This is a genomic window from Mesorhizobium sp. P2_C7 (assembly GCF_056404515.1).
This window is the reverse complement of sequence record NZ_JBFUDW010000011.1, coordinates 1-57,671: the sequence shown is the minus strand read 5'-3', so window position 1 is coordinate 57,671 and position 57,671 is coordinate 1. Positions and strand designations below refer to the sequence as shown.

Annotated in this window: 49 protein-coding genes (1 of these 49 running past the window's edge); 20 read left to right on the top strand and 29 right to left on the bottom strand. The window is 60.1% G+C overall.

Annotation, left to right across the window (positions count from 1 at the left end; translation table 11 throughout):
* Positions 1-1,040: the 5' portion of a PAS domain-containing sensor histidine kinase gene (locus AC1D2G_RS22150; RefSeq protein ID WP_477416632.1), read on the bottom strand. Its footprint begins 1,027 nt before the window's first position; only the first 1,040 of its 2,067 coding nucleotides appear in the window; the start codon lies at positions 1,038-1,040; the stop codon falls past the left edge of the window.
* 439 nt (positions 1,041-1,479) lie between these two features.
* Here AC1D2G_RS22150 and AC1D2G_RS22145 point away from each other — a divergent pair, with 439 nt between their 5' ends.
* Together AC1D2G_RS22145 and AC1D2G_RS22140 are read left to right on the top strand one after the other, a co-directional pair.
* Entirely contained in the window at positions 1,480-1,776 is a 297-nt protein-coding gene (locus AC1D2G_RS22145) for a hypothetical protein (RefSeq protein ID WP_457155554.1), read from the top strand.
* Positions 1,777-2,041: 265 nt separating this feature from the next.
* Positions 2,042-3,568 (top strand): DegQ family serine endoprotease, encoded by a 1,527-nt coding sequence (locus AC1D2G_RS22140; protein ID WP_477416630.1) that lies wholly within the window; start codon positions 2,042-2,044, stop codon positions 3,566-3,568.
* Positions 3,569-3,869: 301 nt separating this feature from the next.
* On the opposite strand, the gene AC1D2G_RS22135 is transcribed toward AC1D2G_RS22140, so the two are convergent.
* From AC1D2G_RS22135 to AC1D2G_RS22115, 5 genes are all read right to left on the bottom strand, one after another.
* A complete protein-coding gene (locus tag AC1D2G_RS22135) occupies positions 3,870-4,928 on the bottom strand; it encodes a helix-turn-helix domain-containing protein (RefSeq protein ID WP_477416628.1) in 1,059 nt (352 codons plus the stop codon).
* A gap of 1,342 nt (positions 4,929-6,270) precedes the next feature.
* Entirely contained in the window at positions 6,271-7,269 is a 999-nt protein-coding gene (locus tag AC1D2G_RS22130; RefSeq protein ID WP_477416626.1) for a hypothetical protein, read from the bottom strand.
* On the bottom strand, positions 7,169-7,642 hold the full coding sequence (locus tag AC1D2G_RS22125) for a hypothetical protein (protein ID WP_477416624.1): 474 nt from the start codon (positions 7,640-7,642) through the stop codon (positions 7,169-7,171). Before AC1D2G_RS22125 ends, AC1D2G_RS22130 begins: the two co-directional genes overlap by 101 nt.
* Before the next feature lie 1,020 nt (positions 7,643-8,662).
* Entirely contained in the window at positions 8,663-11,803 is a 3,141-nt protein-coding gene (locus AC1D2G_RS22120; protein WP_477416622.1) for an efflux RND transporter permease subunit, read from the bottom strand.
* Positions 11,800-12,972, bottom strand: a complete 1,173-nt coding sequence (locus AC1D2G_RS22115; protein ID WP_477228355.1) for an efflux RND transporter periplasmic adaptor subunit — start codon at positions 12,970-12,972, stop codon at positions 11,800-11,802. Before AC1D2G_RS22115 ends, AC1D2G_RS22120 begins: the two co-directional genes overlap by 4 nt.
* 174 nt (positions 12,973-13,146) lie before the next feature.
* Between AC1D2G_RS22115 and AC1D2G_RS22110 the strand changes: the two genes are divergently transcribed.
* Positions 13,147-13,731 carry a hypothetical protein gene (locus AC1D2G_RS22110; protein WP_477416620.1) on the top strand — a complete coding sequence of 195 codons (585 nt, stop codon included), beginning with the start codon at positions 13,147-13,149 and terminating at the stop codon, positions 13,729-13,731.
* A gap of 581 nt (positions 13,732-14,312) precedes the next feature.
* On the opposite strand, the gene AC1D2G_RS22105 is transcribed toward AC1D2G_RS22110, so the two are convergent.
* Positions 14,313-14,612 carry a hypothetical protein gene (locus tag AC1D2G_RS22105; RefSeq protein ID WP_477416618.1) on the bottom strand — a complete coding sequence of 100 codons (300 nt, stop codon included), beginning with the start codon at positions 14,610-14,612 and terminating at the stop codon, positions 14,313-14,315.
* Between the two features lie 260 nt (positions 14,613-14,872).
* Between AC1D2G_RS22105 and AC1D2G_RS22100 the strand changes: the two genes are divergently transcribed.
* The gene (locus tag AC1D2G_RS22100; protein ID WP_477416617.1) at positions 14,873-15,082 is read left to right on the top strand and encodes a hypothetical protein; all 210 of its coding nucleotides are present in this window, start codon (positions 14,873-14,875) and stop codon (positions 15,080-15,082) included.
* A 352-nt stretch (positions 15,083-15,434) separates the two neighbouring features.
* Here the strand turns inward: AC1D2G_RS22100 and rpoH are convergent, their stop codons facing one another.
* From rpoH to AC1D2G_RS22080, 4 genes are all read right to left on the bottom strand, one after another.
* Positions 15,435-16,325: an RNA polymerase sigma factor RpoH gene (gene rpoH / locus AC1D2G_RS22095; RefSeq protein ID WP_477228353.1), complete on the bottom strand. Its 891-nt coding sequence runs from the start codon at positions 16,323-16,325 to the stop codon at positions 15,435-15,437.
* Between the two features lie 136 nt (positions 16,326-16,461).
* Entirely contained in the window at positions 16,462-16,836 is a 375-nt protein-coding gene (locus tag AC1D2G_RS22090) for a response regulator transcription factor (RefSeq protein WP_457155772.1), read from the bottom strand.
* A 117-nt stretch (positions 16,837-16,953) separates the two neighbouring features.
* Positions 16,954-17,622 carry a response regulator transcription factor gene (locus AC1D2G_RS22085; RefSeq protein ID WP_477416615.1) on the bottom strand — a complete coding sequence of 223 codons (669 nt, stop codon included), beginning with the start codon at positions 17,620-17,622 and terminating at the stop codon, positions 16,954-16,956.
* Positions 17,619-19,013, bottom strand: coding sequence for a sensor histidine kinase (locus AC1D2G_RS22080; protein WP_477416613.1), 1,395 nt, complete (start codon positions 19,011-19,013; stop codon positions 17,619-17,621). The genes AC1D2G_RS22085 and AC1D2G_RS22080 overlap by 4 nt, the downstream gene beginning before the upstream one ends.
* 522 nt (positions 19,014-19,535) lie before the next feature.
* Between AC1D2G_RS22080 and AC1D2G_RS22075 the strand changes: the two genes are divergently transcribed.
* A complete protein-coding gene (locus AC1D2G_RS22075) occupies positions 19,536-20,762 on the top strand; it encodes an oxalate decarboxylase family bicupin (RefSeq protein ID WP_477416611.1) in 1,227 nt (408 codons plus the stop codon).
* 164 nt (positions 20,763-20,926) lie between these two features.
* Here AC1D2G_RS22075 and AC1D2G_RS22070 read toward each other — a convergent pair whose 3' ends face one another.
* From AC1D2G_RS22070 to AC1D2G_RS22015, 12 genes are all read right to left on the bottom strand, one after another.
* On the bottom strand, positions 20,927-21,862 hold the full coding sequence (locus AC1D2G_RS22070) for a malonate decarboxylase subunit epsilon (protein ID WP_477416609.1): 936 nt from the start codon (positions 21,860-21,862) through the stop codon (positions 20,927-20,929).
* Positions 21,863-21,867: 5 nt separating this feature from the next.
* A complete protein-coding gene (locus tag AC1D2G_RS22065) occupies positions 21,868-22,815 on the bottom strand; it encodes an AEC family transporter (RefSeq protein ID WP_477416608.1) in 948 nt (315 codons plus the stop codon).
* Positions 22,815-23,702 carry a triphosphoribosyl-dephospho-CoA synthase MdcB gene (mdcB, locus tag AC1D2G_RS22060; RefSeq protein WP_477416606.1) on the bottom strand — a complete coding sequence of 296 codons (888 nt, stop codon included), beginning with the start codon at positions 23,700-23,702 and terminating at the stop codon, positions 22,815-22,817. Before mdcB ends, AC1D2G_RS22065 begins: the two co-directional genes overlap by 1 nt.
* Positions 23,699-24,457 carry a malonate decarboxylase holo-[acyl-carrier-protein] synthase gene (mdcG, locus tag AC1D2G_RS22055; RefSeq protein ID WP_477416604.1) on the bottom strand — a complete coding sequence of 253 codons (759 nt, stop codon included), beginning with the start codon at positions 24,455-24,457 and terminating at the stop codon, positions 23,699-23,701. The genes mdcB and mdcG overlap by 4 nt, the downstream gene beginning before the upstream one ends.
* Complete coding sequence (mdcE, locus tag AC1D2G_RS22050) at positions 24,354-25,076, bottom strand: biotin-independent malonate decarboxylase subunit gamma (RefSeq protein WP_477416602.1); 723 nt, start codon at positions 25,074-25,076, stop codon at positions 24,354-24,356. Before mdcE ends, mdcG begins: the two co-directional genes overlap by 104 nt.
* The gene (locus tag AC1D2G_RS22045) at positions 25,063-26,007 is read right to left on the bottom strand and encodes a biotin-independent malonate decarboxylase subunit beta (RefSeq protein WP_477416600.1); all 945 of its coding nucleotides are present in this window, start codon (positions 26,005-26,007) and stop codon (positions 25,063-25,065) included. Before AC1D2G_RS22045 ends, mdcE begins: the two co-directional genes overlap by 14 nt.
* Positions 26,004-26,321: a malonate decarboxylase acyl carrier protein gene (mdcC, locus tag AC1D2G_RS22040; protein ID WP_477285288.1), complete on the bottom strand. Its 318-nt coding sequence runs from the start codon at positions 26,319-26,321 to the stop codon at positions 26,004-26,006. Before mdcC ends, AC1D2G_RS22045 begins: the two co-directional genes overlap by 4 nt.
* A gap of 14 nt (positions 26,322-26,335) precedes the next feature.
* Positions 26,336-27,982, bottom strand: coding sequence for a malonate decarboxylase subunit alpha (gene mdcA / locus AC1D2G_RS22035; protein ID WP_477416598.1), 1,647 nt, complete (start codon positions 27,980-27,982; stop codon positions 26,336-26,338).
* Between the two features lie 242 nt (positions 27,983-28,224).
* Entirely contained in the window at positions 28,225-29,403 is a 1,179-nt protein-coding gene (locus AC1D2G_RS22030) for an NAD(P)/FAD-dependent oxidoreductase (protein ID WP_477416596.1), read from the bottom strand.
* The gene (locus AC1D2G_RS22025) at positions 29,382-30,119 is read right to left on the bottom strand and encodes a methyltransferase domain-containing protein (RefSeq protein WP_477416594.1); all 738 of its coding nucleotides are present in this window, start codon (positions 30,117-30,119) and stop codon (positions 29,382-29,384) included. Before AC1D2G_RS22025 ends, AC1D2G_RS22030 begins: the two co-directional genes overlap by 22 nt.
* 1 nt (position 30,120) lies before the next feature.
* On the bottom strand, positions 30,121-31,203 hold the full coding sequence (locus tag AC1D2G_RS22020) for a type III polyketide synthase (protein ID WP_477416592.1): 1,083 nt from the start codon (positions 31,201-31,203) through the stop codon (positions 30,121-30,123).
* Between the two features lie 300 nt (positions 31,204-31,503).
* Positions 31,504-32,472 (bottom strand): HAD family hydrolase, encoded by a 969-nt coding sequence (locus tag AC1D2G_RS22015; RefSeq protein WP_477416817.1) that lies wholly within the window; start codon positions 32,470-32,472, stop codon positions 31,504-31,506.
* Between the two features lie 523 nt (positions 32,473-32,995).
* On the opposite strand from AC1D2G_RS22015, the gene AC1D2G_RS22010 reads away from it, so the two are divergent.
* From AC1D2G_RS22010 to AC1D2G_RS21945, 14 genes are all read left to right on the top strand, one after another.
* The gene (locus AC1D2G_RS22010) at positions 32,996-33,256 is read left to right on the top strand and encodes a hypothetical protein (protein WP_095089145.1); all 261 of its coding nucleotides are present in this window, start codon (positions 32,996-32,998) and stop codon (positions 33,254-33,256) included.
* 124 nt (positions 33,257-33,380) lie between these two features.
* Positions 33,381-34,217 (top strand): transporter family protein, encoded by an 837-nt coding sequence (locus tag AC1D2G_RS22005; RefSeq protein ID WP_477416590.1) that lies wholly within the window; start codon positions 33,381-33,383, stop codon positions 34,215-34,217.
* Between the two features lie 34 nt (positions 34,218-34,251).
* Positions 34,252-35,211: a SphA family protein gene (locus AC1D2G_RS22000; protein ID WP_477416588.1), complete on the top strand. Its 960-nt coding sequence runs from the start codon at positions 34,252-34,254 to the stop codon at positions 35,209-35,211.
* Between the two features lie 28 nt (positions 35,212-35,239).
* Positions 35,240-36,451, top strand: a complete 1,212-nt coding sequence (locus AC1D2G_RS21995) for an alpha/beta hydrolase (RefSeq protein ID WP_477416586.1) — start codon at positions 35,240-35,242, stop codon at positions 36,449-36,451.
* Positions 36,452-36,594: 143 nt separating this feature from the next.
* Positions 36,595-37,074 (top strand): YidH family protein, encoded by a 480-nt coding sequence (locus AC1D2G_RS21990; protein WP_477299857.1) that lies wholly within the window; start codon positions 36,595-36,597, stop codon positions 37,072-37,074.
* Between the two features lie 230 nt (positions 37,075-37,304).
* The gene (locus AC1D2G_RS21985; protein WP_457153600.1) at positions 37,305-38,849 is read left to right on the top strand and encodes an arylsulfatase; all 1,545 of its coding nucleotides are present in this window, start codon (positions 37,305-37,307) and stop codon (positions 38,847-38,849) included.
* A 75-nt stretch (positions 38,850-38,924) separates the two neighbouring features.
* A complete protein-coding gene (locus tag AC1D2G_RS21980; protein WP_477416584.1) occupies positions 38,925-40,349 on the top strand; it encodes a DUF1254 domain-containing protein in 1,425 nt (474 codons plus the stop codon).
* Positions 40,350-40,359: 10 nt separating this feature from the next.
* On the top strand, positions 40,360-41,397 hold the full coding sequence (locus AC1D2G_RS21975; RefSeq protein WP_477416582.1) for a DUF1254 domain-containing protein: 1,038 nt from the start codon (positions 40,360-40,362) through the stop codon (positions 41,395-41,397).
* 189 nt (positions 41,398-41,586) lie between these two features.
* Entirely contained in the window at positions 41,587-42,918 is a 1,332-nt protein-coding gene (locus tag AC1D2G_RS21970) for a DUF1254 domain-containing protein (protein WP_477416580.1), read from the top strand.
* 30 nt (positions 42,919-42,948) lie between these two features.
* Positions 42,949-45,267, top strand: a complete 2,319-nt coding sequence (locus AC1D2G_RS21965) for an arylsulfatase (protein WP_477416579.1) — start codon at positions 42,949-42,951, stop codon at positions 45,265-45,267.
* A 9-nt stretch (positions 45,268-45,276) separates the two neighbouring features.
* The gene (locus tag AC1D2G_RS21960; RefSeq protein WP_477416577.1) at positions 45,277-46,149 is read left to right on the top strand and encodes a bile acid:sodium symporter family protein; all 873 of its coding nucleotides are present in this window, start codon (positions 45,277-45,279) and stop codon (positions 46,147-46,149) included.
* A 40-nt stretch (positions 46,150-46,189) separates the two neighbouring features.
* The gene (locus AC1D2G_RS21955; RefSeq protein ID WP_477416575.1) at positions 46,190-46,381 is read left to right on the top strand and encodes a hypothetical protein; all 192 of its coding nucleotides are present in this window, start codon (positions 46,190-46,192) and stop codon (positions 46,379-46,381) included.
* Positions 46,382-46,468: 87 nt separating this feature from the next.
* The gene (locus tag AC1D2G_RS21950) at positions 46,469-47,392 is read left to right on the top strand and encodes a formylglycine-generating enzyme family protein (protein WP_477416815.1); all 924 of its coding nucleotides are present in this window, start codon (positions 46,469-46,471) and stop codon (positions 47,390-47,392) included.
* Complete coding sequence (locus AC1D2G_RS21945; RefSeq protein ID WP_095089161.1) at positions 47,389-47,766, top strand: DUF1622 domain-containing protein; 378 nt, start codon at positions 47,389-47,391, stop codon at positions 47,764-47,766. The genes AC1D2G_RS21950 and AC1D2G_RS21945 overlap by 4 nt, the downstream gene beginning before the upstream one ends.
* Positions 47,767-47,949: 183 nt before the next feature.
* Here AC1D2G_RS21945 and AC1D2G_RS21940 read toward each other — a convergent pair whose 3' ends face one another.
* The gene (locus tag AC1D2G_RS21940; RefSeq protein ID WP_477416573.1) at positions 47,950-49,704 is read right to left on the bottom strand and encodes a tetratricopeptide repeat protein; all 1,755 of its coding nucleotides are present in this window, start codon (positions 49,702-49,704) and stop codon (positions 47,950-47,952) included.
* Positions 49,705-50,039: 335 nt separating this feature from the next.
* Here AC1D2G_RS21940 and AC1D2G_RS21935 point away from each other — a divergent pair, with 335 nt between their 5' ends.
* Positions 50,040-51,194 (top strand): helix-turn-helix domain-containing protein, encoded by a 1,155-nt coding sequence (locus AC1D2G_RS21935; RefSeq protein ID WP_477416571.1) that lies wholly within the window; start codon positions 50,040-50,042, stop codon positions 51,192-51,194.
* On the opposite strand, the gene AC1D2G_RS21930 is transcribed toward AC1D2G_RS21935, so the two are convergent.
* The 5 genes from AC1D2G_RS21930 to AC1D2G_RS21910 form a co-directional block, all read right to left on the bottom strand.
* Entirely contained in the window at positions 51,134-53,119 is a 1,986-nt protein-coding gene (locus AC1D2G_RS21930; protein WP_477416569.1) for a mechanosensitive ion channel domain-containing protein, read from the bottom strand. The two genes, AC1D2G_RS21935 and AC1D2G_RS21930, sit on opposite strands and share 61 nt — an antisense overlap.
* Positions 53,120-53,471: 352 nt before the next feature.
* Entirely contained in the window at positions 53,472-54,485 is a 1,014-nt protein-coding gene (locus AC1D2G_RS21925; RefSeq protein WP_457154178.1) for an Lnb N-terminal periplasmic domain-containing protein, read from the bottom strand.
* Between the two features lie 153 nt (positions 54,486-54,638).
* A complete protein-coding gene (locus AC1D2G_RS21920; RefSeq protein ID WP_477228451.1) occupies positions 54,639-55,904 on the bottom strand; it encodes an alpha/beta hydrolase in 1,266 nt (421 codons plus the stop codon).
* A gap of 320 nt (positions 55,905-56,224) precedes the next feature.
* Entirely contained in the window at positions 56,225-56,488 is a 264-nt protein-coding gene (locus tag AC1D2G_RS21915; RefSeq protein WP_457155351.1) for a hypothetical protein, read from the bottom strand.
* A gap of 146 nt (positions 56,489-56,634) precedes the next feature.
* Positions 56,635-57,591 (bottom strand): DUF2950 domain-containing protein, encoded by a 957-nt coding sequence (locus tag AC1D2G_RS21910; protein WP_477416567.1) that lies wholly within the window; start codon positions 57,589-57,591, stop codon positions 56,635-56,637.
* Positions 57,592-57,671: the final 80 nt, after the last annotated feature.

The window sequence follows — 57,671 nt, the reverse complement described above, 5'->3', positions numbered from 1 at the left end:
TTGTTGATGTAGGCTGGTTCGCCCTCGGGAGTGACGGACCAGACGAGCGTCGGTATTGTGTCGATAAGTTGCTGGAGTTCATACTGTCTGGCTCGCAATGCCTCCTCGGTCCGCTTGCGATCGTCGATGTCGGTGTTGCTCCCGAACCACTGGACCACAGTGCCGGAGGCATCGCGCACTGGCTCGCCTTGGAAAAGGAACCAGCGGTACTGGCCATCGAAGCGGCGTAGCCGGGCCTCGATCTCGCCCGGCGCACCAGTTGCCAGGAGAGATCGCCAGTATTCGACAAGCCGGTCCCGATCGTCCGGATGTATGGCGGCAGTCCAACCCCAGCCGGCTGCCTGCTCCTGAGACAGCGCCGTGTATTCGTGCCATCTCCGGCTCAGGAATTGGGTGGAACCGTCTGGGCGGGCGGACCAGACCAGTGTCGGAAGGGTGTCGATCAGCCGCTGGAGCTGGAACTCTCTGGCCTCCAAAGCCTGTTCCACTTTCTTCAAGTCATCGATATCGAGCAGGACACCATACCACCCGATGAACTTGCCGTTCCGATCGAACCGGGGCCGAGCCGCGACACGGAACCAGCGATAAGTCCCATCGTGGCGACGAAGCCGGCATGCGCCATGGAATTCCTGGCCATTCTCCAGGCATTGCGACATGAGGCCTGCAGTTCGGTCGAAGTCCTCCGGATGAATAACCTGCCGGCAAGGGAGATTGCTGGTGTCGACGGTGCCGAGATAGGCCCGAAGGCTCGTGCTCACCTCGGTTAACCGGCCTTCCGTGTCGACGATCCATGCCGGTCCGGGAATGCTCTCCAAGAACTCATGCGCGTCATACCCAGTGCGATCCAACGCACCCTGCCCTTGCGGCCCTTGAATGAGAAAGCCGGTCAAGATCGCAGTCGCGGCGAGGAGGGTCAAACTCACGTAAATATTGGGTCCGGCGGTCTCAACCAATTCGCTGGACAGCCAGAATACCGACAAGCCGGCGCCGGAAATGGCTATTGTCGAGCCATACTTCCGCAGCGGCGGCTTTGCTTTCATTTTTGGACACCTCCGGACGCAGCTACTGCTGCCGCGTAAATCGGCATCAGGACCTCGCCCTGCCAGAAGACGACACGATCGGTCCCCCGAGATATCGGACTTCTACCACACTATATCAGAACAGCATGCCACCCAGGCATAATGGAAAGATGTGATAGACGGCCGGTCGCCCGCCGCTGCCGTAACACCAGGGGTGATAACCGCAAGGAAGGGCCAGCCGCCGCAAAGCAGACAAAGCCGTCCACAAACCAGCGGGTATGCTGCTGTCGAACGCGATGGAAGGCGGCCCAAGAATGGCACGTAGATGAATGTCGGGCTGGCGGCGACCTGTCGGAGTCGGTCACGATGTGAACGTCTACGACTGACGTCTTCCAAGATCGAAGCCACCAATTTTCTGCGGTAGCGGTTGCCGGCGGAATACGAAGAGGAGACTACACAAATGGGCTGCAATCGAGCGCTGGTGCAGATTTCATCCATTGGCGCCGGCGTTTTCTTGTCGATCTGTCTCGCCGGCACCGTAGCGACCGCTGCAGCCAAAGACCAGGACACCGTGGCAAGCGTGGTTGCCGACCAGGTGCGAAGCCAAGGCTTCCCTTGCAGAAATCCAAGTTCTGCCAAGCGCATTGCGGCCGAGTCCGTACCAAATCAGACCGCCTACCTGCTCCGATGCGAAGGGACAACCTACCGGGTGCTCTTGATTCCAGATCAGGCAGCTGAAGTGGCCAGAGTTGACTGAAGCCTTACGCGGGCCTCCCGCGAGGTGACATGTCGACAATCGACGTGGTCGATCTCGAAAGACACTGCGTCGCGCCGCTAGTAGCCTTCGCAGTCTTGCCGACAAAGGCACAAACCGGAAGCAACAAGTACCAGCCTAGTAAATCGGCTTGATCGGAAGCTAATCAGCGAGGCTAGCGCATCCGATCGGCCGTACGCCGGATAGACGGTTCCGCACGAGGAACACGCCACGGCGCCAGGACCAAAGCCTCGCACGGGTCGCGACCATGTCAACTTTCAACATCCTCCGCAGGCACCGCGCCGTGCTGCTTTTCTCCGCCGTCCTCGTAGCGCCGCTCGTCGCTGGGGTCGCTCTGAACGCGAGTTTGGCCGATACGAAAATGGCCTCCTCCCCGGATGCCTCCGCCAATCGCGCTCCGGCCACCTCCTATGCTCCGATCGTTGCGGCCGACAAACCGGCAGTGGTGACGATCACGTCGATCATGAAAACTTCATCGGCGCCCGATGGCCAAGCCCAGCCCTCGGACAGCGGTCTGTCGTCCGATGAACGGCTGCCTCGATTCTTCAGCAATCGAGGGATTCCGGCGCCCAAGGCACCACCGCAGGGAGCGACGCAACTGGCAGAGGCCCTCGGCTCCGGCTTCATCATCAGTTCAGACGGCACCATCGTCACCAACAACCATGTCATCGACGGAGCTTCGGATATCATGGTGACGCTGGACGATGGAACCGAGCTGCCGGCAACCCTTGTCGGCCGCGACGCAAAATCAGACCTTGCGGTCCTGAAAATAAGGGCTGGGAAGCCTCTTCCCACTGTTGCCTGGGGCGATTCCGACAGACTCAGGGCAGGCGACCCGATTCTGGCGATTGGCAATCCGTTCGGCATCGGAACGACAGTCACTGCGGGAATCGTTTCCGCCCGCGGGCGCGACCTCAACAGTGGTCCCTACGACGATTTCCTTCAGATCGACGCGCCGATCAACCACGGCAATTCGGGTGGACCTCTCGTCGACACCAACGGCACTGTCGTCGGTATCAACACCGCGATCTACTCGCCCAATGGCGGCAGTGTCGGCGTCGGATTTGCGATCCCTTCCAATGAGGCCGAAAAGATCGTCGCCAAGCTGGTGAAGAACGGTTCGATCGAACATGGGCTGCTCGGCATCGAGATGCAGCCGGTCACAACGGACCTCGCCAACGCCCTCGGCCTGCCGACGCCTGAAGGTGCTTTGGTCGCGGATGTCGGCGACGGATCGCCCGCCGCTCATGCCGGCATCGAGACCGGCGACGTCATCACCGGATTTGCCGGTCAAACCATCAACGAGCTCAAGACCCTGTCTCGAGCCGTGGCGGATCTCGTGCCGGGAAAAAGGGAGGTGCTGTCCGTTTGGCGCAATGGGAAGACAGTTGCGTTGTCGGTGGTCATCGGCGGCAATGACGCCAGCGTCAAACCGGTGGCCACAATCAATTCTTCGCAGCCGCTGCATTCCAGTTTTCCAACACTTGGTCTGGCGCTTGGTGACCTCGATCGAACCGTTCGCCAGGCCTTGAATGTGCCTTCACAGGTTTATGGTGCCGTGGTCGAGGGTGTCGATCCGGACCAGCCGGCAGCCACCTCCGGCATCGAATTGGGCGACATCATCATCTCGGTCAATGGCGTGCCGGTGAAGACGGCGAAGGACACCAGCCAAGCCATTAGTGTAGCAGCAAAATCCAGCAGGAAGTCGGCGCTGCTGCTGGTCAAGCGCGGCGACCAGCAGACGTTCATCGCTGTGCCATGCGGCAATGGTTGAAATGTGCGGATGCCAAAATCGCCGGAATGGTACGTCATATTGACGCGAAGCGATTTCAGTCTCCTGAGGGGACGAAATGCGGTCACCGAGTTGCTCGGCGAGAGCGATCAAGCGGAAGTGGCGGATCGGGCGGAGAAAACTCGCCCGTCAATTGCGCCAGAACCCAGATCTCCGATCAAGGCCGGGGAAGGTGAGAGCCAGAACGAAGTCTCGATCGAAGAGCGCCGACTTCAGGGTCGAATTTCAAGGACTGCGCAATTCCCAGCCAGGCCGGGTCCCAGCCAGCCGGGCCGTCCAGGGCCTATCCAAGGCTCCGCTGGTAAGCACTCGGCGTCAGGCCGGTCGCCTTGCGAAAAGCGGCCGTGAATGAGCTGGTTTCGCTGTATCCGACAGTCAATCCGATGTCCGTCACCGAATGAGCCCGCGTCGCAAGGAGACCTTTGGCATGCTCGATTCGACGGTTGATATGATACCGATGCGGAGGCATCCCAAAAGAAAGCTTGAAGGCGCGGCAAAAATAACATGGGCTCAACCGGGAAAGCTCCGCGAGAGTGGCGAGCGGTACCGGTTCACCCAAATGCGCCTCGATATGGGCCTTTACTACCCGCTCCTGCCAAGCCGCAAGTCCCCCTCGAAGCTGAGGTTCGGCTGTCGGCGTCCTCTCGTGGAAACGGACCAACTCATGAGCCAGGACGATGCCCAGTGCTTCCAGGTAACGCCAATTCTCCAGGTTTGGACTTTCTAGCGACCTCATCAGTTTGAGGGCGGTACCCAAAAGCGTTGCGTCCTCAAAGAAGAGCTTCGCAACGAACGTCACATCGGTCATGCCAGCGTTGAACGGAACTTGCAGCTTGGCAGGATCAAGATAGACAAACATGAGACGCGCAGCCGTCCGTGGCGCATGCCATTCGAGATATTCGCGACCGGCGGGCACCAAGGTAAGCCGGCGACCAAAATCCCGCAGTTTCGACCGGGGCAAACCTTCGACGAAGGTGTCACCGTCTCGGCGCGTGCCCTGCTCGTAGACCACCAGCAAGTGCATGGGCGCGCGAAACCGGAATTCGAATTTGTCATGACCGGCGGCTTGGACCACCTCGGCAACTATCCCATCCGAAATCACCGTGCGACTACTCACCGCGTCGCCTGAAGATATCTCGACACGGCAATCGGCCCCATCGGCGCTCCGGCGCCCGAACTGCGCGTGCGCCACGGAGTTGGTACGCTGTGCCTTTCCGCCGTTGAACGGAGCGCGCCAATCCGCCGACAAGAATGGGTCCGTTTGCTCCGGTCGCCGAGCATTGGCCGCGAAGGCAGCAATCGCGGGTAAATCGATGTCGCGGGAGGCAGGATTCATCAACATGGCGTGGCGCACATCCTTCGGGTTATCCCATCTGATGTCAGGGTAGAGCGCCGGTGATGATTTACTCCATTCTACATCCGTAGGTGGACTTAGAGTATTGGTCTGAACTGCTCATACTTTGGTTTGTGATTGGACGAGCGGACCAATGGGCCGGTTCTTCAATTGCGGCCGATCCCAGGTGATTGGTCGATTTGGCGCGCGTGTGCGTCAGGTCTTGATGACCTTGAGCGGGGTCCCCTGCTTGGCCTGGGCCTTTTGACGTTCGCGCGAAATCCGCAAGCTGGATGCAAAGCCGGCAAGAACGACGAAGCACCGGCAGCAAAAACCACTAGGTTGTGGGTGGGCGTTGCGATCGGTGGTTTCGATCCGTTTTCGTCACCATCGTGGCAGCGCTCCAACTCGTGCCAGATTGGTTCTCCGGGCCCCCTCCCACGCCCGCCGATCGATTGTGAAGGCGCTCCGCCCCCCCGAGAGCGTTTCTCACCGCTCGAGTTCTTGGGCCGATGACATGTCGTCATCGGCCCATTTTTCCCTCCTGCCTTCGGAGCACGAACCGATTCACGGTCGATCGCCGGAGCGTTGCCGGCGTCGGGACCCTCAGCGATGCGGCTTGCTTGCGGCGCGATGCATCGCGCGGTTTCGGAGACAAGATCCGACGTCGCAACTGGCGCTCGTCTGTCGCAGGTGGGCCAACTCAAGTCGACGGCGCGGTCAAGTCAGCCTCCACCGCAATCACCGTGTCGCGAGAGGCGCAACACCTCTCATCAAAACCGGTTCATGCCTGAAAAAAGATCGGTCGGGGGATACTTGTCCCCGTCGTTATCGAGCTGCGATGCTGGTTTCTTGGCCGATCTGGTTGTCGATACTTGAACGTGCCTCGGCAACGAAGTGTGGTTGCCGTTCGTTTTTCGTTCGACACGATCGAACTTTGCCTGCATGCGTCCTGAAGGCGAAGCTGCGGCACCGGCCCAAGCGGTTGACAGAAGGACTGCCGCGATTGCAGCCCCTATTGAAAGGGAACTCATGTGATTCACCTGTTGTGTGGTTCTGTTGCACAGCGCGGCAAATTCGAATGGGCGATAGAGACATCGCTCATGCCCGCAATCTTTATATAGGTTTCGAAATAAGTTCTGAACCACTATACAGAGCACGTTAAACATTGATGCAATTGTTTAGTTACTTAATATTCAAGTATCATTCCACACATAAGAAATGATCTGGTACATAAGGCCAGCAGTTTATTCCTGCCGCCAGCTTTCGCCGATTGGCCCGCGGTCCTCGCGTGGCGGCTTCGTCCCTGGCCGCGGAGCCTGGACAGACCCATGCACGGCGCGGCGCGCGATCAGTCGAAGATCGGCTTTCCGATTCCGTTCGAAAAAATGTTGCCGAGATAGAGGTGGAGCTGTGCACGCACGCCGATGTCGCGGCCCGAACTCGCATTGATCGGAACGATCGCCTCCACCCCGAGTTGGGCGTACTCGCCCACCCAGATAACGCCAGGATTGATCGTGCCCGTGGTCTCTCCAGCTGACGGCCCGTTCAGCGGCGTCTGCATCGCGAATTCCACCAGCGGCACCAAACCCTCGGCGAAGCGCTGAGCATTATCCTTGTCAGCGGAATGCACATTGGTCAGCAGGCTGTATTCCAGAGCAAAGCCCCATTGCAAGATATCTGGGTTGTCGACCGTGGTGGCGCCGGTCACTGTGGTGGATTCGGTCGGCAGTGCGACTCCTAGGGTCGCGGTGACGTTGACCGGACGCAGCCATGCCAGCGAATCCGACAGATCGCCGAAGCCCTTGCCGACGTAGAGGGTCGGTGTCAGCGTCGAGAACGACTTGGCACCGATGTCGGACGATCCGGTGCCGCCCAGCGCCAGCGTACCGCCTGCCGAGAACACGAACTCGTGCTCGGCGTTGGAATAGACTTCATATTGGGTGCCGAGCACCCAATCGTCGAAGCCCGAGCGCGTGCTCCCCCGATCGACCATGCGATAGTTTGCGGTGAACGACACCGACCAATCCGGGGTGATGAGCTTGCTGTAGGAGAAAGGAAAGTCGATCTCGCGCGAGCCGGTGTCGGGCAATTGCATCAATTGGGGAAAATTGACGAAGTCGGCCGGGGTGGGAACCACGGTCGCAAGCGTTGAGGGGAAGAAACGGTCCCCAACGTAGGACGCCGATGCTTCCGAACATGCAACGAGAGGCACCAGGAAGCTGGGCACCACAAGGTACCACGCCCGGTTAGCCATCCCACTCTCCTGCTTGACGCGCCCGACGCCGGTCGCATCGTCGACTATGGGCTTCGCTTGCATCCACTGGCTGTAGGAACTGGGGATGATCATCCCTTTGGCCCTTCACGCAAGGAACGATGCGCTTGGGGCGTGGATGAGACTGGGTCGGTTCAGTCCGGGCATCGTCTTTCTCCGCAAACCAAAGCAAGGCGATCACCAGGTCTGAATAGATGGCGAAGAAAATCAGAAACGATCTGGCGACCACGTCCGCGGTTGAGGCCGCGAGCACGGCGAAAAGGCACAGCGGTCCCGTCATGGCGAGGAACTCGAACCAGTGCGTCTTGCCGATACGGTCGCGCCACGACAACGCTTCGATGATCGCCGAGTCGAGTGGGTCGATGCCGGCAGAGATCGCGGGGCCAGGCACCGAAGCATGCCAACGGCGGCCCAGAGGGAAGAAGCATCCGAGTTGGACTGTGCCCATTGCTCTCGGCTTCCAGGCCGTCGCCTCGCGAGCTGCGGGTCTAACTGGTCGAACCGCAATCCCCTTCCAGGGTGGCGTGAGATTCACGTGCGTCGTCGAGCCGCCAATGGCGATGCCCTGCTCCGTGAGGGCTGTTCCGGTCGCCAGTAGCGCGCGCCCGCCTCCAGCGGCGGGCTCGCAAGGCCGCATCGACTTCCTGGGTGCCATGCGTTCAAATCCTCGGTATTGAGCGCCGAATGTTGCGTCCAAGCAAAGAAATGTCTTTCGCAAACGCCACCCCAATTCGTGTTTCGCCCGTTGCGCCGATTGGCTTCTTCAATTGGTTTCAGGCGAAGCCGGGGACCAGCGTGCCAATTGCGGATCGCGCAGCGACCCCACTGTGTTCGTCGTTCTCGTCAAAAACGGCGTCCGTCAGACGCCTCCCGACAGATCCAAAGTAACTTCTTTGCCATTTGGGTTATGCAGCCATACCAATGGATTATTCATGCCAACGGCAAAATCTATGCATGCTTCCCCGACCGCGAAGGAGCAAAAGAATGAAATGCTTGAACTGCGTAGGCGCGGTGAAAATACCCCACCAGTACTACTTCTGCTCCCAGGAATGTTTCGGAGAGACAACCCGTAACACCAATTGGAGGATGTTGAGCGATGGCCTTCCGCCTACTGGTTTTCCTGCTGGTGGCCAGCCCCGCACTGGCCCAGGACCACACTTCCCACGTCCCCATTGGCCCTCCCGAGGGCAATTACGGCCAGGGGCACGAGAAGTGGCACAGCATCTACATGGGGATGCATAACACGCTGGGTGGCTCATGCTGCAACGGCGGCGACTGTCGGCCAACGGTTGGCAAGTTCGAGGGGGGAAAGTGGTGGGGCAAACTCAACGGAGTATGGACGCCGATCGAGCCATCCAAAAGGGTGCCTGAACACCCGTACTCATGGAACGAGACGGCCCACATTTGCGCGACTGGGAACAGCGTCTACTGCTTCATACCCTCTGACAACGGGACCTGAACCTCTCCCCTAGCCGGCTGGGTGCCTCGTTTCGGAGAAGAGTTCGCCCTGCTCGGGTTCCACAGGCGGTGTTTTTGCGCCTCGCAAGCCACCCAGGAATTTGCCGAGCCGCTCAAGATACAAGTAGACCACCGGTGTCGTGTAGAGCGTGAGAATCTGCGACAGCGCCAAGCCGCCCACGATCGTGTAGCCGAGCGGCTGGCGGATTTCCGATCCGGCGCCGGTGCCCAGCATCATCGGCACGCCGCCTAGCATCGCCGCCATGGTGGTCATCAGGATCGGCCTGAAACGTATGGTGCAAGCGCGGTAGATTGCCTCCTGTGGACTGAGACCTTCGTTCCTCTCGACCTCGAGCGCAAAGTCGACCAGCATGATGCCGTTCTTCTTGACGATGCCAATCAGCAGGATAACGCCGATCATGGCGATGACGCTGAAATCCATATGGACCGCCATGAGCAAGAACAACGCGCCGATAGCGGCTGAAGGCAGCGTCGATAGAATGGTGATCGGATGGATCAGGCTCTCATAGAGCACGCCAAGGATGATGTAGATCACCACCAGCGCCACTCCGATCAAGATTGGTGTGCCTGACAGCGCCGATTGAAAGGCTTGCGCGTTGCCCTGGAGGCTGGTTGCAAGCGAAGCAGGCTTTCCGGCATCGCGTTCGAACTGCTGGATAGCTGCGACCGCATCTCCGAGCGCCGCCCCGGGCTTTAGATTGAAGGAGATCGTGACCGCCGGAAACATGCCTTGATGATTGATCACGATCGGGGCAGCCTTCGTCATGCTGGTCACCAGGGCGCTTAATGGCACCTGCTGCCCTGTCGAAGAATTCAGATAGATATCCTTGAGCGCCTCGGGACCGTACTGGAATTCCGGGCTGACCTCGAGAACAACGTGATACTGATTGAGTTGTGTAAACATTGTGGAGACGATGCGCTGGCCGAAAGCATCGTCGAGCGTGTTGTCGATCGTCGACGGGAGGATTCCGAAACTCGACGCGACTTCGCGATTGACGGTCACATCGAGCAGTGGTCCTGCATTCTCCTGATCGGTGGCCACGTCAACGATTCCCGGCATGGCTCTAAGCTTGTCGAGGAATATCGGTGCCCAATGGTTGAGCTCGTTGGAATCGGCATCGGTCAGAGTATATTGATACTGCGTTTTCGAAACCCGACCGCCGACAGTGATGTCCTGTGCCGCTTGCATGTAAAGCGTTATGCCTTGAATCTTGGCGAGTTGGGATGACAGCCGGCTGATCACCTGATCGGCGCTGACGTCACGTTGGTTGTTTGGCTTCAAGGCAATGTACATTGTCCCGCGATTGAGCGTGCTGCCGCCAGTTGCTCCTATCGAGGCTCCGACCGAAGCTACCGCCGGATCCTTAAGCACAATGTCGGTTACCGCCTGCTGACGCTCGGACATAGCCGGGAACGAAATATCCTGGTCGGCCTCGGTGACGCCGATAATCAAGCCGGTGTCTTGTTGTGGGAAGAAACCCTTCGGGATGATGACGTAGAGATAGCCGGTGACAGCAATCGTTCCGAGCATGACGAGCAGCGTCACGAAAGTGTGCCGCAGGACGATCCTTAGGCCCCGTTCATACAATCCAAGCAGCGCGTCGAAGCCGCTTTCGCAAATATTATAGAGCCGCCCGTGCCTGACGTTGGCCTCATTCTTGAGCAGACGCGCGCACATCATTGGCGTCAGCGTGAGCGAGACCACCAGCGACAGGATCAGTGAAACGCTCACCGTTACCGCGAATTCCTGGAAGAGTTCGCCGACATAGCCTCCCATCAGAAATAGTGGAATGAACACTGCGATGAGCGACAGCGTAATCGAAATGATGGTGAAGCCGATTTCGCTCGAGCCCTTCAACGCAGCCTCCATCGGAGTGAGGCCATCTTCGATGTGACGGACGATGTTCTCGATCACGACGACTGCATCGTCGACGACGAAGCCGACCGCGATCGACAAGGCCATGAGTGACAGATTGTCGAGGCTGTAACCAAGCACATAGAGCACGGCAAAAGTGCCGACGAGCGAGAGGGGTACGGTTATTGCGGGAATGACCGTTGCCCAGAAATTGCGCAGGAACAGGAATATCACCATCACCACCAGGGCGACGGTCAGCATCAACGTGAACCGCACGTCTGCGACCGAGGCACGGATGGTTTGGGTGCGGTCTGAGACGACCGATACCTTGATGCCGGGCGGGATCGACGCTTGCAGCTGGGGCAGCAGAGCCTGAATGCGGCCAACCGTCTCGATCACATTGGCACCGGGCAGGCGCCGGATAGCCAGCAAGATGGCGGGCTTCTTGTCGTACCAGGCGGCGACAAAGTGGTTCTCCGACCCGTCTATCGCGGTGCCGATGTCGCGGATGCGTACAGGGGAGCCATTGCGATAGGCGACGATAACATCATTGTAGGCGTCAGGTTTGAGCAGTTGGTCGTTTGTGTTGAGCGTGAAGGTTTGACGCGGGCTATTGAGCGTGCCCTTCGCAATATCAACATTGGCCTCGCCGAGCACGTTGCGAACATCTTCAAGGCCAATGCCGCGGGCCGCGGCCGCTTGCGGATTGACCTGCACACGGATCGCCGGCTTCTGCTGGCCGCCAATGCCAACAAGACCCACGCCGGAGATTTGCGAGATCTTCGGCAGCAGGATGTTTTCCGCGTAGGCATCGACCGTCGTCAGTGGAAGGGTGTCGGATGTCAGCGCGAGCACCAGGATCGGAGTATCCGCCGGATTAACCTTGCGGATGGTCGGCGGATAGGGGATGCCCAGCGGCAGATCTGGGCTTGCGGCATTGATCGCCGACAGCACGTCAACCGCGGCGCTGTCGACGCTGCGGCTGAGGTCGAACTGAACGGTGAGTTGTGTGCTGCCAAGCGCGCTGGTCGAAGACAGCTGGGTCACGCCAGGGAGTTGGCTTATCTGTTGCTCAAGCGGGGTGGCTACCGACGACGCCATGGTTTCGGGATCGGCACCGGGCAACTGCGCTGACACCTGGATCGTCGGAAAGTTGACGTTCGGCAATGATGCGACCGGCAGGAGCCGGTAGGTAGCCAGCCCACACAGCAGCAGACCCGCCATCAGCAGGCCTGTCGCGATCGGCCGGCGAATAAAAGGGGCCGAGACATTCACGGGATTGCCTGCTGCACTGCGCTTTGCAGGGCGGCTTCATCAGCGGCTTTGCCCCGCAGCACTTGAACGGGGACGCCTTCCACGAGCTTGTATTGCCCGTCGACCACGACCGTTTCGTTCGCCTCGAGACCCGAATCGATAAGGGCTTGTCCCTCGGTCAACTGGGCAACGGTGACAGGCCGTATCCGCGCGGTTCCATCAGGTGCGATCACGTAGACATAGGAGCCGTTTGGACCTTGCTGCACTGCCGACCCGGCTACCGTCAGCCCCCCAGTGCGGGTATCAAGAAGCAAACGTACATTCACCAGGGCACCCGGCCAGAGTTGGTTCCCAGCGTTCGGAAACGTGGCTCGGAGGCGGATCGTGCCCGTCGTCTGGACAATCTGGTTGTCGAGAAGCAAAAGTTTGCCTTCGTCGAGCTTGGTCTTGTCGTCCTGGCTGTACGCAAAGACCGTAAGCTGCCCCTTGGCCATCTGCTTCTGGATTTGCGGGAGCGTTTCCTCGGGCAGCGTAAAGATCAACGAGATCGGCTGGACCTGCGCAACGTCGACCAGACCAAAAGTATCGGTCGGGTGAATGATATTGCCTTCGTCGATCTGCCGGATACCCGTTACACCGTCGATCGGCGAGGTCAGACGGGTGTAGCTCAGATTGATCTGCTCGGCCTGTAGCAGAGCCTCGTCTGCCTTGATTGTCGCCTGGAGCTGGATCACTTCGGCCTTCTGCGTGGCTACCAGTTGGGAAGTGGCAAAGCCCTTCGCCAGCAGTGGCGTGTAACGGTCCAGGTCTGCCTGCGCATTGACGAGCAGCGCCTGGTCGCGATCGCGAGTGGCGGTTATCTGATCGATTTGTGCCTGATAGGGATCTGGGTCGATCTGCGCCAGCAGATCGCCTTTTTTCACGGTCTGGCCTTGCGTGAATGTGATCTTCGTAATCGGTCCTGAGATCAGGCTGTGCACGACCACGTTGTTGTAGGCGATCACCGTTCCTACACCGCGAAGGTAGATCGGCACATCGTGACTGGCTACCTTTCCGGCAATGACCGGAACCGCCGAGGCAGGAACGGAGACCGCCGCAGGTTCGGAATGGTCGTAGACGTGTTTGGCTGCAAGCCCAACGCCGCCGATCATGATCAGCAGCGCAGCAACAATGAAGGGTCGCTTGCGCATTGAGGGCTCCTACGACAGCGGCTCTTAAGGGATCAGTTCTTTCAGCAGCCGGATGTCGACGGCGTGCCGCTAATGCCCGTCAGCCCCGTGCTGCCACATGATGTGCCTGATACATTGAGCATAGGAATCGCTACCTGTGGATTTGTTACCGGATCGGCCAACGCGGGTGTTGGAATGCCAATTGGCGAACTCACTCCCAAATTGCTGAGTTCCGAAGACCCAAGCGGAATCCCAACTGCGGCCCCAAGACTCGTGGACGATGTCCCGGTGGTCATCGATGGTGTCGCTGTGGTGCCGAAAGACGACGCGCTCGACGCCGTCGAGTTGCAGGTGCCCGACGCTGTTGAAACCGTCGGGTTCACAAACGACGTCCCGCTCGTGGATGTGGTTGCGTTCATGCCTCCGCCGTCGAAAGTGGAAAGGGCGGAAGTCGCTGCCGCAACTTCGGAACTTGATGCCAAAACACTTGGCGCCAAGACATTGGTACACCCGGAGTTGTTGGAACTATCCCCGATGCCCACGGTGCTACCCGTCAAGCCACCCGGATCGAGCTCGACCGCGCCCAAGGGAATAGCAACCGGATTGAGGGGCGAACCAATTGCAGAAAGCGGCGATGTCAGTCCTGTCGCGGGCGTGGTGCTGATTTGCGCCAAGCTCGGCCCGCTGAACAAGAGAGCGACCGCAACGGTAATCAGCAAGATTGGCATCGCAACGTCATACTCATTTCGCATTGGAACTACCGTCGTTTCATGTGTCTAGGTAGGGGCGGAGAACATCGTACTAATCCCACCGCCCTGACTGCCTGAGGCCAAGGATTTCATATGTGCCGGCAGCACTTCCTCGTGTCGTTTGGGTCGGATTTCGCCCGGTCAGATCGAGATGATGCCAGATGGAGGGGAAGCGCTCTTCTCTAAAGGCGGCTGGATTTCCCTATTCGCACGCCGACTCCGAGCATTTGTGAGATTTGGACAAGGTCGCGCTCCTTGTCGGAATGGGCCTCGCCCTTTCATCAACCCGACGATGCGCTGGCTGCTCAATATGAACGTGCGTTAACCGCGACGGGGCGCGGGGTCGGACCATGGATTGGCGGTTGGAAAGGTCTACTAAAGTGGTGCCGGAGCCTGCCAGCATTCCTTCCGATATCGCGCGACGGTGCCCGGATATTCACGCGGCCACCGCCGACATCGGCGTGGCGGTGGCGGAATTCTATCGATTAAGTTGAATGGATCGGCCGCCTTCGACGCCCAAGGCTGGGAACCAGCTGACGGCCAATGCGATCACAACCAATCTCGGCCCGAGCATTTCGAGACCGATTTTCCAGGGCGGCCGGCTGAATTGGGTTACAGGCAAGAGTGCCAGATACCATTGGATCCGTAGTAACTCGGGTTCACAGCGTCGAACGAGCAGTAAGCAGTGTCGGTGTCGTCGTTCAACCAGAGCTGGTTATCATATGCCCGGTCGCCAGCTTCCCGACCGCCAAAAAGGACCTTGTGGTGCTGGCGGTTGCCAATGGCACCGCTGCTGAAGTGTACGGTAGGACCATCTCCGCCGCCGCTGCGCGCCATGGAGACCGTCGCCGAGCCGGTCGCCAGCATCACGCCCAAAGTAATCTTTGCCAATATTTCTGCTGATTTTCTCACGATATGCTCCTTCGGGTTGAGAATTCATGGACCTTCTGAAAAATACTTCCAGTCAGGCCGCGGCTGGGCAGACGTGCGAGCCAAAACCTTCAGTGTTCGAATCCGGTCCCCACTCGCACCGTGGAGTCCGGATTCGAAGAGGCCGTGGTGGTTCACGGACAATATGGGTAAAGGGTGCGATACTCATTGTATGGGTACGGGTAACCGCAGTAGCCGTCGTCATAGAAATCACTGCCGAAACCGCGGTCCCTTCCGAACCTATGACCGTCGCCGACATGGACACCACGGACATGGCCGCCGCCGCCCAAGATTGCGACACGACCGCCATTGGCAAAGCCTACGCCGTGGCCACCGCCAAAGCCTTCGGCATGGCCGCCACCGCCCATGCTCATACCATGACCGCCGCCGCCAAAGCCGCCGCCACCGCCATGGCCGCCGCCACCGCCGTGCGCCATCGAGACCGTCGCTGAGCCAGCCGCCAGCATTGCGCCCATGACGATCGTCGCCAAGAATGATGTTGATCTTTTCATAATACGCTCCTGTAGTTGAAGCTTTCTTAGTTACTGAAAGCAATATTAATATAGATACGGGAGACGCTCTTCAGCATGATACGCTTGTTTGATTTTTGTATATCTTATAACTACAAACAATCTCTCTTGATTGCATGGGAAGCCGTCAGTGCGCTCTTCGGGCAGTCCTTCGCGACCTAGGATGCAAGGTGTCCTGCGCACTTTTGGGCGACAGGAATTTGGTGCCGGCTTGATTGGCATTGCTCAGCGCCGATTTGCGCTCCGCAGCCGACCCCTCTCCCGTCGTGTCATTTCACACCGACAGCGACCTGGGGGCGTCCCGTTTCGCATAGGTAACCTTCACTGCGTTTTGCAATTTTTCGAAGGCGCGCATCTCAATCTGGCGCACACGCTCGCGCGAAACGCCGAATTCGCTGGAGAGATCTGCCAGACTCCTCGGATCATCCGCAAGACGACGCGCCTCGAGGATGCGCCGTTCGCGTGTGTTGAGCACGCCAAGCGAGTCGATCAGCGCCCTGTGCCGGCCGGAAGCTTCCTCGAACTGAACGAACTTGTACTCCTGGCTGTCCTCGCCCTCGACCAGCAAATCCTGCCATTGGCCCTCAGCCTGGCCTCGCAGGGGCGCATTGAGCGACCTGTCCCCGTCCATGCGACTGTTCATGTAAACAACTTCTTGCTCCGTCACGCCAAGGTTGCTTGCGATGAATTCCACGTGCTCTGGACGCAGGTCACCGTCGTCCAGTGCCGAGAGACGAGCCTTGAGTCGCCGCAAGTTGAAGAACAGCTTTTTTTGATTGGGGGTCGTACCGACCTTCACCAGTGACCAGGAGCGCAGGACATATTCGCGAATGGACGCCTTGATCCACCAGATCGCATAGGTAGCCAAACGAAAGCCGCGCTCCGGTTCGAAGCGATTGACCGCCTTGATCAGGCCGATGCTGCCCTCTGATATCACCTCTGACATCGGCAGCCCGTACCCACGATAGCGCATGGCAATTTTGGCAACGAGGCGAAGATGCGACAACACCAGTTGGTGAGCGGCCTCCGGATCGTTGTCGTCGCGCCAGCGTTTTGCCAGCGCTTGTTCCTGCCCAAGCGTCAGCATGGGGAGATGTTTGATCTCGCCGAGATAACGGCGAAGCCCGTCTTCGTTTGCCAAATTTGTTATTGCTGCGCGCGCCATGAAGCACTCCTTGCCTACCTCGCAGGGGATCAATAGTTTCTCGACGCCCATAGACGTTCGATGTTGGCTTCTCTGTTCAGCGCTGCCGCTGCTTGCGGCGTTGTTCGCCTGAAGCGCGAAGGTGCATCAGGTGCTGCTAACGCGCGTCATGAAGCGCAGAATCGATACAGTTGATCATTGCCTGGCTGTCCAACGGCTTGCCGAAGAAGCCGATGGCGCCCGTTTCCCGAGCGCGTTTGCGGACACGCTCCTCTGGATAGGCGGTGATCAAAATTGTCGGTATGTGATAGCCATGTTCGATCAAATGATCCTGCAGTTCTATTCCTGTCATTCCGGGCATCTGGATATCGCAGATCAGGCACGACGTAGTTTCCAGATTAGATGACATCAGGAACTCCTCGGCCGATTCGAATGCAAATGCGATGAAACCCAACGATCTGACGAGGCTTGCAGTGGCAAGTCGAACGGACTCATCGTCATCGACGATCGAGATCATCGCGCTGCGGGTCAATTCACTATTCCTCCGTGCTTGCCGATGACCCAAACATTGCTGCTTCAACGACTGTTTCTCGGCGAGATATTGCACCCGCGCTTGCGAAAGCGAAAGTTATACAGAGGTGTAACAAGCTTATTTACCGGGAGCGTCTATCCCCAGGGCGCCGGCCATCTTCACCAGGTCGGCCAGAGTTCTGGCGCCCATTTTCTTCATCAGGCGACCGCGGTGGATTTTCACCGTGATTTCACTGAGTTGCATCTCGCCAGCGATTTGCTTGTTCATCAATCCAGTCGCGACAAATGCCATCACCTGGCGTTCCCGAGGGGTCAGGGTGCTCAGAAGGCTCTGCAGCTCCGACAGCGCCCGGTCTTTGTCTCGCCGTTGCCTGTCGCGCTCCAGAGCGCCGGCGACTGCATCCAGAATATCCTGATCTCGGAAGGGCTTGGTGAGGAAATCGACCGCTCCGGCCTTCATGGCTCGCACGGACATGGGAATGTCGCCGTGACCGGTCATGAAAATGATCGGCAAGTGAATGCCTGCCTTGCTCAATTGCGTTTGAAATTCGAGTCCGCTCACCTCCGGCAGCCGGATATCGAGCACAAGGCAGCTTGGACCGTCGGGAAGCCGACTGTTCAGCAGTTCGGGAGCAGAACCGAAAAGCTCGACACGCGTTCCAACAGATCGGAAGAGGCTGCTTAAAGCTTCACGCAACGACGGATCGTCGTCCACGACCAGAACAGTCGGAGGCATGGCGCCGTTGCCGACTTGTGGTTGAGAGGAAGAGGCGGKGCGTTGGATCATGAGCCGGCATCCTTTTCGACGCGTGGCAGAGAAAATTGGAATATCGCGCCGCCGCCTGGATTGGGCTCGATCCACACACGGCCTCCATGTGACTCGACGATCGACCGGCAGATCGACAGTCCCATGCCCAATCCCTCTGCCTTGGTGGTGAAGAAGGCCTTGAACAACTGACGCGCACTATCGGGATCGATGCCTGGTCCCGTATCCTGGACCCTCACATTTGCCTGGTTCGATTCATCGATCGAAGTCGTAACGAGAATTTCGCGCAAGTCGCTGTTGCCAGAGGCCATTGCCTGAATCGCGTTGATCAAAAGATTGATCAGGAGCTGTTGAAGCTGGATACGGTCCCCAAGTGCGGGCAGCGCCTGGTTGGCTAGATTCAGTTTCAGGGTGATGCGATTTGCAACGAACTCACGATGCACCAACGTGAGCGATTCGTTGACGATCTCGTTCACGTCGACAAGCGCCATCTGGATGTCGCCCTTCTTGGACAACGCCCGGATTCGATGGACAATATCGCTGGCGCGTTGGGCGTCAGCGATGCTCCGCTTGACCGCGCTGCGGACCTCATCCAGATCGGGCTTGTCTCGATCCATCCATCGCAGGCACGCCTCGCCGTTCATAACGATGCCGGCAAGCGGCTGATTGACCTCGTGCGCGATCGAGGCCGTCAATTCACCCAATGTGGTGAGGCGTGTCACATGGGCGAGTTCCGCCTGGGCCTTCAGGACCTCGGTTTCGGCTCGCCTGCGCTCTGATATGTCCGTATTCGTTTCGAGAACCGCCAACGGTCTGCCGTCGGCATCCGTCTTCAGCGACCACCGGCTGGAAACGACAACGACGGATCCGTCGCGTTTCGTGTGCAAGAGCTCACCTTCCCAGCGGTTGGAGCTGAGCAGTTCCCGATTGATCTCGTCGAGCCTGGCTGGAAAGACCGTCTGCAGGAGTTGATGGGTGGACTTTCCCGCCGTGTGTTCGGCCGACCAGCCGTAAATGGCTTCTGCACCACGATTCCAATAGGAGATCAGACCGCCCATGCTGCGAACGAAAATCGCGTCATGCGTCAAATCGAGCAGTTGGGCCTTTTCGGATAGATCGGTCGAGGTCGACTGGTTTTTGAGCACCAGAAGGGCGGTAATGACAATGGTCGCGATGCTCATGACGCAGCGGCTGAGGGCGCCACCACTGGCTTCGTGTCCGTGAACAAGCCAGAAGCTCAGCACGGTGAGCCCAACACAGGCGAGAGAACACAAGACGATGCCACGCCTGCGAAACGCGGTGGACGCAAGCAAAACAACGACCACATAGAGGACCGAGACAGATCCCGCAAATGGATCAAGAGTATCGACAGCGAATATTCCGGCGGCAAGAAGGTTGGCAAGAGGCGCCACCAGCCGCGAATTGCTCGATGTTCGCGGAAATAGTCTATGCCGCATAAGATCTTTGCCCAGCTTCTGGTCGACGCTTGCGTGCTGATCGACCTCCGTGTCGCACCGATGTCCAGGTCCACCTTAAGCAGCGAAAACCTTTCTGCTTGTTCGAAATTGCGGTCGTCGGTGCCTGATTGCACCTTTGTCACGGCAAGCGCGCCGCGAACCAATGCTGGGGATCGAGCGACCCGTCAGCGGCACAGGCTTGAGAGCAAGCGTACAGCATCCTATCCGGCGGAAAGCATGCAGGCAAAACCCAACGCCCAAGCTCTGGCAGCGACACGATGGGTATGACGACACAGGCTCGGGTGAGCCACGGCCACGATCATCGTGCGATTCAGCTATACCATGCGTCAACAGGAAAGACCTCGTCAGCGCCCGATCAATATCGTGTGCCGTGCGTGCCAAGCGGACACTCATGCGGTCCGTGGCCGAACCAATTCGCGCAGTCGAGAAGCCCACCGCAGCAAGGAATGAAGCAAAATGAGCATAGCCACCGATAAGATATCCCGTCGAACCATGTTGGCTGCGACAGCTGCTGGCGGCTTGCTCACGACGGCGACACTGGCCCAGGCGCAAAACGGTGACCCGCTAGCCAACGGCCGCGGCGGCACCAACCCCGGTCCGATGAATCCTTCCCGAATAGCCCAGAATCCGGACCTGATGATCCCACCGAGCACGGATGCGGGCAGCCTGCCGAACCTGCGTTTCTCGTTCGACGATGCCCATATCCGACTGTCTGGCGGCGGCTGGACCCGACAGGTGACCGCACGCGAGCTCGGCGTCTCCAAGGACATTGCCGGCGTGAACATGCGCCTGAATGCCGGCGGCGTGCGCGAGTTGCATTGGCACAAGGCCGCCGAGTGGGCCTATGTCCTCTACGGGAAAGCACGCATCACGGCAGTCGATGCCAATGGCCACAATTTCGTCGACGACGTCGGCGCGGGTGACCTTTGGTATTTCCCGCCGGGCATTCCACATTCGATCCAGGGCCTTGATCCAGACGGGACGGAATTCTTGCTGGTGTTCGATGACGGCGACTTCGACGAGGATAACACCTTCCTGCTGAGCGACTTTCTGAAGCACACTCCTCCCGAAGTGCTCGCCAAGAATTTCGGCGTTCCGGCATCGAGTCTTGCGAACGTCCCCGATCCCAGCGAGCTTTACATGTTTCCCGCGCCGGTTCCGGGGCCGCTCAGCGCAGACAAGATCGCGGGCGCGGTCGAGGTCCCGCTGAGCTTCAGCCACCGCATGACGGCACAGGCTCCGATGAGGATGAAACACGGAACGGTGCGAATTACCGACAGCGCCGTGTTTCCTGTTTCCAAGGCAATCGCGGCGGCCCTTGTCGAGGTCGAACCGGGAGGGATGCGCGAGCTGCATTGGCATCCGAATACAAACGAATGGCAGTACTACATCCAGGGCCAGGCCCGCATGGGTGTGTTCGCGGCGTCGGGCGAGTCCCGAACATTCGATTTCCAGGCCAACGACGTCGGCTACGTACCCTTCGCCATGGGGCACTACATCGAGAACACAGGCAATACGACGCTGCGATATTTGGAGGTATTCAAGAGCACCTACTTCGCCGATGTGTCACTAAATCAGTGGCTCGCCCTCACACCGCCGGAATTGGTCCGCGTCAGTTTGCGCGCCGACCCGCAGTTTCTGCAGGCCTTGCGTAAGGGGAAGTCGCCCATCGTGCCGACCTAAAGCGCGTCGCGTTGAACGGATCCGATCGACGCATCGTCCCAAAACCGCTGCGCACCCCGGTTCGAGAGCGAGCGTATGCTTTTGTGGTCCCTGCAAGTTGATGGCGAGGTAGCCGCCCGGCACCGTCAAAATAGCTGCGCGGGGGCACACCGACGTCTCGATATTCACTTGCTTGAGTGATCTTTAAGCCAAGCGTAAGCGCCTTGGAGAGTTCTGAAGTCTTCCAGGCTTCGTGCTGGGATGTCGCGATACGCGCCGCCTGCCATTTCGCTCAACGCACGCCCGGGTCCGAGTTCGAGGAAGGCCGTTGCACCGGCTTCAATGCAACCCTGCAGGCAATCGGCCCATTGCACCGTTTGAGATATTTGCGCCGCCAGCTTGTCGAAACCTGCCATGGTGTCGATGACAGGAGATCCGTCGACTCCGCTCAAGACACGCGCGCCGTCAGTCGGAGAGCGCATCAGGCGAAGATGGCGCAGGCTCGCGCGAAACGCGGCAGACGCCCCGGCGAGTCGTCTCGTATGGGAAGCAACCTCCACAGGTAACTCGACAACCCTGGCTCCGTCCGCCTTCGCTTCGCCGGCAAGGGCTTCCAAAGTCGCGCGGCTCCCGCCGAGGACGAAGGCGTTACCCGGATTGACGATAGCAATTGCGGCATTGTGCCGTTCGCATAGTCTCTCGATGGATTTGCGGGAAAGGCCACGGACGAAAAGCAGCCCGTCTCCACCGGGGGAAGCAGCGTCCATGGCTTCCGCGCGACGCGCGACGAGGTCCAGCGTGTCGGTGGCGCTGAACAGACCTGCAACACCCCAAGCCGCCACTTCGCCGACGCTATAGCCGGCGACGGTCGGCCGGTCGGGCAGCATGTCCCGCAGCGCCGCCGCGGCTGCCAGCGCCTGCAGCGAGCAGAGGATCTGGCCAATGCGGTTGCGGTGCAGGGCGTCGCCGGATCCGGTCCGCACGATCTCGCGCGGATCCCTGTCGCCGAGCAACGTTGCGGCATGGGCAAATAGACCGGCAGCTTGCGGCGCATCGGCGGTCAGGGCGAACATGTCCGGATGCTGCCGCCCCTGTCCGGAGCAGAGAATTGCAAGGACCATCGCCGCTATGGAAACATAATGGCGATGGCGATCGCCATCGTCACGATGCTCACAATGGTGCTGCCAATGACCATGGAGCCGACCGTCGAAGAGTCGAGCCGATAGCTCACGGCGAAAAAGATGCCGAAGAACCCTGCCGGCAGGGCAGCGAACAGGATCGCCGTCCTGGCGATCTCAAAGGGAACCGGTAGCAGGAGCACGATCGCGACCATCAGGAGAGGTCGAACGATGTCGGCCGATGCGGTCGCGCCCACGATCTTCCAGTTGAACTCGAACGATTGAGCCGACAAGACCAAGCCGGTCAGGAACAGCGCTACGCCGGCTGCGGCCTGCCCTATCACCATCAGACAGGCTTCGATGACAGGATTGAGCGTCACGCTGCATAGCGAGAGCAGGATTCCAAGCGCGGGGCCGATAACAATGGGTTTTGTCAGTGCGCGCCTCAGCGCATCGAACATCGGCGCTCCTGGCGTCTTGACGGCGCCGTCCTCCTTCAGGCTGCCCATTTCGGCGACAACCAATGTGATCGGAGTGACCAGGATCGAACCCGCGGCCATGGCAACGGCGACCGAGACCGGCCCCGTCGCTCCGAGCAGCGAGGATGCAATCGGAAGTCCGACACCGCCAAGGTTTGGGAAGGCAACGGTCAGAGCCTGTACCGACGCGCCCACCTTGCCCGTCGCCAGGAAAAGCCGCGCGATGGAGTACCAGGCAAGATACATCAGCAGCATGACCCCGCCGAAAATGGCGAAGAGCGGCGCCTGGACAAGCAGTTCGCCACGTGGGGCCGAAGCGGTCGCCGCGAACAGCGATGCCGGCAGCGCGAAGCTCATGACGAGCGTGTTGAAGCCGTCGACATGATGGTTTTCGACGATGCCGAATCTTCCGGCTCCATAGCCGAGGGCCATCACGAAAAAGACCGGGGCGAGCGCCAGCAGGATTGTATTGGCCATCAGGCAAGCATCCTTTCCTGCGCGTCGACGAACAGGGTCATGGCAAGGAGGTCCGCTGAGCCCCCGGGACTGAGCCGACGGGCAACGAAGCTCTTATGCACAAAATGGGCGCGGTCTCGCCAGCCGGGTGCGCCGACGCCGCCCTGGTCGAGAAAGCGGCGCGCGGCTCGACGCGCAAAGCCGAGACCGGAGAGGCCGCCGCGGTGCAGCAGAGTGGTGTCCTCGACAACCGCAATGAGCGCGAAACATGTTTCGATACGCTGGGCTTCGGCGTCGTCGGGAGCCTCAAGGACGCTCTTTCGCAGGGTGGGCAGGCCGACATGATAAATGCTGGGGAATCCGAGGGCAGCCTCGATCCGCGCACCACCCGCGCCGAAGCGGCGACGGGCCAACTGACCGTGGCTCTGCGGAACCATCGGTCCTTCGAATATGCCGCGGGCCCACAGCCGCAGGACCACAGTTCCCAACGACAGCGTGGGATCCACCTGCCCGCCGATCCTGGCGCCGGCGGCCGCGCATAGCAGGCCCAATCCGAATATGGCGCCGCGATGGGTGTTGACCCCCGACGTCGCCGCAAGCATAGCTGCCTCGGCATCGAGACCGATTTCCCTCAAGGCGACCATCGCGCGGCCGGCGGCGCCTGCTTCCGCCAAAGCCTGGAAGTACGGCCCGATGGCCGCGGCGCTGGCGCGAAATGTGCCGGCATCCATGTCTTCATGGCTGCCGGAATCGATGTGGCTTACAAGGCCCGGCTTGGGCCACGTCTCCAGCTCGTCGAGAAGGCAACGCACCGCGCTCGCGGCGATGGCCTCGGCATCCGGAAAACGTGGTACCAGCACCTTTGACGCAAGCGGCCGCTCCGTGCCGAAAGCAAGGGCGACGGTCACGATGGCATCCCTTCAGAAAGAAAAAGCTGAGCGTCGAGCAACGCCACATCGCTGACGGTCTTGACCAGAACCTCGCGCGGGCCGGCGTGAAGCTCCCGCCAGTTCGCGGCCGCGCCGTCATGGCGGATCAGCTCACCATCCAGCCGCATCGGCGCGGCCGCCTCGATCCGCGCCAGATCGGCGGTCAGGCGGCTAAGATCCGTGTCGCGATTGACCTGCAGCAGGAGGTCGAGATCGGAGCGGTCGGTCAGATAGTCCAATCCTGTGACGACAGCCAAGGCAAGGCTGCCGAACACCCTGGCTTCCACACGATGCCGTGAGGCGAGATCCTCAAGCTTGGCGAGCGTGGGTCGCCAGGCGCGTGGCGCCGACGGGCCGGCGGAGCGCAGCGAGGGCGGCGGAGACGTCGACAGGATATCCTCGTGCCGCATCAGAAACGAAAATCGCTTCTTTCCGGCGAAGTACGGCAGCGCAAGGCCCAAAGGCACGCCATGACCCTCACCCGGCATGGCACGTCGTCTAATGAGCGGCCAGCCTCTATCGACCCAACATGAGACGAGCGCGTTCGCGGCGACATCGCTGCGTGTCAGCAACAGCGAATGCCACGCCGCCGGCCCGACGAATATCAGATCGTGACGCCGCATCGGCAGTTCACAGAGCTTGAAGTGCGAGTTCACGGACGCGCTCCGCGATGGCGTATGCCTTCGGCCGACCGCCGCGCTCCAAGCCGAGCGCATCTCGGCGGTCGCGCGCATCCGGCATGTTCGCCAGAAGTGTGTCCAGCTGCTCAGCCAGCGGGGTGGCCTCGTCCCAGGTGAGATGAACCGCGCCTGTCTGAGCAAGATTTCGCAAGCCCGGAGCAAACACCGGCGTGGACTTCGCCTTTTCCTGCAAAACCTCGATCGACAACTTCGTCACCCTGGCCATGGATGGCAGATCCATCACCGCCGGATCGGCGGACGGCAGCCCTAACAGCACGCGGGTGGCCAGCGCCGTGGCGAGAAGGGCGCCGGCTGCGGAGTGGCCGTAGAGAAGACCGATGGCGGGTCGCCCGTGCATATCCGCATAGATGAGGGACTTGGCGAGATGAGCTAGGAACTCGTTCAAACCCAAAAGCTCGTCCCGCTTGCTCATGCGCTGGCTGTCACTGTCCGCCAGGACGAGGATCGGGGCGTTTCCGCTTTCAACCGACGCCAGGACGTAGTTCGAAAGGCGGATGGCCTCGTCCACGCCGAGCGCGGTCCGGTCCGCGACGCCGATGACGAGCGCCCGGCCACCCGATCGCAGTGCGCCCGAACCAGACAGAACTCCGCCGCTGTTTTTCACGTCGTGGCCGTCGGGAAACAGCGAGGCGAGAATGTCATCGAGCGTCACGGCTGGACCTCCGGACTTTGTCAGCGAGAGCAATGAATTGGTCCGCGGGCAGCGCAGGAATGGAAACGGCGTCAGGAATACCCTCTGCCGTCCAGATATCGACCGCATCCGGACAGGCGCCGAAGCGCTGCAACCGATCTTCAAGGCGGGATTGCTCGGCCTTCAAAGTGTCGATGCCGAAGGCACGGATTGAACTGAGCAGCTCCAGCGCGGCGTCGCGAAAGTCCTGGACAGTATCATCGACGAAAACTTCGGCGCCGCCGAGGAGCCGGCGATGCTTGCCGCCCATGGTCCGCCAGACCAGCGCACGGTCACGGGAGTCGAACTCCTCGACACCGCGATTGGTCTCGATCACCTCGGGACCAGACACCGAAATGCGACCCTGCTCGGAGACCGCCAACGCCGAACAGCAGCCAGCGATTAAACCGCCGCCGCCATAGCATCCGGACCGGCCGCCGATCAGCCCGATCACTTTCACACCCGCGGTTCGCGCCTCGATCACTGCGCGCATGATTTCGGCAATGGCAAGCTCGCCTGCATTGGCCTCCTGCAGGCGCACGCCACCCGTATCGAACAGGATCAGCACCGGAACAGACCCAATATCGCGCGCGGCGCGCAACAGGCCGGTCAGCTTCGCACCGTGAACTTCGCCGAAAGCACCGCCCATGAAACGGCCCTCCTGTGCTGCGACAAACACCGGCGAACCGTCGAGCCTGCCGAGTCCCACAACGATGCCATCGTCGAACTGCTCGGGAAGATCGAAGAGCTTGAGATGCGGACTGACCTCGCGCTTCTCCGGTCCGATGAACTCGACAACGCTTCCGGGATCGAGCAGCAGCCGGACCCGTGTCCGCGCCGAGGACTCGTACCAGCTTGCGGTGCGATCCAGTTCCACCGAAGACTTGGTCCTCTGTGTGTGAGAGGCGCTCATTGGTCGTCCTCCTCCATCAGCCGGGCCGCTTGCGCCAGCCTAAGGGACACGGTGTCGGGACGCGCTCCGCCGTCATTGATGGAGAACCGGAGCCCGCCAGGCGAATAGCCTTTGACGAAGTCTGCGATCACGGCATCCCACACTTCGCCGAAGCCCGCCGCAGCAGTCCTGATCTCCACCAGGCATTCGGAGTCGGGCAGCACGCGTTCGGCCAGAACTTCGAGATTGCCGGACGCAACAACGCCGATGACGGCCAATTTCCTCGTGCCGGCCCCCCGCTGGCGGGTGGTGTGGCGGAAGCTCAGGTCCTCCATGGCGGCTGTCCTTCTCACCAGTTGCGGAATCTTGAGGGCGGCGCGTAGAGCCCGCCCGACCAATGGACAAGATCCTTGATGGAGCGCGCTGCCAGCATGCTCCGGTCGGCGTCGAACGGATTGATACCGATGTCTTCAGGACGGCGGATGGCACCGCGCTCGCGCAGATGCTGGACCATCTTAGCGTCGCGGCCACGGCCGACGTCGGTGTATCCCGCCACCCCGCGGATCGCCTGCTCGCGCTCCCTGGCATCACGACAGAGCAGCAGATTGGCGATGCCTTCCTCGGTGACGATGTGCGTTACGTCGTCGCCGTAGATCATCACCGGCGCCAGCTCGAGATTCAGCCTTTCGGCGAGTTCCAGAGCATCGAGCCTCTCGACAAACAGCGGCACGTTCTTTTCGCCGAAGGTCTCGCCGATCTGCACGACCAGCTTGCGGCCACGGCGCAGCAGCGTTGAACCCTCGGGATCGGCTTCCCTGCCGGCCTGCAGCCAGGGCTCGCTCGGATGTCGCCGCCCGCGCGCATCAGAGCCCATGTTCGGCGCCCCGCCAAAGCCGGCGATGCGCGACGTGGTGACGGTGGAGGAATTGCCCTGAAGATCGATCTGCAGCGTCGAGCCTATGAACATGTCACAGGCATAGAGTCCGGCCGTCTGGCAGAAGGCCCGGTTAGAACGCAGCGAACCGTCGGACCCGGTAAAGAAGACGTCGGATCGGGCGCGGATGTACTCATCCATCCCGACCTCGGAACCGAAGCAGTGGATCTGCTCGACCCAGCCGGATTCGATGGCCGGGATCAACGCAGGGTGAGGGTTTAGCGCGAAATGGCTCGCCACCTTGCCCTTCAGTCCGAGTTTCTCGCCATAGGTCGGCAAGAGGAGTTCGATCGCGGCGGTGTTGAAGCCGATCCCGTGGTTCAATCGCTTGACGCCATAGGGCGCGTAGATGCCCTTGATCGCCAGAATGCCGGTCAGGATCTGCGACTCGGTGATAGCAGCGGGATCGCGCGTGAACAGCGGTTCGACGAAGAACGGCTTGTCGGCCTCGACAACGAAATGCACCCGGTCCCCCGGTATGTCGACGCGCGGAATCTTGTCGACGATCTCGTTCACTTGGGCGATAACGACGCCGTTCTTGAAGGCTGTGGCCTCCACGACGGTCGGCGTATCTTCGGTGTTAGGCCCGGTGTAGAGGTTGCCGTCACGATCGGCGCTGACTGCAGCGATCAGCGCGACGTTCGGCGTGAGGTCGATGAAATAGCGCGCGAATAGCTCGAGATAAGTGTGGACCGCACCGAGCTCGATCTTGCCGCCGAACAGCATCTTCGCAATGCGCGCCGACTGTGGGCCGGAATAGGCATAGTCGAGCTTCTTCGCCACGCCGCGGTCGAATAGGTCGAGATGCTCCGGCAGCACGACGCCGGACTGCACCATGTGCAGGTCACGCACCTTGGCTGGATCGACAGCAAGGAGGGCGGCGCAGAGCAGATCGGCCTGCTTCTGGTTGTCACCCTCGAGGCAGACGCGATCGCCAGGGCGGACCACCGCTTCCATCAGTTTGGTGGCGTCGCGCGCATCGACGACCTTGCCCTTTGCCAGCCTCGCGCCGGCTTGGATACGGGCGTCGCGCGCTTCCCGGCCACGCTGCCAGGTCGTCATCGTCTTTGCTCCTCCAGCAGGCTCCGGATTGCTGGCCGAAATTAGTCGCGGAGCTCCCTGGAGTATTTCCTCAAGCAACCATGTTTTCGACTTCGCACGCTACCGAACCCGGCAATTGCATGACAGCTCGAACGTTGTCCGGTTCCTCCACTTCGCAACCGTCTTCTGATCGATGCCGCAGCGCTTGGCGACAGGGCTGAAGGCCGATCAAAAGCATGCCATTGTTAGCCGGAGTGGAGCGATCACCGTGGAACTGGCAGCGCTTTCGTCTTGCCAGAAAGTCTGGCTCCGATCGCCAGACTTTCGGGAAACCAACTGACGAAAGCCCTCATCGCCGCAGCGGATTGAGGGAGGGCTGCAATGCGTGCCAACACGGTGGCGGTGCGAATGCGGGTTGCGAATTGTCTGTTCCAGGCCTTTGAGTAGCGACTGCCGGCGACAACGCGCGCCTCGCGATCCCATCGGTCGAACCTGGCCAATTCGGCGGCCAACAGCCAGCCCGACTGCAAGGCCATGGAGATGCCTTCGGCGATGATGGGATGGGACTCGCCGGCAATGTTGCCGACCCGAAATATGTCGTCGGCAAAACGCGGACGAATGCCAGGGCGTATAGGCCCAGCGGCCAGCCATTCGCCATCGAGCGTTGCGCTGCCGATGGCGGAAACCGTACCCGGACAGGATGCCATGATGTGCGCGTGAACGGCTTGGCCTGCCGACAAGGCACCACTTTTCTCACGCAACCTGGCCAATACGTCGCGCCTTATGCAGCAGGACAGCGACATCCTGTCCTGGTCCGTCCACACCATGCCGCCATAGCCGCCCGGAAACACCAGGAGAGGCATGAGGTCTCGGGCGAGCGAAGCTCCTTTGAAATGAGCCTTGAAGCCAAACAGATCGTGGGGCGCACTGCTTTTTGGGAGGTTGGTTGAAAGCTTTCCCTGCTCCCAAGAGCCATGCGCGGCTATCACGACTGGCGCAGCGAGAACCTTCTGATCGTCTTTGCCGCTGATCCGGACCGCGGCGTTCTCTCCATCGCTGATGATCGTCACCGCACGGCAAGGCTGAAAAACATCGGCTCCGGCATGGCGGGCGGCGTCCAAAAGGATGCCATCCAGAACGTCGCGTCCAAGTGCACGCCCAAAAGCGTCTCCTGCCGCCCGGGGCATGCCCGCGTCTATGCCCGGGCCCGACGCAAACAATGCTACTCGCCTGACTTCCGGGCCTGCCTTGGCGCGAATCGCAGCGCCCGCCCCCAAACGGTCCAACAGCTCCAGATTGACTGCCGACATGAACTCGCCGCAGACTTTTCGGCGCGGGAATTCGCTTCGTTCGATGATGGCAACCGCGCGCCCCTGGCCGCACAAAGCCAAGGCCACCGACGCGCCACTTGGCCCGGCACCTATGACAATGGCATCGTACATCGCGGGAGCGCTTCCTTGGGGATGACGCTGAAAGCGTGGGTAAACGGGCCAATCCTGCGTTCTTCACACTGCTGGCTGGAACCCGATGGCCACAGACTGGAAAGTTCATTGTCCGCGAACCCCGCGCGGACGCTCGCTGCTGCATCGTGCATGGTCACCTCGTTTGCGCCAATGATGCGTAAGAGCGAGCACATTCTCAAGGCACTGGTGTTTCGGCTTGGCTCGGTGGCGAGGAACACCGGTGCCCGTGAACGGAGCGCTGCAAACAGAACCTTCAAGTCCGCATCGGAAAAATGGTGGAGGAACAGATTGGCCGAGACAACGTCGTACGCGCCGGCGCCGGGCTGTGCGATCCAGTCAAAGACGTCATCGGTGACGGTTTCAACTCGCCATCCGAGTGCGGTGAAGTCCGCGCGCCGTTTGTCTGAGATGAGGTTGACCTGGTCAAGCATGACCAGATCCACGTCGGTCCAACTCCGGGCCAAACGTTTTGCAACCGAGAGCATGAATGCCCCGTCGCCGGAGCCGAGTTCCAGAATCCTAGTAGGTCTTTTGCGCACGTTCGCCTTGAAGAGACCGGCCATGATCGCGCTCTGAAACATCAGCGCGTTTATCCAAACGAGGTCGCGCCGGGAGCCGATTGCCCTTGGATCGTCGGGGGGCAGGATATCGAGCAGTTCCGGCTCGATCCGACGGCGGTCGAGATCTTTGGCCAACTCAGGCATTGCCGGCCGTATGGAACATCATCGTCTCCGCCGTCAGGCCGGGTCCGAATGCCATGGCACAACCCATGCGGTCTTCCGTGAACCCGCGCAGCATTCGCTCAAGCACGAACATGACCGTGGCTGAAGACATGTTTCCGTTTTCGCGAAGGACCTCGCGCGACATCGACAAAGCACAGGGATGGAGATTCAGCGCGCGCTCCACGGCATCGAGTATCGAGCGCCCGCCTGGGTGGACAGCCCAAAGATCAACGCTTCCGACGCTGCTGGCTCCCAGAATGCTGGCGATACCTGCGGCGAGCACACCTTGAATTGCGCCAGGGACTTGTCCCGACAAAACCATGTCGAAACCGTCGTCGCGAATGCCCCAGGTCATCAGGTCGCGGCTGTCGGCGGCGACGATCGCGTGAAAACTATCCATGCCGATCCCGAATGGGCGGGCAGTCACCGACGCGGCCGCGCAACCGTCACCCCAGAGGCAGAAGGACAGCAGTTTTTCGAGATCGCTGGTCTCCCTGAGATGGAGCGTACAGAGTTCAATACAGACGATTACAACGTGAGCCTCGGGTTCGGACCGGATGATGTGCCGTGCTAGCTTGAGCGCGTTGATTGCCGCGTAGCATCCCATGAAGCCGATGATCGTGCGCTCAACGGTGGTCGGCAAATTGCATCGAGCAATTATCTCCAGATCGATACCTGGGGCGGAGAAACCGGTGCACGTTGTCACGATCAAATGCGTGACGCTCGTCCTGTCCTTATCCTGGAGGAGCCGCTCCACGGCTTGCTGGGCCAGAACCGGCGCAGCGGCAGCAAACATCTCCATGCGTGTCGCCGTTCCTGGAAATGCACCCCGCTTGAAAACGCCCGCCATATCCACACTCGGACCCTCGGGATCGTCTGCAGGCGCAAAGCACGAATAGCGATGCTCGATCCCGCCCTTGTCCGCCATGCGATTGAAAATCGCGCGGCGACGCGGGTCTGCCGTCAACTGAGAGCCAGCAAACTGCAGGAAGAACCTGTGAACGCTGTGGTCAGGGACGGCCGTCGCAATTCGGTTGATGAAAGCTTGAGCGCACATTTTCTTCCTTGGCTTGCCGCCGCAAGCCTGTGGTCACCGAGGAAAGCGCCACGTGTTGGAGGCTCGCAGCGGATCTGCGCCTTCGACGGCAATGGCAAACTCTATTGTGGTAAACGCTCAGAACAGGAAAAGCTTCCCTTGGACCCCTGCCTTCGCCAAATTTCAGGCCCATGCGGTTGGACCGCAACCGAAACCTCGCTGGACAACGAAAGTTTTGCGCCGCTTGCCCACAAGCACCGTGAAGCCCGGCAGGTTGGTGAGTGCGCGATGTTCAATCTGGCTCGACGCAGCCCGCGCCTTTCAGGAGGGGAAGACCAATTTCCAGTCCTGCTTCATGTCCACGACGGTCCAGCGTTCCTTCATCGCTTCGTCCCAAGCTTTGTCGAGCTTTCCGACTGAGGATTTGCGATCGTACGCATATTCACGATCGGCGTCGGTATGATGCACGATCCCCATGAACCGCGCGCCGCTTCCAGCGGCGGTCCATTGCAACATCTCCAGATCGCCGTCGGAATTACCGAACGCAAAGATGGGTCGGCGGCCTATGAACTTGTTGATGCCGACAGGTTTGCCCGGTCCGTCGTCGACGAAATCGATCTTGGCTTCCTTGATCAAGGCCGGCTTGCCGTCGGCACCCACCACGTATTTGGTTGCTCCCGATGACCCGACGACCCTCTCCGGCGGGATGCCGTAGACGGCTTCCATCCAGGGACGCATGAAATCGATACCGCCGCCCGACACCACAAATATCTTGAAGTCGTTTTGCCGCAAGAACTCCAGCAATTCCAACATCGGCTGGTAAACAAGTTCGGTATAGGCACGATGGTAGCGGGGATGACGCGCCGTCCTGGTCCAGTTGATGACCGCGCTGTTGAATTCGTCGGTTGTCATGCCGGCGTGCGTCACAGCCAGGATCTTGAATATTCCCTGCTCGCCCGAGCGAACCAGACCTGACACGTCGTTTGACAGGACAGATTTGAACGGTTCCTGCGTCTGCCACTCCGGATGGGTTGGGGCGAGCTGCTTCACTTGGTCCAATGCGAAGGCGAGTTGCGAGTAGATCGGCTGTTCGCACCAGAGCGTTCCGTCATTGTCGAAAACAGCGATACGCTCGTTGGCCATGACGAAATCCTGGCCGTCCGGCGTCGTGACCTTTGCAACGAAGTCCATGATCGAAGCTTTGGCGGGCCCCTCATGCCACGAAGCGAGAGGCGCAGCTTGAGCACGCGCGGACACGACGCTGGAAAGCGGCAGGCTGGTGGCCAGCATGCCGGCGAGCACCTTGCGTCTGTCCATGGCCGGACTCATCTATCGAACCACGACTTAGACGTGCACGCCGCCTGTTCTTGCATAATAGATCCTAGACAGGGCATCGCGAACTCCAACGGTTTGGTGTGTCGCGCCGCCACGGACTTCAACCTGCGAAGTCGATGACTGCGGTTTGGATGCGCTGGTTGGTGAGAGGATGCAGGCCTCGGACAGGCCTAATTCGATTGATCGAGCGCGTCAGGCAGTCAGAATAGGAGCTGGCCTTGCAGGCACAAGACTTGGCGGCCGCACATACCGATACGAAACGGTAACAGCCCACCGATTGAACCGATGGGAGCGCCGCTGGAGCTTATGCCGGTCGCTTGGTAGCAGCCAAATCGCGCCGTCGAACGCCAAGGCGGTGACGCTTGCAGGCCCCGGACAGAACCCGGCTGTAACAGTAAAGTGCTGGCGCGCCTCCCCTCACTGTGACGATGCTTGTTGGAATGCTTCCGCACGAGGTCATTCACTCGGTTTGAAACATATGGCCATGCCTTCCGAAACCGCCCACGACCGTCGGGGCTTGCTAAGGCTCATGTTGAAGATGCCGGCCTTGCGCGGCACGCTTCAAATCCTCAGCGCGACGAATTCCGATCTGCTCGGCCTGTGCGGCGCCTACGAGGATGCCAGCACGGCCCTTGAGCGCTTGAGAAAGGAAAGAGGAAACGCGAACCGCGCCGCGATTGCTGAATACGAAGAGCTTTGCACCGATCTGGAGACCGACATTATCCGCATGTGCCAGTGACACCCGGCGGCACGTGAGCGTGTCCGGCCTTTGTAACTGTAACGTACTTCGCTTTCCAGCATTCCGATTCAATTGTGCGACGCGCCGAAAGCTTCGGGCGCGCAGCAGAGGGTCGTGACCAGGGATGTTCATGGGACGCGTTCGCCCTGGCGTAGGTGCATTCCCGCTGACTGGCACCTTCCGCCCTCAGGGGCCTGAAGCAGCAGCTCCACCGTCCGCCTCAAAGTCTGTTTCGGTACCCCTTGTCAGCGGCGCCGAGGCCCAGGAGGCCAAGGATACTTCGGGGACGAACCCTGCCGTGCTGACAAGGACCCTGTCATTCTCGAACGAGTATCGATTCCTGCCGGGGGACGAGTACTACGATATTACGAATGTCCGTTACACCGAGCCGTTCTTCGACGGAAAGGCTTCGGTTCGTCTGACCTTGCCGCTCGATCCAACCAATCTGAGTGGCGACGACGAATTCGGCCTCGGCGACATTGCGGCGAAGTTCAGTTGGATCCCCTATTTGAGCAGGCGGCAGGCATTCATTCTCAGCACCGAGATTTATGCGCCGACCGCCTCCGAGGATGTGCTCGGCACCGGCAAATGGGTCGCGGCGCCGGGACTGACCTGGGCCTATTTTGCCAGTCCGGAGGTCATCATCGCCCCCGCCTACGTCCAAAATTTTTCATTCGCCGGCGACGGCGACCGAGCCAACGTCAATCGCGGCGATTTCGATCTCTACGTCGTCTACAAACCTCATGCCAAACGCTGGTGGCTGACGTCGGACTTGACCGCAAGTTACGATTTCGAAGCCAAGACATCACCCATGTCCTGGGAGGTTGCCTTGGGCTTCAATCTGGGCAAACTGGCAAACGGCGGCGCCATCAATGGCTACATCAGGCCAGGTATCGGCATCGGCAACGACCGGCCCTACGACTACAACATGGAGGTCGGCGTTTCGTTGGTCAGTTTTTAGCGACCAATGAGACCTTGGTACAGAGAGGGAGACGATGACTGAAGCAAGATCATCTGCCTGGCTATTTACCGCGACAGCTGTTCTTGTGGCATTCGCTCCCACAGGACAAGCAAATGCGACCGAGGCCGTTGCCGGACGCTATATCCCCGGCGCCTTCGCGAGTCCCGGTGCGGGTATTGTGCCGCCCACGCCGGGCGCCGGCTATTGGGCAATGTCCAACATCTACTACCATGGCGAAGCAGATGGCCAGGTTCCATTCGGCAAAGGCTCGGTCGCGGTGGGTCTCACCGGCGATATTTATGCCGCGATTCTGGCAGGGGTTTACGTGCCCGAGTTGCACTTGCCAGGAAACTGGACCTACGCCGTCCAGCTTGCCGTCCCCCTGGGCTGGACCGGGGCCACTGCCGCGGTCGGCCCGCTGGGGGCGGATCAGCATGTCACCGGGCTCGGCGACATCGCTTTCGCGCCGCTCGTGTTTGGGTGGCACAACGATGCCATGAACACCTGGCTGTCGGCATCCCTGACGATCACCGCACCGACCGGCGAATGGAAGGAAGGGGACCTTGCCTTCATCGGCCTCAACTACTGGACGTTCACGCCGGCGATCGGATTCACCTATCTCATCCCGCAACACGGGCTGGACCTTTCCGCCAAATTCGGCGTGGACATCAACACCACGAACCCGGACACCGATTACTACAGCGGTGCGATGGCCCACCTCGATCTTTCGGTCACAAAGGCCGTAACGGAGAACCTGTCCGTGGGGGCGATCGCGGGCTTCCTGGACCAAATCGAAGACGATCGGGGCGCGTTCGCCGACACCCACGATGGATTCAGGGGCCGCTCGATCGCGCTCGGGCCGCTGGTCAAATACAAGGCCAAGTTCGGAGAGAAAACCGAGGTCGATTTCACCTTGAGGTGGGCCCATGAGGTCGAGGTCGAAAACCGCATGAAGGGCGACGCGGTATTCTTCGACATTTCCGGGAAATTCTGAGCGGCGGGACAAAACCAAGTGCTAGTCAATGTGCAAGCGGGTTAGCAAAATTGTCGCGGCTTTGTGCCTGCTCACGCTGACGGCGTGCGGAGGGGGGCCTGAAGGCGTTCTGGCGCCGGTAGCCGCGAATATGCGCTCGGCGTCGGCATCTGATGTAACGATGTTGGTGGCGACCAGCCGCAAACCTTCGGGCGATCCTGCAACGCTGTTCACGGGCGAGCGCAGCCCGACACTTTCCTTGACCGACCTGACCATTTCAATTCCGCCGAACCGTGTATCCGGCACGGTCGAGTGGCCGAAAAAGCTGCCGCCAAATCCCCAAAAGGAATTCGCGGTCGTCGCCGCGAAGAACCTTTCAATCCCGCAAGCCGGCGACTGGCTGCACTCTCACAATCCGAGCGGTCATGTGCTCGTCTTCGTCCATGGCTTCAACAACCGCTATGAGGATTCTGTTTTTCGCTTCGCCCAATTTGTCCATGACTCGGGGGCGAAGGTCACGCCCATTCTCTTCACCTGGCCATCGCGCGCGAGCGTCCTGGATTACAATTACGACAAGGAAAGCACCAACTTTTCCCGCACCGCCTTCGAGCGAGCATTGAAGGCTTTGGCCAATGATCGCACCGTCACGGACATTACCGTCATGGCCCATTCGATGGGAACCTGGCTCGCCATGGAGGGGCTGAGGCAAATGGCCCTGCAGGACGGCCAGGTCTCTCCCAAGATCAGGAATGTAGTTCTTGCATCTCCCGACCTTGATGTGGATGTCTTCGGTCGCCAGTGGACAGAACTCGGGCCCAAGAAGCCGAAATTCACCATCATGATCTCGCGCGACGACCGGGCGCTTGCGATCTCGCGTCTGATTTCAGGCGATGTCGACCGGGTGGGCCAAATTGATCCGTCAAAAGAGCCGTACAAGTCGAAGCTGCAAGCGGCGGGAATAACGGTCATCGACCTGACCAATGTAAAGACGGACGATCGCTTGAATCACAGCAAGTTTGCCGAGAGTCCTGAAATCGTGGCGTTGCTGGGATCTCAACTGGCCTCCGGCCAGATCCTGACCGACTCGAGAACGGGCCTTGGCGACGGACTGGGCATGATGATTGCGGGCACGGTGGGGACGGTCGGCAAGGTCGCGGCAACGACGGTCACCGCTCCCATTGCGATGATGGAGGGAAAGGGGAAAACCCCGGCACCCGATCAGCTCGGAACGATCCTGAAGGCCGATCCGACGGCGGAGTGATCGGAGGCTCTGCCTGAACAATCAGAAATCCAGCAGTTCGGCCCTTCCCGCACGTATCGTTACCGTAACGTACTTCGAAATCCTGCGCCGCGACCCGAGAGTGCGGGTCGACTTCGACACTGCCCCGTTCGCAGGACCCTGCAATGAGCGTTGCACCCGTAACCGGAAAATCCGGCTCCGATAGCATCTCCGTCGAGCTGTCGTCGCGCCGAACCGGCATGTCGTTCCAGCGCACCCGCATGAGCGCCGACCGCACGCTGATGTCGGTGATCCGCACCGCGCTATCCCTGATCAGTTTTGGCTTCACCATCTTCCAGGTGTTCCAGAAGCTGCGAGACGCAGGCACGCTCGCTCACGCCGCCGCACCGCGCAATTTCGGGGTGACGCTGGTCCTGCTCGGCATCCTGATGCTGGTCGTCGGCATCATCTATCACGTGCTTTTCATGGCCGGATTGCGCCGCGAACGCGATGCGATGCGCGATGCCGGTCTGATCCATGCCCAAAGCGGATATCCCGTCTCATTCACTCTGATAACGGCAGTGATCCTGTTGCTGATCGGTCTCGTCGCCATCAGCAGCATGGTTTTCAACGTCGGTCCGTTCACGGACGCCTCAGCGGCATGAGAAAGGATGGACAACCTTGAGATGGAAACTCCCCGCATCATCGCGCTGCGCCGAGAACCGTAAGGCTCTCCACGACATTGCCGACACTTTGAAAACACTCCGATCAATCCAGAAGGAAGAGCAGGGCATCGTCACGCGGATTTTGAAATGGCTGCACGTGATCCCGTGAAAAGGCGCTTCAGCCATTCGCGATCATGCCACTGAGACAGCGGTAACCAAGGAGAAACAGGATGGCGAAATCACCAAAGACCGGCAAGCCGAACATCCTCGTCATATGGGGCGACGATATCGGCACGGCCAATCTGAGTTGCTACACGCACGGATTGATGGGCTACAAGACGCCCAACATCGACCGCCTCGCCAAGGAAGGCTTGATGTTCACCGACGCCTATGGCGAACAGTCCTGCACCGCCGGTCGCTCGTCCTTCATCACCGGGCAGAGCGTCTATCGCACAGGTCTTTCAAAAGTCGGCCTGCCGGGCGCCGATGTCGGCCTGCAGGCCGAAGATCCGACTATTGCGGAAGTTCTCAAGCCGCTCGGCTATGCAACGGGGCAGTTCGGCAAGAACCATCTGGGCGACATGAACAAATATCTGCCGACAGCGCATGGCTTCGACGAATTCTTCGGCAATCTCTACCACCTCAACGCCGAGGAAGATCCGGAAGATCCGAACTATCCGAAGGACCCGCGGTTCAAGGAAAAATTCGGCCCGCGCGGCTTGCTGCATTGCTGGGCGACGGACAAGGACGACCCCACCGAGCAACCGCGCTGGGGCCGCATCGGCAAGCAGAAAATTACTGATACCGGTCCACTGACGCGCAAACGCATGGAGACCGTCGACGACGAAATCGCGGCCAAGGCGAAGGACTTCATCAAACGCCAGAATGATGCCGGCAAGCCGTTTTTCATGTGGCTCAACTTCACCCACATGCATCTTCGCACCCACACCAAGCCCGAGAGCCTGGGGCAGGCAGGGCCAGACCAGTCGCCCTATCACGACACGATGATCGACCACGACAAGAACGTCGGAGAAATGCTCGACTATCTCGACGAGCTCGGCATCGCCGACGACACCTTCGTCATGTACTCGACCGACAACGGCCCACATATGAACTCATGGCCGGATGCCGGCATGACGATGTTCCGCTCGGAGAAGGACACCAATTGGGAAGGCGCCTTCCGCGTGCCGCTCATCGTTCGCTGGCCCGGCAAGGTTCCGGCAGGCGAGGTGACCAACGACATTGTCCAGCACCACGACTGGCTGCCGACCTTCTGCGCGATCGCCGGCGATGCCGACATCCCGAACAAGCTGCTCAAGGGCCACAAGGCCGGCGACAAGACGTTCAAAGTCCATATCGATGGTTACAACCTTTTCGATTTCCTGACGAAGAAAGGCGTGGAGAGCCCGCGCCATGGCCTCGTCTATTTCGACGACGACGGCAGCCTCGTGGCAGTGCGCTTCAAGAACTGGAAGGTCGTGTTCATGGAACAGCGGACCGAAGGCACGTTGCGCCTGTGGATGGATCCGCTGGTCGTCCTGCGCTGTCCCAAACTTTTCAACCTGAGGACAGATCCGTATGAGCGAGCGGACGTTACCTCGAACACTTACTTCGATTGGTACATGTCCAAGGGCTACATGATTATGGCGGCGCAAGCGGTCGTCCAGCCGTTCCTTGCATCGTTCAAGGACTACCCTCCACGCCAGAAAGCGGCGAGCTTCACGCTTGACCAGGCGCTCGCGAAGATGGCGGAGAGCTTCAACAGCGGGCACTAAAGCATGTGCTCCGGCGGCAGGCGCACGCCTGCCGCCGGCGTCTGCCGAACCGCGGAATCACAGACGGAGAACGCCATGACCTTCAGACATCTGCTCGCAGGCGCTTTCGCTTTCGGTCTTTCAATGTCCGTGACCGATCCCAGCGCCGCGAAGGTGTGGACTTCGGAGCAACTCGCCGCGCGCACGATCGAACGCCGTGCCGTCGAGGCGGTCATCTGGGGCATTCCGGCCGTCAATTACGACCTGATGCTGCAGGAGATGCTCACCAAGACCAAAGGCAAGGTCAACCAGATCGTCTATTGGTCCCGTCTGCCGGACTGGAAGAACCAGACGCTCACACCGAACCCGGATTCCATCTACCTGATGCCCTTCATCGATACCAAGGATGTTGGCCCGGTCGTCCTCGAAATCCCGCCTGCGGAAGGCGGCTCGATAACCGGCAGCATCGACGATGCCTGGCAGGCGGCTCTCGAAGATGTCGGGCCGGCCGGCGTCGACAAGGGCAAGGGCGGCAAATATCTGATCCTGCCGCCGGGCTACAAGGACAAGGCGCCCGACGGCTACATCGCGCTGCCATCGAACACCTACCAGAGCTATGCGCTGCTTCGCTCCATCCTCAAAAGTGGCAGCGCAGCCGATGTCGCAAAGGCGGTCGAGTACGGGAGGCGGGTCAAGCTTTACCCGCTCTCGGAGGCCAGCAATCCCCCGCCGACCGAATTCGTCGATGCGATCGACGTCGTCTTCGATGCCACGATCCCCTATGACATCGACTTCTACAAGTCGCTCGACCGCATGGTGCAATACGAGCCGTGGCTGGAGCGAGACAAGGCGATGATCGACATGCTCAAGTCGATTGGCATCGAAAAAGGCAAGCCGTTCGCGCCCGACGCCGGGACCCAAACGACCCTGAAGGCAGCGGCACAGGAAGCCCACGCCTATCTCGACATGCGCTACGAGCAGTTGTTCGCGGCCACCTATTACGACAGCGCCCACTGGGCGGTGCCCGCCACGCCCGCCGTCATCGAAGGCATGTCGACACAATTTGCCAAGCCGGGCGCCTATCCCACGGAGGGGCGCGGAGTGGCCTACTCGATGGGATTCTTCAGCGCCAAGCATCTGGGCGCCGGCCAGTTTTACCTGATGACGTTCAGGGACGCGGGCGGCAAGCAGTTCGATGGCGCCAAAACCTATCGCCTGACCGTGCCGGCGAAGGCGCCGGTGAGCCAGTACTGGTCGGCGACCGCCTACGACCGGGCGACCCACGCGCTGATCCGTGACCAGAAGTGGTCGAGCCGTTCGTCGCAGAACACGGATATCCAGAAAAATGCCGATGGCTCGGTGGACGTGTTCTTCGGCCCCAAGGCTCCGAAGGGCAAGGAGTCAAACTGGGTGCCCACCAGCGCCAAAGGAAAATTCGAAGTCCTCTTCCGCCTCTACGGCCCGGAAAAACCGCTGTTCGACAAGACATGGGTGCTGCCGGATATCGAGAAGACAAAGTGAGGACACTCACATGACAATACGGGCTTTCACAATTGCCACGGCACTCTCGTTCCCCGCGCTTGGTTCGTTAGCCGGCTTGCAAGCGCGAGCAGCGGATGCCGTACCGGTCACCGTCGACAATTTCGTTCGCGCCGAAACCGATCTCTATTTCGGCAGTGCGATCAAGGACGCAGGTGGGATAGGCAAGTTCCTGCATCGCCGCGAGCCGATGCAGATCGAGCATCAGGCCGTTGTTCGCGCGAATCGTGACACGCTTTATTCGTCCGCCGTTTTCGACCTCGACGCCGGTCCTGTGACGATCACGCTGCCCGACGCCGGAGACCGGTTCATGTCGCTGATGATCGTCAACGAGGACCACTATGTGCCGCAAGTCGTCTATGGTGGCGGCAGCAATATGCTCGACAAGGAGACGGTCGGCACGCGCTATGTGCTGGCCGGGATCCGCACACTGGTCGATCCAGCCAATCCCGACGACGTGACGAAAGTGCATGCCCTGCAGGATGCGATAAAGGCCGAGCAGGCCAAGGCCGGCAGCTTCGAAAGTCCGGCGTGGGATCAGGCGAGCCAGAAAAAGGTGCGCGACGCACTGCTGGTTCTTGCCACCACGATGCCAGACTTCAAGGGTGCATTCGGCAAGAAGGGAGACGTCGACCCTGTCCGCCACCTCGTTGGCAGTGCGGCAGCATGGGGTGGAAATCCGGACAAGGATGCCACCTATCTCAACATCACCCCGGCCAACAATGACGGCACAACCGTTTACAGACTTGATGTCAAGGATGTGCCCGTCGACGGCTTCTGGTCGGTGAGCCTCTACAATGCCGAAGGCTATTACGAGAAGAATCAATACAACGCCTACTCGCTGAACAACCTCACGGCCAAGAAGGGCGACGACGGCGCAATCTCTGTCCAGTTCGGCGGCTGTGACGGCAAGATCGCCAATTGCCTGCCGATCATGAGGGGCTGGAATTACACCGTGCGGCTCTACCGCCCGCGAGCCGAGATTTTGGACGGAAAGTGGACATTCCCGGAGCCGAAGGCGGCCAAATAACAATCCTGCGATCTTCGGCGCCGTCACAAATACCGGCTGAACCAGGAGGGAAGGATGACGCGTCAAACTGCTCCACACGCGAAGGCCCCGGTCAGATCGTCCGAAGCGGATGCTGCCGGGTTGAACCCGCAACCCTTGCCGCCCTCGCCGAACTGGGCCATGGCGATGCCCTCTGGCCCTGACGCGAGAGTGAAGATCACCGAGCAATACGCGCGAACCGTCGCGAGGGATGCCTTTCTCTGGGCTTGGCCGCTGGTCAATGTCATGAACCGCCGCGCGATAAACGCAGAGATCCCGCAGCCGCTGATCTCAGGCGGCGCTCCGGCCGCGCCACTCAACCGGCTATCGATGATTACGGACTACATCGCGCCCGACGAGCGGCTGGTAGCCTGCCCGAACCAGGATGTCGTCTATGGCGGCGGGCCGCTGGCGCTGGATCTTTCACCGGCGGTGATACAGGTGCCAGATTTCGGCAATCGCTTCTGGGTCTACCAGATCGTCAATTCACGAACCGACAGTTTCGCAAGCCTGGGCAAGATGTATGCGAGTCAGCCCGGCTTCTACTTGTTCGTCGGCCCGGGCTGGCAGGGTGAGGTACCCAAGGGCATCGCGAAGGTGTTTCGATGCACCACGACGACCGGCTACGTGATCCCCCGTGTGTTCATGGACGACACCGTTGAGGACCGGGCAGCGATTCAGCCGGTCATCAACCAGATAAACATCTACCCGCTCAGCGAATTCGACGGCACCATGAAAACTGTCGACTGGAAACGCATTCCGCATGTCGACGCGGAGGGTGGCGATAAGGAAACGCCATGGGTACCGCCCGCAACGTTCTTCGACGCATTGCCAGGTGCGCTCGCCGATGCTCTTCCGCTTCCCGGCGAAGAGGCTCGCTACGCCCAGGTCCTGGCGGTGCTGCAGGCGGCAAAGGTCGACACGGGTCTGCGAAAGGCGATGGACGATGAGGCGGCCAGGGCCGATACCGAGCTTGTCGCTCCCCTGTTCGAATTCCGCAACTGGGGGATCCAACTCCCGTTCAATTGGTCGACGACATCCAACAACGCAGCATTCGGCACGGACTATTTTACGCGGACTGCCGTCGCGAAATCCAACATCTTCGTCAATGCACCGAACGAGACGAAGTATTATTATCAAGACCTCGATGCGGACGGCGGGCGTCTGAACGGAAGCAAAAAATATACTGTAACTTTTCCGAAGGACCAAACGCCGCCCGTGAAGGGCTTTTGGTCGCTGACGCTCTACAACGAACACCATTTCTTTGCGCCGAACGCTATCAAACGATACTCGGTCGGCACCAAGAACGCGGATCTCAAGCTTGCCGCCGACGGGTCGCTGACGATCATCGTTCAATCCGATACACCCTCGGACCCTGTGCAGCGGGCCAATTGGCTTCCTGCGCCGAAAGGTGCCGACTTCTCGCTCTTCCTGCGCGCCTATTGGCCAAAAACCGCGGTCATCGATGGCTCCTGGACGCCGCCTGCGGTGGAACGGCAGTAGGACGGCAAGACACGAAGAAGGAGGAGAGCAATGACACGTTCATTCAAGGGCAAGATCGCGCTCGACGTCCGCGATTCCAAGGCGGATTGGGACGCCTTCCTCGACAACCGGGCACCCAAGGATGCCCCCAACGTCCTCGTCATCCTCTACGACGACACCGGCCAGGCAGCCTGGTCGCCCTATGGTGGACGCATCGAGATGCCGACGCTCGACCGGCTGGCGAAGAACGGGCTCACCTACACGCAGTGGCACACGACGGCGGTCTGTTCGCCGACACGCTCTTGCTTCCTGACCGGCCGCAACCACCATGCCAACGGCTTTGGCACCATCTCCGAAGCTGCCACGGGCTTCCCCGGCTACAACGGGCATATCCCGCTGGAAAACGGCACGATCGCCAGCATCCTGCGCGACGCGGGCTGGAGCACCTTCTGGATCGGCAAGAACCACAACGTGCCGGTCGACGCGTTCGGGATGAGCGCCTCGAAGAAGAAGTGGCCGCTCGGCCTCGGCTATGACCGCTTCTACGGCTTCATCGGCGGCGAGACGAACCAATGGTATCCCGAACTGATCGAGGACAACCACTTCGTCGACCAGCCCAGCCAACCAGAAGACGGATACCATTTTTCGAAGGATATCGCCGACAAGGCTATCGGATTCATCCGTGACTCCCGCCAAGCCGACCCAGGGAAGCCCTGGTACATGTGGTACTGCCCCGGCGCGAACCATGCGCCGCATCACGCGCCGCAAGACTTCATCGACAAGTACAAGGGCAGGTTCGACGACGGCTACGAGGCCTACCGCAAGTGGGTTCTGAAGCGGATGATCGAGCGCGGTATCCTGCCGGCCGACACTGAGCTGACGCCCACCAATCCGATGCCACCGGAGATCGCCGCCGAGGGCGACATGGTGCGGCCCTGGAACACTCTTAATGCCGACGAGAAGCGCCTGTTCAGCCGCATGGCCGAAGTCTATGCCGCCTTTTCGGAATACACCGACGTCCAGATCGGCCGGCTGGTCGACTACCTCGAGGAATCGGGACAGCTCGACAACACGCTGATCTTCTACTGCGCCGATAACGGCGCCTCGGGTGAAGGCAGCCCCAGCGGCTCCGTCAACGAAAACCTGTTCTTCAACGGCTTCCCGGATGATGTGAACCGCAACCTTGCCATGATCGACAAGCTGGGATCGCCCGACACCTACAACCACTATCCTACCGGCTGGGCGACAGCTTTCTCGACGCCATACAAGATGTTCAAGCGCTATGCCTCGTACGCCGGCGGCACCTGCGATCCGCTGGTCATCCATTGGCCCAAGGGGATCAAGGCCAAAGGCGAGGTGCGCCACCAGTACCATCATTGCACCGACATCGTACCGACGATCCTGGAGGCCTGCGGCGTGAAGATGCCCGAGGCGATCGACGGTGTGAAGCAGTCGCCGTTGGCCGGCGTTTCGATGGCCTACACCTTCGATGACGCCAAGGCGCCGACCACCAAGGAGACGCAGTACTATGAGATGTGCGGCACTCGCGGCATCTGGTCGAAAGGATGGAAGGCCGCCGCCGTCCACGCGCCGCTCCCTTCGGACCAGGGCCATTTCGACAAGGACGTCTGGCAGCTCTTCCACACCGACGCAGACCGCTCGGAGGCCCGCGACCTGGCCGCCCAGCATCCCGAGAAGCTGAAGGAACTGACCGACCTCTGGCTATCGGAGGCCAACAAGAACAACGTGCTGCCGCTCATAGATCTCGGCGTGGCGGCCATGCACGCCGCCGAATACCACGCGCCAAAACGGAACCGATACGTCTATTATCCGGGCACAACCGAGGTGCCCGAGGCAGCGGCGGCTCCGACGCTTGCCGTGTCGTTCAAGATACTGGCCGAGGTCGAGTTCACCGGCAACAGTCAGGGCGTGATCGTGGCGCAAGGCTCGCGCTTCGGCGGCTATTCGCTATTCGTCAAGGGTGGCAAGCTGTTCTACGTCTACAACTTCCTCGGCATCCCGCCCGAACAGCGGCTGGTTGTCGAAGCGCCCAAGCTGGGCAAGCACATTGTCGGCGTCGAGTTCGTCAAGGAACGGATCACCAAACAGCTCGAGACCCTGGGCCAGATGACGCTCTACGTCGATGAGGAGCCGGTCGCGCACGCGCCCTTCCGCACCCAGACGGGCCGTTACATCCTCTGCGGCGAGGGGCTTTGCGTCGGCTACGATGGCGGCGATGCCGTCAGCAGCGAATACAAGCCGCAGTTCCCGTTCGCAAACGGGCGGGTGGTCAAGGTCGTCTTCGACGTCGCCGATGACGTGTATCTCGATCTGGAGCGGAAGTTCGCCGCCGCGATGGCCCGGGACTGAGGGAGCACTATGACGATCGCGCAGCTCATTCCCATGGCCATCAACCTCTCGATGGGGCTGATGGTGTTCGCGCTTGGGCTCCAGGCAAGCTGGCGGGATGCGGCATACTTGTTGCGGCAGCCGGGGCTTTTTGCCAGATCCCTGCTTTCCATGAACGTCATCATGGTTTTGCTGGCGATCGCGATGGATGCGCTGTTTGCCCTCAACCCGGCAGTCAAGCTCGCCTTGGTGGCGCTCGCTTTGTCGCCGGTGCCACCGGTCCTACCCGGCAAACAAACCAAGGCCGGCGGCTCGGTTTCCTACACGGCCAGCCTGCTCGTTACCATGGCTGCACTTTCCGTCGTCATCGTGCCGTTGGGTATCGCTCTCATCGGTCGCACATTCGGGTTCGGGATCGCCGTGCCGGCCAGCCAGATCGTATCGATCGTGGCGATAGGCATTGTCCTGCCGCTCATCATCGGGCTACTCGTCCGCCAGTTCGCTCCCGCCCTCGCATCCCGCCTAGCGCACCCGCTGTCTCTATTTGCAACGATCCTGCTGGTCGCGGCCTTCATTCCGGTGCTCATCAGGATCTGGCCGGCCATGGCGGCGATGGTCGGCAATGGATCGCTTGCCGCGCTGGCTTTCTTTGTCGTGGTTGGCGTCCTTGTCGGTCACGGTCTTGGGGGTCCGGAGGCCGACAACAGAACCGTGCTGGCCCTCGCCACCGCAACGCGTCATCCTGGAGTGGCCATCGCGATCGCCCACGCAACCTTTCCCGACGAGAAGGCCGCCATGGCCGTGGTACTCTGGCATCTGATCGTTAGCGCGATCCTATGCATTCCTTACGTGAACTGGCGCAAGCGTGTCCGCGCAGCAACGCAGTCAAAGACCGCATTGTGACGGAGCTGTTGAGAATTTGCCGGAAAAGCCGGATGATTGAATGATTGCGATGCTTCTTCGTCGCCGCCGGCAATTGTCCGGGATCGACGCCTGGAGGCATCTTCTGGTCGCTGCGGTGACGGCAGCGGACGAACGAGGCGAGTTCATTCAGCAGAAGCCCAAATCCGGCAGCCCTGTCGCCGGCACAATCGACAGCCGCGGCCTGTCCGTGACGAAGGCGCAAGGAGGTTGACGGATGGACGAAGTCGCAAGAGCTGATGACCTGCTGGTCGAAAAACCGGAGACGATCCCACAGTCTGTCGATTCACCGACGGACGGCATGATCTGGATACCAGGCGGTTCGTTTCTGATGGGCTCCGACAAATTCTATCCCGAGGAGGCGCCGGCCCATCGCGTGAAAGTCGACGGTTTCTGGATGGACCGATTTACCGTGACCAATGGCGATTTCGAAAAGTTCGTCGCCGCGACGGGCTACATCACGCTGGCCGAAAAGCCGGCCAACCCGGACAATTACCCAGGCGCCTTGCCGGACATGCTTTCGCCGTCCTCGACCATGTTCAAGAAGCCGGCCGGACCAGTCGACATGCGCAACCACTACAACTGGTGGGTCTATGTGCACGGCGCCAACTGGCGCCATCCGAGAGGCCCCGCCAGCTCGATCAAGAAGCTGGCCGATCACCCGGTGGTGCATGTCGCCCATGAGGATGTCGAGGCTTATGCACGCTGGGCAGGCAAGGAGTTGCCGACCGAAGCCGAATGGGAGTTTGCGGCGCGCGGCGGCCTCGAAGGCGCCGACTACGCATGGGGCAATGAACTCACGCCCGGTGGCCAGCACATGGCCAATACCTGGCAGGGCGAGTTTCCCTATCGCAACACGCTGGACGATGGTTACGAATACACGGCGCCAGTGGGCTCGTTCCCGCCCAATGGCTTCGGTCTTTTCGACATGGCCGGCAACGTCTGGCAGTGGACGACTGACTGGTATCAGGAGCACGGCAGGATCGACAGCCCGTGCTGCACAGCGGAAAACCCGCGCGGCGCCTCGCGCGAGGCAAGCTACGACCCGCGCCAACCGGACGTGAAAATCCCGCGCAAGGTGACCAAGGGCGGTTCGCATCTCTGCGCGCCAAACTATTGCCGGCGCTATCGTCCCGCGGCACGCATGGCACAGCCCGTCGACACGTCGATTTCCCATCTTGGTTTCCGCTGCATTGTCCGCGTCACCAGGGGCGGCAACCCATGATCGTTGCACAATGGCTGAACCAGCTGGCTGAACTCAGCGCCCCGATCATCGATCTTCTGGCCCTGGTCCTGATCCTGGCAGGGACGCTCGAGGCCTTCGTAAACGGTGTCAGGGTGATGCTCAGCCATCCGGACGGGCACTACGCCATTCGCGCGGTGTGGATGCGTCATGCCAGATGGCTGATCGCCGGCCTTACATTCCAGCTTGCCGCCGATATCATCGAGACCTCCGTCGCGCCGAGTTGGGACGACGTAGGCCGCCTAGCGGCGATTGCCGTGATCCGCACATTCCTCAATTTCTTCCTCGAGCGCGATCAACGGGAGGCTCGCGAACTCCAGCAGGAGAGCGAAGCCAGAAAGATGGCAATGACCTAGAGCGGTTCACCGTTTCACGGAAACGCCGAACCGCTCTATCTCTTTGTTTTGACGCAATTCCGGACGGAAAACCGTTTCACACTTTTCCTGGAATTGCTCTAATGCATGTCGCCCAAAAGCGGCCCGGTTTGGGGCAACGACATGCAAGGCGCGTCGCCGGAATCCGTTTCAACGCAGCGCGCTTTAGACGGCCATAAGCCCTACTGGAGGCGAAGGCCGGCGAGTTGGAGGCCTTGTGCAAGCTCCGTGGGTCAACTGCGGATCAAGGTGACGGCGAGACATATCGGAATGGAAATTCTGCTCGAAATCGGGGCGCTCTTTACGTATGTCGGAGATGATTGCGGATGCATCTCCCTCTCGCCCCAAGCGTCCCAGCGTTGCCGTCAACAACAGGTCGGTGAGATAGCATCCGTTGGCCTCGCGCTTCAGGCGGAGCAACACGTCACCCAGTTGTCCCTGGCGATAGGCGTCGAACGCCAGCGTCCACTCAGCGTCCGGTAGCGGCAACCCGTCGACCTTCAGGGCCTCGTTTGCAAGCCTTATCCCCTCGTCCCGCTCGCCGGTGGCGTAGAGAATACGGGCGAATGTAGCTGCCACCTTGGTGTTGTAAGGGTTGAGCGTAATTGCCCTGCGCCCCGCGGATACCGCTGCTTCGACGTGGCCTGCCCGAAACTCCGCCATCATCTTGGCGGTGAAGCTGCGGGAGGATTCCGGGGCCAGCGCCACTGCACGATCGGCATGTTCGTGAGCGGCCGCGGTCAGGTCGGTCGACGCATCTGGCTGATCGATCGACAGGAGTATCGGGACCAGCATCGCATGGGCATCGGCATCGTACGGGCGCTGCCGCAACGTCCGCTCGAGGCATTGCCTCGCTTGCTCCAAGACTTGCGGCGTCTGCATCCCCAACGCGCGGTTGGCCCGTAGGACGCAACCATTGCCCAGCGTAGGATGTTCCAGGTCCCGGTTAGCCTCGACGGTGTTGATCGCTCCATCCAACGACGCGATGCGTGCAGCCAGCCGGGAAACCAGCAATTCGGCCGGGTCGGCCGACGAGGCGGTATCGACGTGAACGCGCTCTTTCTCGGATTGAATCGCTTCCCCTGTCTGCTGGTCGACGACCTGCCACCAGACCGACTTCTGGACCGAATCCGAGCTGTACTTCAGGATCAGTCGATAACGGCTACCAGGCAAGGCAGCGGGGGTGCCTTCGGCGGTACTTGACGTGTAGGCGTCGGGCGCTGAAAGCCTTAGCGTACTGAAGTCTGAAAGCGCGCTCATCAGCAAGTCACGCAGGGCGATTGCTTCGTGATCGTTGACACCGTCCAATTGCAGATCGACGGCGACCGACGGCCTTTCCGAAATGGTCATGGTGTTCAGACCACTGAGCAGATTGTAGCCAAAAAACAGCGCGACGCAGGACAAGGCCACTCCAGCGAGGCCCGTCCTTCTCAGGGCGACGATGGCTTTTCGCCTCATCATTCGACGTTGATCTGATCTGGTCGCGACAACCCGGGGACGAGATTGCGCGCGACCAAGGTGATCGCTCCCCTCAGGGTCCTCCCGGATGTGCCGGGAAAACACTGGCACATACCTGCCTTTCGGGAGTTCGATGCTGATCTCTCGGTCCGACCCGTATAGTTCATAGTAGCGGGCGAGAGCCGCTCGAAGCCGGGTTGCTTCGATTCGGACGATCGGATCGGTCGAAGCGTCGAAGGACGGCGGACGGCCGAAGACGTCAACGGCTATGGAGTATGCCTTGAGCGCGCTCTCGCGTCCCGCGAAAAGCTCTTCGGAAACAAAGCGCAAGAACTTTCTGTTGCGCTCGGAACATTGAAACTGAGGGTCTGAAAGGATCGCTTCGAGTTCTTCGTGAGCTTGCGTATAAGAGACTGCTAAATATCGACCCGAATCGATATCACCCTCGTGGTTGGCTTCCACTGCACGCTCCTCGGATCTTTTTGACAGCTCGCGTGCTGCATTCCAGCGTCTCAGGCTAAACCGCTGCTGTTGTTGACGCTATGCAGTTTGTGCCAGCGGTGATCGGGTAGACGGCGAACAGGCGACTTGGCTGCCTCTTTTCGCTGAAAAACGTCAAGTTTCGGCATATTCTGATTTTCCCGTTATTTTGAGAAGCAAGAAGCCACCCTTCGTTTGGCAGGATCGTTGGCAAGTACATTCGATTCTAAACTTAACCATCGGTAATTTTTCACGGTACGCTTGCGCCGCGAGCTGCTATACTTATAGCGCGGGGGGAGGGTCTCGCGGATCATCCCATGGTCAATGACGCTTCTGAGGAGAGGCAGCCTGGCGATTGCAGCGGTCAGTCTTTGCCTGCCAGTTCGGCTGGTCGGATGAATTCCGTTGCGCTCAACGTCCACACCGTCAAGCTTCAGACCGCGGAAGATCTTCGAGAGGCGGTGCGTGGTGCGGATTTGAAGATCGTCCAATTGGCGCCGGGCATATTTGACGGCCATTTGATGCATGCGCAGATCGGTGCGCTGTCTCTAAGCACTGGCGATTTTGGACCGGATATCCGCGCACGTGGCGTGATGAATCAGCACTTGGTGACAATCGGCATGATGCTGGAGAGCAGCGGTGCGGTCACGCAATGGGACTACGACGTCGTTCCTGGCGACGTCATCGTGTTTCCCAAATCGGTCGAGCAAGAGGGGCGTTTTACCGGTCACTCCCGCTACGCGACAATCACACTCAGCGAAGACGCACTTGCTGCCTTCGCGGCAGGTGAGCCGGTTCTGCAGGACCCGCAGTTCTGGACCAAGATCTCGAGGTTCCACCGGTCACCGTCCCTGCGGGCATCTGCTCGCCGTGAGATTGGGGAAATGGTTTCGCAATTGCGTGAGGGTTTAGTCCCTGACGATGAAGCAGGGATACGCTATTTCCAGCGATCTCTTGTCGAAGCCTTCATCACAGGCATTGTCGATGAGGTGTCGAACGAGAGCGACGAACGGCATTGCTCTGGCGCGAAATTGGTCCGCGATGTCGAGGATTTTGTCGACAGCATCGAAATCGATCGTCCGGTGCATATCTCGGAATTGTGCTCATCTCTCATGGTATCACGGCGCACTCTCCACCGTGCCTTTCAGCATACCCTGGGGATAGGTCCGGTCGCCTACCTGCGCCTGAGGCGCTTATCGGACGTTCATCGCGTGCTAAGCAGCGCGAACCCGACCTGTGTCGGCGTTACGCAAGCTGCCCTTGATCAAGGGTTCACCGATCTCGGGAGGTTTGCGGCGTTCTATAAAAGGATTTTTGGCGAGGTCCCTTCAGAGACACGCTTCAAAGCGACGAGCCCGCTTGGTCGCCGGTCACGCTCACAGCGCGGTAAGGCCTTTCCGCCTGTCCAAGATCAGGCTGCTCCGGGATTAGATGTCAGTGGCTTTGGGACGGCCTTAATGCCGTTTTCCTGAAATGCCTGGTGCACGGCGATCAAAGCGGCGCGGCGGATCATGAAATGTCTGCCCGCTTTCGCCTTGAATTTGGCCCGGATGACCAGCGTGCCGTCCTCGACTTCGCCAATTCCTTGGCTCTTGAACGGCTCGAGCATATCTGCGGCAAGTTCCGGGTTGGCTGACATATCCTGGCCGATCTTCTTGAAAATCTTGCGGACTTTTTCGACATCGGTGTCGAATGCAACGCGAAAGGTCAGTTTCTCGATCATCCAGTCGCGGCTGAAATTCTGGATCTTGCCAATCTCGCCATAGGGGATTGTCGCCAAGGCACCGCGCTGATGGCGCAGCGAAACCGACCGGACCGAGATTTTTTCCACGGTCCCCTTGGCGCCCGACGTTTCGATATATTCGCCGAAGCGGAATGCATCGTCGATCAGGAAAAACAGCCCGGAGACCAGGTCCTTCACCAGCGTCTGCGAGCCGAAGCCGATGGCCAGCCCGAACACGCTCAAGCCGGCGATCAGCGGCCAGACATTGACCCCGATCGACACCAGGATCGAGAGCAGCGCCAAGGCCACAATGCTCGATTTGCCGACCGCGCTGATCAGCGGCACCAGCGTGCCCAACCGTGAACGCGGCGCACCCAGCGCCTCCTCGTCATCACCTGCGGCGGGCAACTCCGCGCGCAAGGCGCGAACCGACACTGCGCCGACCACGTTCCACAGAAACGCCGCCACCAACATGATCAGCGCCACACCGGATGCGCCCTTGACGACCTCTCGCAGATCTATGCCGAACCCGGCAGCCAGCGGTGTCGCCCACAGCGTTCCCAGCATGGCAATCATGATAGCCACAACGGTGAAGCGGGCGGTCTGTCGCCCTGCCGCTGCCAAGATCGAGATGTCAGGAGACTCCAATCCGCGTTGCGCCCAGTTCCCGATCATTGCGTCGAGATGTGGTGCGGCGAGAAATATCAACCCGGTCAGCAAAACGGCCGACCCACGAAGTGATGCTCCCATGGTCAGCGCGGCCTGAGTGGTGAGAAAGGTGATTATCAGGAACGCGATCACGATTGCCGGCCACACTTTGGCGAGACGGTTGCGCCAGCGGCTTCTGGGGCGCGGACCGGCGACGGCGACTGCCATTGTGCGTCTGTGCCGCCATACGGCCCATGCAAACAGAACGTAGATCGGAATTGCGAAGCCTGTTCGCAGCAGATCCCCCAAGGCCGGCCCGACGGTCCAGAGCCGCAACGTCGCGATCAGCGTTGTGCCGATGATCGCCAAGCCAATGGCAAGCGAGAGGTCGCGCACGAGCGCTGCCAGATGGGCGGAGCGCTCCTGCGCGAACTCGGATCGCCGCGATGCCATCAACAGTGATCTGACGGCGGCGAGAATGACGAAGCCGAGCACGGTCACCACCGTCCAAAGGTGAAGGGTTTGCAAAGGCACGCCAGAACCGGCCAGCAGCCGCGCAGCAATGAAGCCGATCACCAGCGCCACTACAATAGCCGCCACGCCCGCGAAGAATCTGCGCGATGCACTGCTTGTCGCACTCGCCTTCGCGAACCGCCGGGCAAGCTGGATGTACACGCCGGCGACGAGCGCAACGACCAACACAATCTCGAACAGGAGCCCAAGAAGAGATGTTCCCCCGGCTGCAAGCGAGGCCCTCAGGTTTTCAAGCTCGACGGGGACGTTGCCCAAAGCGGAAACCCGCGCGAACAGTCCGGAGACGAAACGATCGGCGAGCTGTTCGAAGCCCGAGATCAACGAAGTAACGTCCGTATCCGCTGTCTTGTCCACGATTTCCCCCTCTTCAGCGCCTCGGAAGCCAGTTCCGGCAGTCAAGGCCGCTGTCTCGCTATCCAGCACCCGACCGTCGCACAATTCAAGCTTCTTTTCTGTCCGGACCTGTTGCCCGCGCGCGGGGTCCGAGCGCACTGAACTTGTCGCCCCAGAGCGCAACGACCGCGCCTATGAGATAGGCCTGATTGGAGATGTCTATCAGGCGTTTACAGTGGCTTTCTTCTGGCTCGATTCTTAGAAAACCAACATCTCATTCAGCTCTCGATTTGACGCCTCGCCGTAAGCAAGTATGCAAACGACAATGGCCCATTCGACGGGTGTGTTTCATCGTAGCGGAGCGGGCGTGTTGAGAGAAGTTTGGGCGACATTCCATCGCTGACTGAGAGGCAGCGCCGCGAGGAAGCGCTGAATGGCTCACGTCTTCGGCGATGCAAAATAACAACTGCGCCGCTCGACCAGCTTGCCCACCTGCGAGCCCCTTCCCAGATCAACTGCCAAGGCCTGGAGACGGCACACCAACCCGGATCAATCTCGAAAAATCCGGTGAAAGGCCCGACTTCCGCGCACGGTCGTCTATGTGGGCCACCTCCCGCAAGGTCGACAATGGCAAGCGGGTATCGAGCGCACCGCGGTCGTACGCATAATCAGGAAGATAGCCGTTAACAATGAGCCGCCAGTCGAATGGAACCACGTCGCCGACTGCTCGCATCATCTTGACGATCGTCGTCGTGCAGTTCGTCGTGATCGAATTGTAGAATGCAGGCTTCGTGGAAAGCGCATTTGCGTCCGAGACGTATTCCAGCAGAAGCGTCCGGGCCGCGTCAGGCGATGCTTTCAGGCGATAGATCTGGACGTCCTCTCCCCGAACATTTGACCTGACACCGACCACGTCTCGCTCGTCGGCCGCGATAATAACCAAGGGATTGCTCTTGAACAGATCCGCTATGGGCGAAAACTCGCCACCTACACGGCGCCGCACCTCAATGGACCAAGCAAGATATTCACCGCCCGAGAAGCCAAAGCTCATGATGACATGGGCCATTTTCGGTCCAGCCCAATAGGACATGAAGAGGTCGGCGGTCTGAACCGTGGAAAGGTCGTAGGTTCGGGTTGTCCAACGTTCGGTGAAATCGGTGTCGCTGCGCCATTCGAAATCACGCACGTCTTTCAGGGTTAACAGGTTTCCATCGCGCGTCCCGGTTACCTGACGGGCGACATCGGGCGCCCAGTCGGCGTCGCCCAAAGGCTTGATGGTGCTCCACCAGACCAGAACCGCAGCAAACGCGGCGAGAAACAGGACGAGCGCCCGGAAGCGAAAACGGCTGAACAGCGCGATGATCGTGCCGAGGCCGAACAAGATGAAAAGGGCGCAGGCCGCAGCCCGGCCGAGCTCTCCCGCAGGCAGGCGATACCACATGGCAAATCCGGCCCAGGCAGCTACGGCGGCAATGGCGAGCGACAAGATAATGGCGAACGAGATTTGAGCGATGCGACGCATCATTTCCCCTTCCAGCCCTACGGTACCAACAGAGGCGTCTCTTCAGGGGCGGCCGGAGTCGCTTGCTGCCGTCCGAATGCCATTCTCACGGGCGCTGGAACCAACTTCGAGATGGAGCATCCATAAAGCTTTGTTGCCGGCCCTAGCCTGGAACAATTACTTCTTACAACCTTTCGTGGAGGTCGCTGGCAAAGTACAGCCCTTGTTGGCCTGTGTCCTTCGAGAGCCGGTCAAATTCTCGACCTCGTTGCCGTAGTTTTCTCTGGTGTTCTGATCGACCACTGCAACGGGTGCCGAAATCACCAACCCTGCAGCACTGCCAGCCGCAGCCGCCGCGCCGGTCGTCGCTTGCACGATCGTGTCGCCAAGGCCCACCCTGCTGTCTGTCAGGGTCTGGCCAGCAGCCATCCGCGCTCCAATCAACTGGACGATCTGCGGAGACGAGGCGAACTTGCCGTGATTCAAACTGTCTCCGGACTTGACCTTCGTCAGGTCGATGACGGTTACATTGTTGCTTGAAAGTTCTTCCTTGTATGGAGCCTCTTCCGGATTGATAGAGCCGAGCCGGGGGATGTTGCCCCAGACCCGTCGCGAAAATGCGAGCGCCCGGTCATCCTGCGAGACAAAGAGGGTGAACTGGGGGTGCTGTTTGCCCATGTCGGCAATCTGTGTGCGAAACACGTCGACATCGACGTCAGGCGCGGCCAGCATGACGTTCTTGAACTTCGCCGGCAGTCCGCCATTGCGGATGGCCATCTGGCGCAAGGATTCCAACGCAAGCCAGTTGCCCATCGAATGGGCGAGGATCGAAACCTCTTTCACTTCAGGATCGCGAGCGAGGTATTGGAACAGCGTCTCAAGCGCATCTCGCGTGTAATTCGTGCTTTCGCGATCGTAGCCATAGGCCAGCGTACTGCCTCGGGAAGGCCATGTGACCAGGATCGGAGCGCTGTCGGTGCCTGTGTCGTGAGCGATCTGCGCAAAGCGATAAAGGGAATCTTCGAAGCGGTTGTTGAAGCCATGGACGAATACCAGCACGCTGTGGTCCGGGCTCTTCCTGACAGTGGCGTGCAGCCATTCCTTCGCGCCATCCCGTGTTAACTCTTCGGCTTTCACCACCGCGAAATCGGTTGCCGGGTTTGAGGGCAGCTTCTTGGGCCAGGCGACCTCGCCGACCTTGCGCACCGACGCTGGTGGGATCGACACCGTAACGTCCGCGAATGAAGGAGCTATCCCGCGTTCGCCCGTATACATCTCGGCCGGATTGGTGGAGCGCGCGCGGGTCGTCGTCACCAGCATCTCCACCTTGCTGGATGCCGGAGATGTATCGGCTACGGGCAACAACACATTCGTTGGACGAGATGCGCAACCGCCAGACAGGCCGATCAGTGCGAATGCCAGCAACGCACGGGGGATACACATGAATTTGAACTCGCCTGCAAAGCCGGCTTCCAAAACGTCCCCCTCACGTGTGCAACGTCAACAAGCCGCCTCGGATACTGCTTGTTGCCAATCGAAGTCAGTTGACAATGATTGCCTCGACAGTGGCACCCAAGATCCGATCGGCACGCTGCTCCACACCACCAACCAAGTACCGGAATCCGTTCTTTTGCGCAACTGCTAGGCCCCGCGTCTCAACATTTCGCCTGGCTGCGCGCCGCCGGTCCGCTCCTAACTAAACAGCGAGGCATTCAACGAAGAGGTCGTCGAGTACCCGGCCGCTGCAAGCCATGCCGCCGACTTTACTTGATGCGGGCGACGCCACCCGAAATCTCGATCGTTTCCGACCCGGTCAGGGCCTCGAGGTCACCATTGGGCCAGGTGACGAAACAGCCGTTCGGGCAGAATTCCACGGTCTCGCCGGCATGCAGTGCAAGCTTCGTCTTGCTACCGCCTTCCGTCACGATCAACGTTCGGATCTTGCTGTCCTTGTTAACCACGCTGGCTGCCAAAGCCGAACCACCCACGGCAAGAACAGCAATGACGGCGGCGAACGACGTCAACACGTCGCACTTGATCGGCCGATTTAGTGGCGGGCAATATTTGAACTGCTGTGTCACTAGGGTCGTGAACCACCCATTCGGGTTGATCATGAAGGCGCCTCTGCCGACGAGGTTGGCATTGGCGATGGGATCACCGTTTCCGAACCGGGCTAGTCACCTGTCACCTGCCATTTGTCGTCGGGATTGAATTGCTTTATCGAGCCGGCCAAAGCCTCCGTCTTCGGGCCCAGATCGGCCTCGTAGACGATACCTTGCTGATTGACCACAAAGGTTTTGACGCCCGTTTCGGCATATTTCACAGGCCAGGCCACCAGCCCGAAACCCGCGATCATGTTGCCGTTGATGATATAGTTGTAGGTGCCACCGGCGATATTCGCGCCTTGGCCGGTCAGGATGCGGAAGCGATACCCAAAATAGCCATTGCCTTTCTTCGCCTTGTCGAGAGCCGCCTGGTTGATGAAATCGCCTGCCGGACTGACGCCATTGGTCTCGTCGGACGGCCAATATAGCCCGTCGGCTCGGCCCTCGCTGCTGATCAGCTTCTGGGCGTATTCCAGCACGCCATCGCCGTCGCGGTCCTCTGAAGCGTAGTCACGCTGAGCTTCCACATAGGCGCGAACCGTTTCGATCGCCGTGATCTCATTTTCCCCGACACGCCGGTTGATGATCTCTTCGATGCCAGCCTGGGTATCGAAAGCCCACTTGCCGTCCTTGCCCTTGGCGATGGGGAATGGCAGCGTCCATAGCTTGTCGCCAATGTCGAGTTCCTTGCGGTCGCCAAGATCACGCACTATCACCGTCTTCGCAGCGCCTTGCCGGATCTGCGTGTAGGTATCCATCACGCCTTCACTTGTCCTCAGCTTTGCGGCATCCAGCCCAAGCAGTACGGCCAGTCCATCGAAATCATCCTTTGCCAGGACTGACTTGAACGCGTCCACAGCCGCCGAGGGATCATCGAAAAGCGGCGGACCTTTTTTGGCCACGTAATCCTCGAGCCTGTGCACCTCCTGCGCGCTGGCAAAATTTGCGGAACCCGCGCCAATGCTCAAGATCATTCCGGCCCCGAGCAGCGAACGTAGAACAAGACTCCGGACGGACGTTTTCATGTCGGTTCTCCTCGCCAAATTTATTAACGCCGGCCACCGCCGCGCCCGCCACCGCCGGCCACCGCCGCGCCCGCCACCGC

What these genes read in the sequence shown, in the direction of transcription:
- AC1D2G_RS22030 (WP_477416596.1), bottom strand. Translation starts at nt 29,403, where the DNA reads ATGTACGATGCCATTGTCATAGGTGCCGGGCCAAGTGGCGCGTCGGTG.
- AC1D2G_RS22015 (WP_477416817.1), bottom strand. Translation starts at nt 32,472, where the DNA reads ATGCTGGCCACCAGCCTGCCGCTTTCCAGCGTCGTGTCCGCGCGTGCT.
- AC1D2G_RS21945 (WP_095089161.1), top strand. Translation starts at nt 47,389, where the DNA reads ATGATCGTTGCACAATGGCTGAACCAGCTGGCTGAACTCAGCGCCCCG.
- AC1D2G_RS22070 (WP_477416609.1), bottom strand. Translation starts at nt 21,862, where the DNA reads ATGGTCCTTGCAATTCTCTGCTCCGGACAGGGGCGGCAGCATCCGGAC.
- AC1D2G_RS22115 (WP_477228355.1), bottom strand. Translation starts at nt 12,972, where the DNA reads ATGCGCAAGCGACCCTTCATTGTTGCTGCGCTGCTGATCATGATCGGC.
- AC1D2G_RS21950 (WP_477416815.1), top strand. Translation starts at nt 46,469, where the DNA reads ATGATCTGGATACCAGGCGGTTCGTTTCTGATGGGCTCCGACAAATTC.
- mdcA (WP_477416598.1), bottom strand. Translation starts at nt 27,982, where the DNA reads ATGACGACCTGGCAGCGTGGCCGGGAAGCGCGCGACGCCCGTATCCAA.
- AC1D2G_RS22125 (WP_477416624.1), bottom strand. Translation starts at nt 7,642, where the DNA reads ATGGGCACAGTCCAACTCGGATGCTTCTTCCCTCTGGGCCGCCGTTGG.
- AC1D2G_RS22000 (WP_477416588.1), top strand. Translation starts at nt 34,252, where the DNA reads ATGACTGAAGCAAGATCATCTGCCTGGCTATTTACCGCGACAGCTGTT.
- AC1D2G_RS21960 (WP_477416577.1), top strand. Translation starts at nt 45,277, where the DNA reads ATGACGATCGCGCAGCTCATTCCCATGGCCATCAACCTCTCGATGGGG.
- AC1D2G_RS21925 (WP_457154178.1), bottom strand. Translation starts at nt 54,485, where the DNA reads ATGATGCGTCGCATCGCTCAAATCTCGTTCGCCATTATCTTGTCGCTC.
- AC1D2G_RS22100 (WP_477416617.1), top strand. Translation starts at nt 14,873, where the DNA reads ATGACCGTCGCCGACATGGACACCACGGACATGGCCGCCGCCGCCCAA.
- AC1D2G_RS22130 (WP_477416626.1), bottom strand. Translation starts at nt 7,269, where the DNA reads ATGATCATCCCCAGTTCCTACAGCCAGTGGATGCAAGCGAAGCCCATA.
- AC1D2G_RS21965 (WP_477416579.1), top strand. Translation starts at nt 42,949, where the DNA reads ATGACACGTTCATTCAAGGGCAAGATCGCGCTCGACGTCCGCGATTCC.
- AC1D2G_RS22135 (WP_477416628.1), bottom strand. Translation starts at nt 4,928, where the DNA reads ATGTTGATGAATCCTGCCTCCCGCGACATCGATTTACCCGCGATTGCT.
- AC1D2G_RS22010 (WP_095089145.1), top strand. Translation starts at nt 32,996, where the DNA reads ATGGCCATGCCTTCCGAAACCGCCCACGACCGTCGGGGCTTGCTAAGG.
- AC1D2G_RS22075 (WP_477416611.1), top strand. Translation starts at nt 19,536, where the DNA reads ATGAGCATAGCCACCGATAAGATATCCCGTCGAACCATGTTGGCTGCG.
- AC1D2G_RS21935 (WP_477416571.1), top strand. Translation starts at nt 50,040, where the DNA reads ATGGTCAATGACGCTTCTGAGGAGAGGCAGCCTGGCGATTGCAGCGGT.
- AC1D2G_RS22020 (WP_477416592.1), bottom strand. Translation starts at nt 31,203, where the DNA reads ATGTGCGCTCAAGCTTTCATCAACCGAATTGCGACGGCCGTCCCTGAC.
- AC1D2G_RS22145 (WP_457155554.1), top strand. Translation starts at nt 1,480, where the DNA reads ATGGGCTGCAATCGAGCGCTGGTGCAGATTTCATCCATTGGCGCCGGC.
- AC1D2G_RS21990 (WP_477299857.1), top strand. Translation starts at nt 36,595, where the DNA reads ATGAGCGTTGCACCCGTAACCGGAAAATCCGGCTCCGATAGCATCTCC.
- AC1D2G_RS21920 (WP_477228451.1), bottom strand. Translation starts at nt 55,904, where the DNA reads ATGTGTATCCCCCGTGCGTTGCTGGCATTCGCACTGATCGGCCTGTCT.
- AC1D2G_RS22065 (WP_477416608.1), bottom strand. Translation starts at nt 22,815, where the DNA reads ATGGCCAATACAATCCTGCTGGCGCTCGCCCCGGTCTTTTTCGTGATG.
- AC1D2G_RS21995 (WP_477416586.1), top strand. Translation starts at nt 35,240, where the DNA reads ATGTGCAAGCGGGTTAGCAAAATTGTCGCGGCTTTGTGCCTGCTCACG.
- mdcC (WP_477285288.1), bottom strand. Translation starts at nt 26,321, where the DNA reads ATGGAGGACCTGAGCTTCCGCCACACCACCCGCCAGCGGGGGGCCGGC.
- AC1D2G_RS22005 (WP_477416590.1), top strand. Translation starts at nt 33,381, where the DNA reads ATGTTCATGGGACGCGTTCGCCCTGGCGTAGGTGCATTCCCGCTGACT.
- AC1D2G_RS21980 (WP_477416584.1), top strand. Translation starts at nt 38,925, where the DNA reads ATGACCTTCAGACATCTGCTCGCAGGCGCTTTCGCTTTCGGTCTTTCA.
- AC1D2G_RS21955 (WP_477416575.1), top strand. Translation starts at nt 46,190, where the DNA reads ATGATTGCGATGCTTCTTCGTCGCCGCCGGCAATTGTCCGGGATCGAC.
- mdcG (WP_477416604.1), bottom strand. Translation starts at nt 24,457, where the DNA reads ATGCGCGCGACCGCCGAGATGCGCTCGGCTTGGAGCGCGGCGGTCGGC.
- AC1D2G_RS21985 (WP_457153600.1), top strand. Translation starts at nt 37,305, where the DNA reads ATGGCGAAATCACCAAAGACCGGCAAGCCGAACATCCTCGTCATATGG.
- AC1D2G_RS22140 (WP_477416630.1), top strand. Translation starts at nt 2,042, where the DNA reads ATGTCAACTTTCAACATCCTCCGCAGGCACCGCGCCGTGCTGCTTTTC.
- AC1D2G_RS22110 (WP_477416620.1), top strand. Translation starts at nt 13,147, where the DNA reads ATGCCAATTGGCGAACTCACTCCCAAATTGCTGAGTTCCGAAGACCCA.
- AC1D2G_RS21910 (WP_477416567.1), bottom strand. Translation starts at nt 57,591, where the DNA reads ATGAAAACGTCCGTCCGGAGTCTTGTTCTACGTTCGCTGCTCGGGGCC.
- rpoH (WP_477228353.1), bottom strand. Translation starts at nt 16,325, where the DNA reads ATGGCGCGCGCAGCAATAACAAATTTGGCAAACGAAGACGGGCTTCGC.
- AC1D2G_RS22045 (WP_477416600.1), bottom strand. Translation starts at nt 26,007, where the DNA reads ATGAGCGCCTCTCACACACAGAGGACCAAGTCTTCGGTGGAACTGGAT.
- AC1D2G_RS21975 (WP_477416582.1), top strand. Translation starts at nt 40,360, where the DNA reads ATGACAATACGGGCTTTCACAATTGCCACGGCACTCTCGTTCCCCGCG.